This window comes from Paraburkholderia tagetis, from assembly GCF_022213065.1.
Taxonomy (GTDB): Bacteria; Pseudomonadota; Gammaproteobacteria; order Burkholderiales; family Burkholderiaceae; genus Paraburkholderia; species Paraburkholderia tagetis.
In genome coordinates, this window is the sequence record NZ_JAKLJA010000005.1 from 1 (window position 1) to 57,671 (window position 57,671).

The window sequence follows — 57,671 nt, forward strand, 5'->3', positions numbered from 1 at the left end:
ATCGACTGCGGGAAGCCGCCGCCAGACTTGCCGTCACTGAGGAATCCGACGCATAATCCGCTCGTCCTGCCTGGGGGAATTTAGCCGCCCACAAGTGGAGGAGTTTGAGCTGCCCATCGGGGGAGTTGGCGAAGGGCCGAACTCTCAGCTTTGAAGAAGATTGCTTGACGCGCAGTATGTACCGTCCCTATTCCAAGCAGTGGCTTTATTACAACCGGCGCTTCAATGAAAGGGTGTACCAGATGCCGCGCATCTTCCCGCACGCAGATGCGGAGAATCTGGTCATCGTCGTGTCAGGTACGGGTGGGCGCACAGCATTCACGGCCCTGATGGTCAACAGCGTGCCAAGTCTGCATATGGCGGACATCGACGGTTCCCAATGCTTCCCGTTGTACCTGTATAGCGAACCTGCTGCGGATGAAATCACCGAAGTGTCGCCAAACGCCGAACTGTTCGAAGCGCCGACCGCAGCCACGGCGCAGCGCGAACGTCGAGACGCACTGACGGATGAAGGGCTGACGCACTTTCAGGCTGCATATCCGGGCCAAGCGATCACCAAGGAAGACGTGTTCTATTACGTCTATGGCTTGCTGCATTCCCCGGACTATCGTGACCGGTACGCCGACACGCTTCGCAAGGAACTGCCGCGTATCCCATGCGTGAAGAAGTCAACTGACTTCTGGGCGTTCTCGAAGGCTGGTCGGAAGCTGGCTGACCTGCACGTCAACTACGAGACGGTCGAGACGTACCCCTTGCAGATTGAAGGCGGCGGACTTCTCTTGACCGATGCGGATTATCGCGTCGAGAAGATGAAGCCCGGTAAGAACGGAAAGGACAAGGACCTGACCACGTTGGTCTACAACGACAAGATCACGATCAAGGGCATCCCGCCGGAAGCCTACGAATATGTAGTCAACGGCAAACCGGCACTGGATTGGGTGGTCGAGCGACAGTGTGTGAAAGTTGATGACGGCAAGAACGGAAGTGGCATCGTCAACGATGCGAACGATTACGCCATCGAGACAATGAACAATCCGCGTTACCCCTTGGAACTGTTCCAGCGGGTCGTGACGGTCAGTCTGGAAACGATGAAGATCGTGAAGTCGTTGCCACGTCTCGATGTTCAGTCGCCGGGTCCGACTGTAGGCCAGTTGACGGAAGCGAAGGACACGCCGGACGCGCTAACGGCATGAGTGATTTACAGTGGTCGGCGACCGTGATTGCAGTCGCCGACCACTGTGCCGTCGCTGGCAGCAATGGCGCAATCATCGCCACTGTGATTGAAGCACTGTTGGTTCGAATAGCGGCAATGCATCAGTTGTCTACTGACTGATGCGCCCGCGACTGTAGCATCCACCGTACAGTTGCTACAGTCGCTTGCCGGATGTTATGGCGCGGCTGTTGATGTTCGATTCCGCCTAACCCATTTGTTTCCGTAGTCGCTTCCACAAGGGCTTTACTTGACGCTTGATCGCTTGTGCTTCGAGAATTCCCGCAGCACGTAACGCATACGAGACAAAGTTTCGCCGACCAAGGTAAGAGTACCGCTTATACAACTTCCGCTTGCGTAGGGTGATTGGCGTTTCGCCGCGCGTTACTCGCAGATCATTCCGTCTTCGCATTGTTGCCTTAGCGAGACGCACTCCGCGTTTCATTCTGTCAGAATATCTTGCAAGAGACGCCGAGCGCAATATGATGCGCTTTCCATCGAATAAAAAACCTAAATACTGAAGCGGTTTATCCGCGACGAGTCCATCGACCGTCATCGTGAATGTCCGCTCTTCCGTTTTATCCGGGTGTAACGGTAATTTGTGTAAATCTGAAAATTCCTGCGCGAGCTTCAGCAAATCTTTGCCTTTGCCTTGCGGTGCAATTATAAGCATGTCATCGCAGTAGCGGAAATACTTGCCACCCCAAGCCGTAACCGCGTTCCACATCATCTCATCGAAATTGACCATATATATGTTCGAGAGAAGCGCACTTATGGGGGAGCCTTGGGGGATACCTTTTGAATGTGGATTTCTGTTGATCAGTTTGCAGCCACGTACAATTTTACGGAAATCTTCCGGCTCGCAGACTCGCGGACCCGATGCGCGTGGATTATTCAATGAAATATGAAGCGCAGCATACAGGTTGCGTTTTTCAACCCACGAAAATCGTGTAAGCGACTTGAATACGTTGTAGTGGTCGTCGGGCAAGGCATCAACGCCCAATAGAGATTTCCACGCAGACTTTAATATCTGATGATCGAGATTTCCAAAAAAATCTCTGATGTCAGTGGTGATTACGTCGGCATTCCCAAGCTGTTTGATGGCGGAAAACGCATCCTTGGCGAAGTGTATGTTACTTTTTCCGAGTTTTCGAAAGGCCAGCACTGCGGGTTCAAAGGCGGCGGATTTAAGTCGGTTCTCGTATTTTTCGCTTAGAAGCGCCGCATAGTATGCATAGATATGGCTATCAACATGCGATGCATAGCTAACAGGACGTTCTTTGGGGATCAATGACAGCTTTTTAGAAACCGAATCCCATTTCACCTTTTGGGTTTTTATGGTGAAAGTGATGAAGGGATAAAATGCGTGACGAGTAACGACGGCGGGGTTGCCCGCGATTGCGCAAGCCGCCTTCTCGCTGATAGGCATGTCGAAGTGCAGATAGGTGCGACGCCGATACCATTCAGCAGGGTTTTCCATCGCGTTTACCTAGCAAACCGGGGGAGCGGCGGTTGGCGGCAATCCAAAATACGCACCCCCGGATATACACCAATGTTCTTTACATTATCTCACCCGGTTATTGCATCCGGGCTTTGGCCGCTTAATGTTAGAAATGCAATATCATGTCAGTATAAACGTGGAGTTCCATATGATGGAAATCGCGGTCTACGCGTTGTCTGCACTGCGTCTGTGCTCGGCGAGCAATTCGGCGTGGCTTGACAACCTGTCACTTTCCTACCCGGCAAATCCGGGAGCCTTCGTAATATAAGACAAATGGGGCCTACCCTGCAACTGCAAGGGCGATGAGCGCGAATTGGGTCATGCAGTCTGTTTTGACGCTTGCGTCGGCAGCCAGTTGACGGCTGTTTCGCCTGAACGATGTGCCGAGAAGATCATGGGCCAGACGACGCGGACAGTCAGTCATCGTCATCATCGTCGTCTTCGGGTTCCGGTTCCGACGCATCTTCGATGATGTCGTCGTAGTAATCGACCGGATCGTCGTAGTTGTCTTCAGCGTCTTCGTAAGGGCTGTGCTTCGTCATGACGTGGACCTTCGACGGTGGTGACGATGCGTTCATCGTACATCGGGGCGGCGCAGTTGTGACGGTGTGCCTTGCTTGATGTATCGCGTGACCAGCGTTACTAAACGACGCTGGTGCCGCTCGATGACATGAAGTGCATGCACCCGGCTGGTAAGACGGTCAGCGGCGTTGGTGCGGACCTACGGGGCATCTCGCGGGCGATTGTGCTGGCGGTGGTGAATCCGCAGGACACGGATAGGTTCCATGCATGCAATCGCATCGCGATGCATGCCACATTCAAGGCTGCACTGTCAAGAAAATTGTTGACGCAACGACTGTTTACTGGTATAATTGCGCTTTGCAATCTAGGATGAAGCACCGCGAACAGCGTGATCTCAAAATCCGCGCAAGACTAAATAGTAGTAGTCGGATGCCAATCCGCAACGGCGACCAATTCTGGTCCCGCCTTTATGAATTCCCCCGAAGTTGTTGAGACACGAGCGTTCAGCGCTTGTGCCGGTGGTTCGTCACCAGACGGAATCCATTCTTGATGAAGAGCGGAAGGTGCAAACAACGCCTTCTATGACCGGGAACAGACACCCGTATAAACAGAAACGATACGACAAACCTTCCTGTCGTTGGCGCTCGAAGAACACCGAAAGTGCGGTCGAGTCAAAATAAAAACATGGAGACAGTAACCAATCTGTCGGCTGGCAGACACCAGTTTCAACCCCATCGCTGTAGGTCAGGTATCGGCATGTCTGTAGAATTTAAAGGTTCGCAGGGCGGTCCCACTCGTCACGCACGGTTTCCTTAAAACCAAATTGGGGAAGACACGATTGTTAATCAATCAGTCACCGGTTAGAAACAAATGAGAAACGAACCGATCACTAGGGACGCACGCAGTGCGGACCTACGCCGAAGGCGTTACATCATGTACGCTTCGCGTCTCGCCTTCGGCTCGATACATCATGTGAGATGAAATCGACTTCGGCCATATGTCTTGTTGCCGACCAATTCGTGAAGTAGATGTCTGATTTGGGGCGTCGAATTCGAACTACATACATGAATTGATTTATTGCATGTAGCTGACTTGTGCGAACAACCCATCCACTTCACGTGTGATTTGCTGCACATATCCAGTCCACGAATTGGTGGGTCTTCATTTCTTCATTAATTAATCTGGTTCGATCTCGTCTGGCAACAAATTCGTGGTTTTCAACCACAAATCCCGTCTTCTTTCCTTCACAAGTTCCGTTGCTTCGCTGCGCTCCGCAACGCGCTTCGCGATCACAAGCGACTTGCGATCAGCGCCAGTTGTGACTTCAATTCGTCACTGGTTCGTTATTCATCACCGGCACGTCGCCCGTCACCGGTTGTTTACCTGCACCGGTACGTCACCTGCCACCGGTTGTTACCTGCCACCGGTTGTTACCTGCCACCGGCACATCGCCCGTCACTGGTTGTTACCTGCCACCGGCACATCGCCCGTCACTGGTTGTTACCTGCCACCGGCACATCGCCCGTCACCGGTTGTTACCTGCCACACCGGCACATCGCACGTCACCGGTTGTTACCTGCCACCGGCACATCGCCCGTCACCGGTTGTTACCCGCCACACCGGCACATCGCACGTCACTGGCTGTTACCTGCCACCGGTGCATCACTCGTCACCGGTTGTTACCTGCCACCGGCACATCGCCCGTCACCGGTTGTTACCCATGACGCATCACCTGTCGCCGGTCGTCACCCGTCACCCCACCACCGACATGTCGCCCGTCACTGGTTGTAACCCACCACCGGCACTTGTTCCCGCGAAGGGGACGGGCATAGAAGGCGCTGTCAACGCGAATTAAGCGATACTCGCCTTGGTCGCGGAGATAAGTGCGTCAACTGCGCCCGCGAGTCCTTCGATTTTCCTTTCAATTATGCTGAGACGCTTTAAGGTATGCAAATTTTCAGCGTCGAAGAACTCCTGCCCTGCCACGATTAGTTGTTCTGCATCCGAGAGCTTTCTCGGGATGTCATCAACCCACTGCGCGTGTTTTCGGAGCGCATGCTCGGAACGAATCGACGCCACATCGAGCGATTTCAAGGCCACCATGCCCTGTTGCAGGTCGTCAATCAGCAGTGCCCGTAGATCGCTTCGCCAGATTTCCAGTCCTGCGATGGTTCCAGCCTTCTGTTGCCGGAAGTAGGGACCGGGTTGTCCCTTGGGTATTGCACCCGTCTCACGCGCAACCGCGACTTCTTTGTCGGTCATGCGAACCGCATCATAAACGTCCGGTTCTCGCCGCTGCGCCATTCGGTGGATCAAATGGCTCGCTTCATGTGGCAATGTTGCATTGCAATTTGCGATGCGCTTCCCGATCCACTTTGCACCTTGCGGTCGTTCCAGCAAATCGGCAAGCCGCGCGTCGAATTCATCCGCTCTTCCAACAGCAGCCGATATGGTGTCCCTGTATCGCTGCATACGGTCCGCCAATTGCGCTCGATTGATAACTTCCTGAAAGGCCAACCCCATCTTCTTCGCGCCGCAATAGCCACCGATGAGCGTTTCTTCGCCGGATTCCATCGCGACCACGAATCCCTTCATGTGCGGTGTTCGACAGTTCGACAGGCCGCACTGTTCAGGTGCGTCTTTCGGAAACCGGTAGACGCCGACAGCTTCCTTCGGAAGTGCGGACGCTGCCGCGATCTCGTCCCGGAAGGCCGGACGTGTTCTGATTTCTTCGATGTTCTCGAATCTGATTAACCGCTTGTCGAGCGAGTGGTGCATGCTTACACCTGTATGGATAAACAGCCTGTGTAAGCATACACCTGTTTTTCCCAAAGGTATGCGTTTTGCAATCCGCATGGGGCCGCCGCTAAACCACCGTTTCCTAACAGTTGTCGGATGTACTGGCTTGAACTGTTGGAAATATAGGGTTGACTATTTCTAACACTCGGTGATATTCTGACACCCTTTTTCCACGCTTTCGGGGTGTCTATGGCGATCTTCGGGTACGGTCGGGTCAGCACGCGGGAACAGACAACCGAAAATCAGCGTCTCGAAATCGAGAACGCTGGTTTCAAGGTCGATTACTGGTTCACGGACGAAGGCATCAGCGGCAAGACCCATGCGTCGCAGCGCCCGCAGTTCGTAGCGATGTTGGACAAGATCAGGGACGGCGAGACGTTGGTTGTCTCTCGTCTCGACAGGCTTGGTCGTGATGCTGAAGATGTGCTGCGGACCGTGCGGACGTTGGCCGAACGCAAGATTGAAGTCATTGTGCTTCAACTTGGGAAACTCGATCTCGGGTCATCTGCCGGGAAGCTGATGCTCACGATGTTGTCGGCTGTTGCGGAGATGGAGCGGTCGCTGCTGGTGGAGCGCACGCAAGCGGGATTGGTACGTGCGAAGGCAGAAGGCAAAACCCTTGGTCGGCCATCCAAGACGACGCCAGCGCAGCGCGAAGAGATGATTACGAAGTACGCGGCGGGTGAAACGATCAGTGCTTTGGCACGAACCTACGGCATCTCGCGGGCGAGTGTGCTGGCGGTGGTGAATCCGTCACGTGAACCGACTGGCATGGGACCTGATGGCGTCCCCTGTGCGGTCGTTGATTGGTCGGATCGTCGCAAATCGCGCGGCGCATGAAGACCAGTCGCGAGACGATCATGCGGGTAGTTGAAGCGGCAACCGCGCAACTGGCGGCTGTCTCATAAGCCCGCTTCGGTCATCAGTGCCGTCATCGTCATGCCAAGTGCTTCGGCGATGTAATGCAACGCGAGAACGGACGCATTGTTGTCACCGCGTTCCACGCGCCCTAGATAGCTCACATCGATTCCAGCGGTCAGCGCCAGTTGTTCCTGCGACAAACCGCGATCCTTGCGAATGCGCCGGATCGCACGTCCAAGGGCAACGAGAGTGGGGTGTTGGCGGCTGCTGCTGAGATTTGGCATGCCCCGCATCTTTCCGATATGATGCGGCGATCTCTAGGGTACATGTACCGTATTTGTAGATGAAACAAAAAGGGGGACCGATGGATGATCTAGTCAGGCAGTACGAAGAAGACCGGCTTCGCCGTGAGAAGCTTGCATATTTTCAGGCGGCACGGAACCGTCGAGAAGGAGAAGAAGCGGCACATCGAGCCGATCAGACTATCGAAAACTTCAAGCTCATCGGCATAGTTCTACTCGGGGTTGGTGCGCTCTTCTGGTGGCTTGTCTCAACCAAGATAGGTCGCATTGTCAGCGTGATTCTGCTTCTCGCCGGTGGTGCGCTCTACGGGGTGGACTGGCTGCAAAATGATGCAGCTATGCGTGCGCAAGCACGACAGGTGGAACAGTCCCATAACATGGCAAAACCACAAGCGAGTGCGGACGTGCAATCGGCTGCGACCAAGGTATCGGCGCAGCAGAGTGTGGCTTCGGTGCCATCGGCCAGCGAAGACAGCATCCCCGCGTCGGACACGACTGCGGTCACAAGCGACACGGCCCAACAGGTGACGGCATCGGAATCTTCTTCACAAGTCGATGCAAAACCGGATGCGCAAGCTGAACAGCCCGTCGCCATCGTCGCGTCGTTCGATTGCTCGCGGGCGTCATCGAAGATCGAAAAGTTGATCTGTTCGACGCCAGAGACTGCTGATGCGGACCGGCGCTTAGCTGCTGCCTACAGTGCTGCCCGCGCGAAGTCGAACGACCCGAACACCCTGAAAGCGGATGAACGGAACTGGCTGGCGAACGAGCGCATTGCGTGTTCAGATGCCGCCTGTCTTCTTCGCGTGACGAACGACCGCATCGCCCGTCTCTCTTCGATGTAAGCGCCGCACTCGGCGGCATCTGAATCCCATACAGCACCAACTCGGGACACGAACTCTCGTTGTCCCGGCTTGGTGCTGTATTTCATCGGCAGTAGCACAACGAGAAGGTCCTATATGAACGAAAACAAACGAGCGGGACGCGGTATCCATTCGGGGATGGCAGCGGCGGCAGTCGCGGTATCGGCTGCCTTCGTGCTGGCAGCGTGCGGTGGTGGCAGTTCGGACAGCAGCACGACCAGCGGCACGACCAGCAATGCGACACCGACTGCAATGGCGGGAACTGTAGCCGTGGGTGGTAGCGTCATCGGTGCGAACATCACGGTGATCGATGCAACCGGCAAGAGTGTCGCGACGACCAGTGACGCATCGGGCAATTACTCGATCTCGCTGTCGGGGTTGACTGCACCGTTGCTGGTCGTTGCATCTGATCCCACTGGCGTGCATCCGACCTTGGCTTCGGTGGTCGCCAGCATCCCCACTGGTACGAGCGCACCAGTGGTCGGGAACGTCACGACCTTGACGACCGCAGTGGCGGCACTGCTGACGACCAGCGGTAATCCGCTGGAACTGACTGGCAGCGGTAGCCTGTCGTCGCTGGCGCAGACTTCTTCGGTGTCGGCTGCTGTCGCAAAGCTCAATACGGCCTTGTCCAACATCCTGCCCGCCAACGGCTTGACTGCTGCATCGTTCAACCCGGTGGGGACTGCGTTCACGGCGAACCAGACGGGTGCGGACGCGGTGATCGATGCGGTTCAGGTGGTGCCCGCGCCGACCGGTGGAACTCAGATCATCTCGTCCGCTGCACCATCGAACGGCATCTCCCTGAATCAATCGACTTCGGTATCGACGCCGCTTGCCGCACCGCCCGCATCAGCCGCGTACCTGTCGCAAGTGATGACGGCACTGACGCAGTGTCTTGGCGGAACGTCGTCGGCCTGTTCGAATGCTATTGACGCTAACTACAAGGAGAACGGTTTCACGACGTTCGCGACTGCACATCCGAAGATCGCCGCATCGGGCGTGACCATCGGCACGCCGCAGACCCTTGAATTCTTCACCGGCACTGGCGGTGTTCAAGAAGCACTCGTCTCGATCCCGTACACGACGAGCGGTGGCGTGGCGGGTACGGAAGTGACCGTGGTCCAGCAAACGTCTGGTGGGGCGTGGGACATCATCGGCAACCAACAGCAGTACAACGTCAACATCTGGTCGTATCTGAGCCGCTGGCAGTTCCTTGATACCAATGACGCGTCGTACAACCGATACGAAGCGGGCCTGAACATCAGCATCCCGGTCGGTGGTCCGAATCCGGCGAATCTCGCGTCCGCATCAGTGACGGGTCCCGGTATCAACGGCACGCTGTATCTGGTGCCGCGTGCGGCATCGGGTAACAGCACGTTGGCACTGACATCGACCGTGCAGACCGGCGTACCTACGGGTGGCGTCACGACGGGTTCGAACACGAACCTTTATCGATGGTCGTGGCAAGCCGTTCCCGGCGCAACCGGCACCTACACCCCGCCGACCGGCAGACGTGGGTTCTATGCGCCATCACCAGTCGATCTGTCCACCGTGCCGCAGTTCGCGACTTACACGGTCACGTTCTACGATTCGACCGGAACGCAGATCGGCCAGCCGATGAGTGTCGTCAACCCGACGCCGCCCATCAGTGCGGCATCGGGTGCGGGCGTCGCATGGCAAACGCTCGCGAGTAGTGTGCAGAACAACTTCCTGAACCCGAATGGTTCGCTCGCGGGTGCGCAGCCGTCCGTTGGATTGTCGTGGTCGAATCTTGTCAACAATCAGAACATCGCGCCGCTGGTATCGAGAACGCAGATTCAGGCCGTGCCGGGTACGGGTGTGACGACGGGTGAAGTCGATGGGTGGTGGCCCGGACCGGCAACGTTCGCTACTTCGGGCCAGTATTCGTCCACGGTGACGGCTGGCGTGGACCAGTTCGGTGTGCAGCAGTGCTCGGGGTGCCAGTTTCCCGCACTTCAATCCGGTGGCGGACGCCTTGCCGAACTGACATGGAACGTGGGACAGACAGTGTATTACAACATCTGGAAGTACATCGACTGACGTGACGTGGTCGATGGGCGGGCGATGCGCCCGCCTTCCTGTCTTCAGTTCATCATCCTTGCAGGAGCGCCTATTGACGAAAATCTTTGAAGAATCATCCGCAGTGACTATCGACGCCCTTGACGCCCATCTTCGCGATAGCGGCTTGGTCCCCTACAACGTGCAGCCCGACTGCATTCGGTTGCGCACGGAAAAGGGCATAGCGTATCGAATCACTCTCGATACCGACCGAAAGTTCATCCGCGTCGCGACATACATCCCCTTGCGTCGAAATTCGCCCATCGACCAGAAGCACGAACTGGCACGGCGGTTGAACGAAGAAGTGTTCCTGCCGGTCTTTACCATCGATCAGGACGGGGACCTTGCTGTCTCCTACGCGCTTACCTATCTGCACGGTCTGATCGGCGGCAACTTCGTTTCCATCGTTCACCGGTTCGCGTCACTTTTGGAATACATTGTCGATGCGTTCAACGCGGATGGTCTGATCGACTTCGGTGCGCCTACAACGGTGCCCGCCGTGGCTGACGCTGGATCAGGTCCAACCAGCGGCGAACTACTGCACTGACCGTCAAATCGCAGTGCTGGACCGGTCTTCGGACTGGCCCTTCGCCATCAACGCCGTCGTGGTTCCCACAAGCTGGTTGAAGATCGAAGTTTCTTCAACACCGGCCACGATTCGTGCAGTGGAAGGATCATCGAAATCGGGATAGACAACGCGGAACCCGCCGTTGACAGTCTCGATGCTGAAGAATCGACCGATGTCCTTCCTAGATGCGTAGCGGCCACGAATCCCGCGTCCCTGTCGTCGCGGTTCAGTGGGATACGATTCGGCTACGTATCGATCCACCTGATCCGCGACGAAACCAGCATCGATCAGTGACGCTCGCTGTTTTTCCACCTGTTCGTGCGTGAACAGTCTTCCAGCAGGGTGCAGCGTAATCGATGCGATGGTCCTTCTGAATTGAGCCGCGAGCGCCGCCCGGACGCGGAACAGTTCATCGTTCGTCATTGATTCCATCGTGTCAATCAGTGACCGCGCGGTCTTCGCTGTCGATGTCAGTTCTTCGTGCGCAGCGCGGTGCAGGTTCAGTTCGGTTGAAAGCTGCACCTTCGTGCGCGTGAGTTCCGTCACTTCTTCTTCAAGCGAGCGGATTCTATCCACCAACGAAGCTGGGGCATTTCCTTCTTCGATTGCGATCATCAGATTCTTGATACGAGCGTCCTTCGCCGATAACTCAGCATCGATGCTGCGTATTCTTTCGTCAAGCGTCAGGTCGCGATTCTCTTCGTGCCCGGACCGCACGTCCGTCAATATCCTTTCGAACTCGATCCCACGGCAGAAGGAAAGAAAACTCGTCTCAAAGTCCCTGTGGCCCCACTGAACAGCGTAGCACCCCAAACCGCGCCTTCCGCCATCGCAGACCAGAACCTTTTTCGGTGGTCGCTTCACTTCCTTACCATCTGCGCTTCGAATCCGCTTTGCCGCTGCACCGGCGATTACCATCGGGTTTCCGCAATATCCGCATCGAAGCAGTCCACTCAATAGGTTGGGGATTGTTTCACCCTTTCTGGCCTTGCCACCGCCGACCGCATTCTGCGACCGGTAGGCTTGCAAAGAGTAGAACTCTTCTCGCGTGATGAGCGCCGGGTAGTAGTCGGCCACCGGTTCGCCATGTGGAATCACGCGGCCACTCTCAAATATGCCCGGTTGGTACTCACCGTATAGGGCTGTCGATGTCAAAATCTTCTGAATGTAGCTCGGATGCCAGCCCTTCGGGTTGCCCGAGAAACTTGGCACGGAGCGGGAATTCAAGGTCTTGGCGATGATCGTTTGTCCCATCCCGTTCTTAGCCAGCGAGATGATCTCTCGGACGACTGACGCGCGTTCTGGAACGAATTCAAACCGGGTCCTATCGTCGTTCAGTTCCATCCAAAGCGGGCACCGTGCGGTCAGCTTTTTCTCTTGCAGTCGAGAGCGTTTGTTCATCCACGCAGCTTTAAGTCGTCGGCTCTTCGTTAGCGATTCGTCGTGCGCACGCGTCATGATCGTGATTGACACGATGAGATCGGTTGGATTGTCGATGCCGGGGCTGTACACCTTTCCATCGGACAGGGTAACAATGGTGATTCCCCTGTTTAGGATGGACAGGAAAAGGTTCAGTGCTTCTATCACGCGGTCCCGAGACAGCCGGTCGAGCGATTCGATAAGAAGGTAAGAGCCGGGGACGACACGCTCTTCATCGACCGCTTTCAGGAATCCGCCAAGTGCGCCGCGTGTGACGTTGGACCCATCGAACGCCGATACGCCAAGGTCCTGTAGGTGCAGCGACGTGTCCAGCGTCAGGCCATGTTCGCGGGCGTACTGTTCGGACAGTTCTGTCTGACGGCGCAGCGAGTCCCCCTTCTTCTGTTCGGGGGTAGAGAAACGGATGTAGGAGTATGCGGTCGGCAAGGGCAGTCCATCACGGTGTTCCACGGTCGCGGAATTCTACCAGTCGGGACATGTGTTCATCACCATGAAATGGCGATCTCGGGGCTGCATCTGAGCTTCGTCGCCGGATTGTCCGGCTGGGCCGTGGGCGCGCTCTGGCGGCGCGTGCGCTGGCGCGGGGTCGAGGCGCCTCTTGTCGTGCCGGCCCAGAAAATGGCCGTTGCCGGCGCGCTCTGCGTGGCGGCGGCCTACGCGGCGCTGGCCGGATTCAACGTGCCCGTGCAGCGCGCGCTCTGGATGCTTGCGGTTACGGCCGCGGCGCTATGGAGCTCGCGCGAACTGGCGCGCGGCCATGTGCTCGCGTGGGCGCTCGGTCTCGTGTTGTTACGCGATCCGTGGGCCGTCACGGCGGCCGGATTCTGGCTCTCGTTCGGCGCCGTCGCGGCCATTCTGTTCGCGGCGAGCGGCGTGCCGCGCGTGCGGCGAACCAACGATATCGACGATATCGAACTCTCGCCGGAAGAAGTCGATCCGATGCGCGAGAAGGAGGAACCGCGAGAAGCGAGTCGGCCGCCACGCTTTTACGCGCGTTTTTGCGCAGCCTTCGATTACGGGCGCTGGCGTCGAGCCGCGCGGAGCCTTTGGGTCAGGGTGGGAGACGGGGCGCGCGTCCAGTGGGCGGTCACGCTGGCACTCGCGCCGCTCACGGCGTACTGGTTCATGCAGATCCCGTTGATCGGTCCGCTGGCGAACGCTTTCGCGATTCCGTGGGTGAGTCTGTTCGTAACGCCGGCAGTGCTGGCGGGTGTCGTGCTGCCTGCGCCGCTCGATGCTTTCGCGCTGCGGGCGGCGCACGCGTTGATCGAGATGCTTGCCGCCGCGCTCGCAACGCTCGAAGGGTGGCCTTGGGCTGTGCTGCGCCTGCCGCAGCCCGGCTATTGGGCATTGGGTTGCGCGGCGGTCGGCGTCGTGTGGGGTCTCGCACCGCGCGGCTGGCCGCTGCGCTGGCTCGCACCGTTCACCTGGTTGCCGCTCCTTGTGCCCGCGCCGAGCGGGCCGCCGCCCGGCGCGTTCCGCCTGAGCGCGCTGGACATCGGGCAGGGGACGTCGGTGCTCGTCGAGACCGCGCGACACACGCTTCTTTTCGATGCGGGCCCGGGGCCCGAATCCACGCATGCGGGCGAGCGGATCGTCGTGCCTTATCTGCAGGCGCATGGCGTAATGCGGCTCGACGCACTCATGGTGAGCCACGACGACTCCGATCACTCGGGCGGCGCGCAGGCCGTACTCGACGCCGTGCCGGTACGCCAGTTCGTGGCGGGCATCCTGCCCGACCATCCGCTGTGGGCGAGTGCGCGCCGCGCGGGCGCCGAGACCGTGCAGTGCGCCGCCGGGCAGCGCTGGGAGTGGGATGGCGTCACGTTCGAGGTGCTCTGGCCAAACGCTGGCCCGCTCTCTGGCAAGCCCAATACGCATTGCTGTGTGCTGCGGGTCTCCACGGCACCCGGGCGCGGCGTGGCGGGTGGCGCAGTCTCCGCGCTGCTTGCCGCCGACATCGAGGCGTCCGCCGAGCGCGCGCTCGTCGCGCGCGATGCCGGCCGCTTGCAGGCCCAAGTGCTGGTCGTGCCGCACCACGGGAGCAAGACATCGTCGACTGAACCCTTCCTCGATTCTGTCTGGCCGCTCGTCGCGATATTTCAGGTAGGCTATTTGAGCCGATTTAACCATCCGCACCCAAGCGTGTTCGCGCGCTACGCGTCGCGCCATATCATATTGGCGCGCAGCGACGCCGATGGCGCGGCGCGAGTGGAAGCGGCGCCCGGCGCGCTGAGCGTCGAGCGCTTTCGCGATACGCAGCGGCGCTACTGGATGGACGCGGGGATGGACGCGGGCGAGTGAAGCGCATGCAAGGCCGGGTTACGGGGGTACCTTGGACAGCACGATCGGTCGTTCGCCCTGGCGACGGCGGCGTTGCGCACGGCTACGCGAATCCGACAAAGCAAGACCCGAACATCCAGCAACTGAAGCAGGCGGCAGGGCGCGTACATCGCATGCGCTCGATGGCCGTGAACAGGACCGAGGACCGGAGACCACAGGGCATTGAAGAACGTCATCCACTTTTCACACGCGAACGGTTTTCCGGCATCGACTTATCGCACGCTTTTTGCCGAGTTAGGCGACACCCACGAGCTGCGCTATATCGAGCGTATCGGCCATGATGCACGCTATCCCGTGACGCGCGACTGGCCGCATCTCGTCGATCAGCTGATTGAGGACATCGGGCGCCGTTACGAAGAGCCGGTCTGGCTGGTCGGTCATTCGCTCGGCGGCTATCTCTCGCTCATGGCGGCGCTCAGGAAGCCGCATTGGGTGAGGGGCGTGGTGATGCTCGACTCTCCGGTGATCGCGGGCTGGCGCAGCGGCATGCTGAAAGTCTCGCAATGGACGGGGCTGGACGAGCGCCTTTCGCCCGCCGCCGCCACGCGCCGGCGCCGCACCAGTTGGGCGAGCCGCGACGAGGCCTGGCACCACTTCTATTCGAAGCCCGCGTTCGCGCGCTGGGACGAGCGCGTACTGTCCGACTATATCGACTTTGGCATTCCTCAGACCTCGGCCGACGGCACGCGCACGCTCGCCTTCGACCGCCGCACCGAGTACCTGATTTATCGCACCTTGCCGCATACCTTCGGCACGCGGCTCGTGCATGGCTCGCCGGTGCCGGTAAGCTTCATTGGCGGGACGCACTCGAAGGAGGTGCGCCAGGTCGGGCTGGCGGCCACGCAGCGCATCGCCGGCGAGCGTTTCGAATGGATCGAGGGCAGCCATCTTTACCCAATGGAGCGGCCAATCGAGACGGCACGCGCGGTGCAGCGCATGCTCTACGCGATGGAAAACGGCGGCTGAGCGGACCGGCTTCGCGCTGGCCCGCTCAGGGGCATTGCAACGTGGGTGGCAAGGGGCGCAATCAGTCGCGCAAGGATGTTCGCGGCGGACCACACCGCCCGATAAACAGCTCACGCAAAATTCAGGGTTAGCCCTTGCTTTACGGTATAATCCGTTTTTCCCGCGAGCATCCAGCGATGACCAAATATGTTTTCGTCACCGGCGGCGTAGTTTCTTCCCTTGGCAAGGGTATTGCCGCCGCCTCCCTCGCCGCGATCCTCGAATCGCGCGGTCTGAAAGTCACCCTCCTCAAGCTCGATCCCTACATCAACGTCGACCCCGGCACGATGAGCCCGTTTCAGCACGGCGAAGTGTTCGTGACGGAAGACGGAGCGGAAACCGACCTCGACCTTGGCCACTATGAGCGCTTCATCAGCACGAAGATGCGCAAGGCCAACAACTTCACCACGGGCCAGATCTACGAATCGGTGATCCGCAAGGAACGCCGCGGCGATTATCTCGGCAAGACCGTGCAGGTCATTCCGCACATCACGAACGAAATCCAGGCGTTTATCGAGCGCGGCGCGGCTTCGGCCACGTGCGGCGAGCCGGACGTGGCGATCGTCGAAGTGGGCGGCACGGTGGGTGACATCGAATCGCTGCCGTTCCTCGAGGCCGCGCGTCAGATGAGCCTGCGCCTCGGCCGCAACAGCGCGTGCTTCGTGCACCTCACGCTCGTGCCGTTCATCGCCACCGCTGGCGAGCTCAAGACCAAGCCCACGCAGCACAGCGTGCAGAAGCTGCGCGAAATCGGCATTTATCCGAACGTGCTGCTGTGCCGCGCCGACCGTCGCATTCCCGACGACGAGCGCTCGAAGATCTCGATGTTCTCGAACGTGCCTGAAGACGCCGTGATCTCGGTGTGGGACGCGGACAGCATCTACAAGATCCCGCAGATGCTGCACGATCAGGGCCTCGACTCGATCGTCTGCGACGAGCTGAAGCTTTCGGCCCGTCCCGCCAACCTGGCAGTGTGGGCGGAGATGGTCGAGAAGCTCGAGCAGCCGCAGCACGAAGTCACGATCGGCATGGTCGGCAAGTATGTCGATCTGACCGAGTCGTACAAGTCGCTCATCGAAGCGCTGCGCCACGCGTCGATCAAGACCTCGGCGAAGGTGAACATCGAGTACATCGACTCCGAGCAGATCGACGAAGAGGGTGTTGAAAGCCTGAAGCACCTCGACGCGATTCTCGTGCCGGGCGGTTTCGGCCGTCGCGGCACCGAAGGCAAGATCAAGGCCATTCAATACGCCCGCGAAGCGAAGGTGCCGTATCTCGGCATCTGCCTCGGCATGCAACTCGCGGTGATCGAATTCGCGCGCGACGTGGTGGGCCTGAAGCACGCGAACAGCACCGAATTCGATCCGGACACGCCGGACCGCGTCGTCGCGCTCATCACCGAATGGGCCGACCGTGAGGGCAACGTCGAGAAGCGCAGCGAAAACTCGGATCTCGGCGGCACCATGCGCCTCGGCTCGCAGCGTTGCCCGATCAAGCCCGGCACGCTCGCATCGGAAATCTATGGCAAGGACGTGAACGAGCGTCACCGTCACCGTTATGAAGTCAATAACGGCTACGTACCCAAGCTCGAAGCCGGTGGCCTTATCATCAGCGCCCGTACGCCGACAGAAGATCTGCCGGAAATGATGGAGCTGCCGCGCGACATGCACCCGTGGTTCGTCGGCGTCCAGTTCCACCCGGAATTCACGTCCACGCCGCGTGACGGCCATCCGTTGTTCAAGGCCTATGTCGAAGCGGCGGTCGCCCATCAGCAGGCGCACGCTGAGGAGAAAGCATGAACCTGTGCGGTTTCGAGGTTGGTCTGTCCAAGCCGTTCTTCCTGATCGCAGGCACCTGTGTCGTCGAATCCGAGCAGATGACGATCGACACGGCGGGCCGCCTGAAGGAAATCACCGCGAAGCTCGGCATTCCGTTCATCTACAAGTCGTCCTACGACAAGGCCAATCGGTCGAGCGGCAAGTCGTTTCGCGGCCTCGGGATGGACGAGGGCCTGCGTATCCTCTCCGAAGTGAAGCGCCAGCTCGGCTTGCCCGTGCTGACCGACGTGCACACGGAAGAGGAGATCGAGCCCGTGGCATCGGTCGTGGACGTTCTGCAGACGCCCGCGTTCCTGTGCCGCCAGACCGACTTCATCCACGCGTGCGCGCGTTCGGGGAAGCCGGTCAACATCAAGAAGGGCCAGTTCCTCGCGCCGCACGACATGAAGAACGTGATCGACAAGGCGCGCGACGCGGCGCGTGAAGCAGGTCTTTCCGAAGACCGCTTCATGGCGTGCGAGCGCGGTGTCTCGTTCGGCTACAACAATCTCGTCTCGGACATGCGCTCGCTCGCGATCATGCGCGAGACCGGCGCGCCGGTCGTGTTCGATGCAACCCACTCGGTACAGTTGCCGGGCGGGCAGGGCACGAGCTCGGGTGGCCAGCGCGAATTCGTGCCGGTGCTCGCGCGCGCGGCCATGGCCACGGGCATCGCGGGGGTCTTCATGGAGACCCATCCGAAGCCCGCCGAGGCAAAGTCGGACGGTCCCAATGCCGTGCCGCTCAATCGCATGGCCGACCTGCTCGAAACGCTCGTCACGCTCGACCAGGCGGTCAAGCGTGCGCCGTTCCTCGAGAGCGATTTCAACTGATCGTCAGGTCGCCAGGTAGTGTGCGTCGCTTCGATTGCATGAGCGGCGCAATGGAGGAGCAGCGCGGCGCAAGGCCGGTCGTGCAGCGGGCGTCATACCAGGACGCCATGCTGTGCGGGCACCGGCCAGGCGCGCCGCGCGTGATGTGCAAGGCAGCGTGGCGGTGCAATGGCTAAGGCAGGTGTGTAGCCGGCGCGTCGCGGCAAGTTGAACCTGACGACCGCGCAGCCTGTCCCATGTGACGGTGTGCCCCGAACGAGCATAGAAGCTGTGCCTCGCGGGCCAATGCCCATGCATCAGGCGGCTTCGGTCGCGCAAGAATTAAGTCATTTCCTGAGGAAACCATGAGTGCAATCGTAGATATCATCGGTCGCGAGATCCTGGATTCGCGCGGTAACCCCACCGTCGAATGCGACGTGCTGCTCGAGTCGGGCACGATGGGCCGCGCGGCAGTGCCGTCGGGCGCATCGACGGGCTCGCGCGAAGCGATCGAGCTGCGCGACGGCGAAGCCGGCCGCTACAACGGCAAGGGCGTGCTGAAGGCGGTCGAGCACATCAACACCGAAATTTCCGAAGCGATCATGGGCCTCGACGCTTCGGAGCAGGCCTTCCTCGACAAGACCCTGCTCGAGCTCGACGGCACCGACAACAAGTCGCGCCTCGGCGCGAACGCGATGCTGGCCGTTTCGATGGCCGTCGCGAAGGCCGCCGCTGAAGAAGCCGGCCTGCCGCTGTACCGCTACTTCGGCGGCTCGGGCGCGATGCAACTGCCGGTGCCGATGATGAATATCGTCAACGGCGGCGCGCATGCGAACAACAGCCTCGACATTCAGGAATTCATGATCGTGCCGGTGAGCCAGCCGACCTTCCGCGAAGCACTGCGTTGCGGTGCGGAAGTGTTCCACGCGCTCAAGAAGATCCTCTCGGATCGTGGCATGAGCACGGCAGTGGGCGACGAAGGCGGCTTCGCACCGAACTTCGGCAGCAACGACGAATGCCTCTCGACCATCCTGCAAGCCATCGAAAAGGCTGGTTACCGCGCTGGTGAAGACGTGCTGCTCGCGCTCGACTGCGCAGCGAGCGAGTTCTACCACGACGGCAAGTACCAGCTCGCGGGCGAAGGCCTGCAGCTCTCGTCGGCTGAGTTCGCCGACTACCTCGCGACGCTCGCGGATAAATTCCCGATCGTCTCGATCGAAGACGGCATGCACGAGTCCGACTGGGCCGGCTGGAAGCTGCTCACCGACAAGCTCGGCAAGAAGGTCCAGCTCGTGGGCGACGACCTGTTCGTCACCAACACGCGCATCCTGAAGGAAGGCATCGAGAAGGGCATCGCCAACTCGATCCTCATCAAGATCAACCAGATCGGCACGCTGACGGAAACCTTCGCGGCCATCGAGATGGCCAAGCGCGCGGGCTATACGGCCGTGATCTCGCACCGCTCGGGCGAAACCGAAGACTCGACGATCGCGGACATCGCCGTCGGCCTGAACGCTGGTCAGATCAAGACCGGCTCGCTCTCGCGCAGCGACCGCATCTCGAAGTACAACCAGCTGCTGCGCATCGAGGAAGATCTCGGTGATATCGCCAGCTACCCGGGCAAGTCGGCGTTCTATAACCTCCTTAAGGTTGGTTAAGCGGACTCGAGCCCGGCAGCGGCCTTGCTGTCCTTTTTCGTAATCCCTTTCCGCCGCCCTGCGTCAAGCGCAGGGCGGCGTGTATTTTCCGGCACCTTACATGCGGCTTGTCACTGTCGTCCTGATTCTCCTGCTCGTGCTGATCCAGTATCCGCTCTGGTGGGGCCATGGCGGCTGGCTGCGTGTGCACGAGCTACGCGAGCAGCTTGCCCAACAGCAGAAGCAGAACGACGACGAGAAACTGCGCAACGAACGCATTGCGGGCGAAGTGCAGGATCTCCAGAGCGGCACTGCGGCTGTGGAGGAGCGTGCGCGCTATGAGATGGGCATGGTCAAGGACAGCGAGGCGTTTGTGCAGTTCGTTTCGCCGAACCAGCCGTTGCCCACGACCCCGACGGGCTCGTCGAATGTTTCAACGCGCGGCGAGATGTCGGCGGCGCCGGTCAAAGTGGTGCCCAATCCTGTGTCGCGTGTGCCGGAGAAGCGGCATGGACATGGTAAGGTAGCGAAGAAGAAGGCAGGTTGAGCCTAGGCGGGCTGGATTGGGGCAGGCCCGCCTTCAAAGGAAAAAAGAGCGACAAAAAAAGCGCGGCTTCCGACAAACGGACGCCGCGCTTTTTTATTTCGTGGCGGACAGAATACGGTGCTCGCCCGGCTTGCGTGCTTACCACCCCCAGCCCGGATAGCCGTAGCCGATACCCGTGCCCCAGCCGCTTCCCCAGCCACCGCTGTAGTAGCTGCCGTAGACGCTAACAGGCGGCGCATAGGCACGCGACCAGGCTTGCGCGGCGGCTTCCGCGCTTGCTGCGCGGTCCGATTCGGTGAGCGCCTGGCGGTCGATTGCGTCGTAGCGGGCGCGCTCGTCGGGCGTGAGCACCGGCGCATTCTGCAATGCATCCGCCTGATTGGCGGGCAGGCGGCTGTATATCGGCGATGGTCCGGGAGGATCCAGCATGCAGCCGCTCATGAGCACGACGCCCGCGCCGAGCGCGGCCATCGCACACATCGCTGTTGCGCGCCGCAAGCCCCGTGCGTGCAACTGCCATGCGAAGGACTTGTTCGTTTTCATTGCTCTTCCTCCATCTATCGGACGCCTAAGCAACGCTGGATGATGAGCGGGTCCGGGATTCTGCTCATGGTTGCTGCCGTGCGCCGCAGCCACACTGGAGGCGACGCGCCGGCAGACCATCAGCATCGGTCAGTGGCGCCGTTCCGCAGCAGGGGTGACACCTTCTGAGAGCCCCGGCGTGGCAAAAAGTTGCGCCACATCCACGGGATCGAATTCATAGCGCTGGTTGCAATAGTCGCAATGAATTTCGACATGGCCGCGCTCCTCGATCACGCCATCGACTTCTCCGCGGCCCAGCATTTTCAGCATCGAGCCCACCTTTTCGCGCGAGCAGCTACACAGGAAGCGCGTGGTCGCGGGCTCGAAGTGTTGTACGTTCTCCTGCCAGAAGAGGCGACGAAACAGCGTCTCCGGCTCCTGTTCGAGCAGTTCCTCACGCGTGAGCGTGCCGCCGAGCGTGCAGACGCGCTCCCAGGTATCGGCGTCGAGCTCGTGCGGATGCGGCACGATGCCGCCGTCGCCGGGCAGCTTCTGCAGCAGCATGCCGACCGCGCGGTCGTCGTTCGCGCCCAGCCACAGGCGCGTGTCGAGCTGCTCCGAATGATGCATGTAGTGCTCGAGCACTTCCGCGATGGACTTGAGCGGGCCGTCCTCGCCATTGAGCGGCACGATGCCCTGGTAGGGTTGCTGGCCCGGCTGCTTGTTGGCCGGGTCGAGCGTGATCACGCAACGGCCCTGGCCGCTCACATTGATGAGATCGGCAAGCGTGATGCCTTCGAGCGCGGCCACATCTTCGGCTTCGACGCCGTCTGCGAGCCGCGCGGTGGCGCGCATCGAGAGGTCCGAGCTGCACTGCACCACCAGCATTCGGAGCGGGCCGTCGCCGAGGATCTGCATGATCAGCGTGCCGTCGAACTTCAGGTTCGCCGAGAGCAGGGCGCAGGCCGCCATCATTTCGCCGAGCACGGTGCGCACGGGCATCGGGTACTGGCGGCGTGTCAGCACCTCTTGCCACGTGCTGCGCAACGAGACGATCTCGCCGCGCACGGGCGCCGCGCTGAACATGAATTTCTGCAACTGGTCATTCACAATCTTTTCCTTCGTTTTGATCCTTGTGGCGCGTCCCGTAAAGCACAGCGTCCAGGCAGGCAGCCTTAGCCGATGCGCACGAGTTGCGCCTTGAAATACGCCCGGCGCTCCACGTAGGAGTCCGCGTTGCGCTTGAGGCCGGCAATGTCGGCCTCGGTCAGCTCACGCACGACCTTGGCCGGCGCACCGAGAATGAGCGAGTTGTCGGGAAAAACTTTGCCTTCCGTGACAACGGCGCCCGCACCAACCAGACAGTTGCGGCCGATTACCGCACCATTCAAGACCACGGCCTGAATACCGATGAGCGCGCCTTCCTTGATCGTGCAGCCATGCAGCATGGCCTGGTGCCCGACCGTCACGTTCGCTTCGAGCGTGAGCGGGTAGCCGGGGTCGGTGTGCAGCGTCGCGCCTTCCTGAATATTGCTGCGCGGGCCGACCTTGATCGGCTCGTTGTCGCCGCGCAGCGTCGCGCCAAACCAGACGCTCGAATCTTCGGCCAGTTCGACCGTGCCGACGACCGTGGCGTTGTCCGCGACAAATACGCTCTCGTGAATGGTGGGCGCTGCTTCGCCAAGTTTGTAGATAGCCACGGTGTTACGTCTCCTTTTATCTTGCGGGGGCGGCTGCGGCATGTGCTCAAGGGCGCCGACGGCGCAGGCCGGGTGAATCGCGTATTGTAAACGGTTGCGTGCCTGCGCTCGTCCCGCCCCACAATCGCGTGGATGGGGCTGTTGGGTGCACTTGCAGCGGCCTGGTCGCCCATCCACTGGTTTTTTTGCCGATTTTTGTCTCTTTTGCGATGAGTTCTGTGTTTTCCGAAGCCATCGGCTCGGCGCCCCAGCGTCCAGCCGATTTCGCATATGCGGCCCCGGCCGGCGCTGGCTGGCGCGTCGCCGCACTCGCTGCCTTGCGCGAACGCGATCCGCTCACCAAGGCCGACGCCGTGCTCGCTCTCCATGGAAAAGTGCTGGATGCGGCGGCGCAGGGGACACCTCAGGGCGCCACGCAGTGGCAGGCCTCGTGCGCGCTGCTCGCGCCCGCCGATCTCCCCGGCCGCCCGGCGCGCCCCGAGCTTGTCGAGCCGCGCAGCCTGCAGCGCCGCAGTATGAGCACGCCGCAAGGGCGCGTGGTGCTGCTGCACGCGTTGGCGCATATCGAATTCAACGCGATCAACCTCGCGCTCGACGCCGTATGGCGCTTCGCGAACCTGCCCGATGCCTTCTACGCCGACTGGCTGAAGGTGGCGGCCGAGGAGGCGTATCACTTTTCGCTGCTGCGCCAGCGGCTCGCCGATTACGGACATGCCTACGGCGATTTCCCGGCGCACAACGGCCTCTGGGAGATATGCGAGCGCACGAGCGGCGACGTGCTCGCGCGTATGGCGCTGGTGCCGCGCGTGCTGGAGGCGCGTGGCCTCGACGCTTCGCCGCCCATCCGCGCGCGCCTGAAGCAGGCCGGCGACGACGAATCCGCCGCGATCCTCGACATCATCCTGCGCGACGAGGTCGGGCACGTGCGCATCGGCAATTACTGGTTCCGCCATTTGTGCGAGGCGCGCGGTCTCGATCCGCATGCGGCATGGCTGGCGCTCGCCGCGCAATACGACGCGCCACGCATGCGCGGACCGTTCAATTTCGAGGCGCGCCGTTCGGCGGGCTTCGATCAGGCCGAGCTCGACACACTGGCCGCGCAGGACGCCGCCGCAGCGAGCGAATCCGCCGCCCGCAGGGGCGCAGAAGAAAAGTGACAGGGCGCCAGCCCAACTGTCAGAACGTGCCGATATAATCGAACGACCATTCGTTTTTGTGCGAGCGCAATGAATCTTTCCCGATCCGAATTCGTCGCCGTGAACGGCATCCGCCTGCACGTGCGTCGCTGGGGCGCCGAGGACGCGCCCACGCTCTTCATGCTGCATGGCTGGATGGACGTGGCCGCTTCGTTCCAGTTCGTCGTCGATGCGCTCGGCGGCAATTGGCAGGTGATTGCGCCGGACATGCGCGGCTTCGGTTTGTCCGACTGGCCAGCGGCGCAGCAGGGCGGGGGCAGCTACTGGTTCCACGACTATGTCGCCGACCTGGACGCGCTGCTCGAGCATTACGCGCCCCAAGGTGAGGTGAATCTCGTCGGCCACAGCCTTGGCGCGAACGTCGTCTGCTTCTATGCTGGCGTGCGGCCCGAGCGCGTGCGGCGCGTGGTCGATCTGGAGGGATTCGGCATGCCCGCTACCGTGCCTGCGCAGGCGCCGGGCCGCGTGCGCCAATGGCTCGACGAAATGCGCGCGCCGCCGCCATTGCGCCCCTACGCCACGCTCGACGACGTGGCTGCGCGGCTCGTGAAGACGAATCCGCGCCTCGCGCCGACGCGTGCGCGCTTTCTCGCACAGCACTGGTCGAAGCCGGTGGAGGGGACGGGCAGCAAGAACGGCGAAAGCGGCTACATGCTGCTAGGCGACCCCGCGCACAAGATCGTCAACCCGATGCTGTACCGCCTCGAAGAGATCATGGCGGTGTGGGCGTGCGTGCGGGCGAAGGTGCTGCACGTGGAAGCCAGGCAGTCGGAGACGCTCGCGCGCATCGCGGGCAAGGTGCCCATCGACGCGTTCAAGAAGCGCTTCGAGGCATTTCCCGACTGGCGCGAGCGTTTCATCGACGACGCGGGTCACATGATTCATCACGATCAGCCCGAAGCCGTCGCACATCTCATCGAGGCCTTCTGCGCCGACTAGCCATGCCGCTGTCCGGCACCGGAGGACGCATCCCCGCTGGCTGGGCGCCTGCGACGTCTTCGTCGCATTGCAGTAAAATGGGCTGTTACTCTTTTTAAGCCTCCGATGAACGCCGATCTCCACTGTCATTCCACTGTCTCCGACGGCCAGATGGCCCCGGCTGCCGTTGCACAGCTGGCGAAGACGGGCGGCGTGACGCTGTGGGCGCTCACCGATCACGACGAACTGGGCGGTCAGCGCGAGGCGCGCGCAGCGGCCGAGGCGCTGGGCATGCGCTATCTCACCGGCGTCGAGATTTCGGTCACGTGGGCGTCACGCACGGTGCATATCGTCGGTCTGCATGTCGACACCGAGTGCACGGCGCTGGTCGATGGGCTTGCGCGCACGCGCAATGGCCGCGCGGCGCGCGCCGAGGCAATCGGCGAGCGTCTGGAATCCCTGGGCATCACGAACGCCTATGAAGGCGCGCTCGAGTACGTCTCGAATCCCGACTTGATTTCGCGCACGCACTTCGCGCGCTTTCTTGTGGAATCGGGCCGGGCACAGAATACCCAGGACGCGTTTTCGCGCTGGCTGGGCGAGGGCAAGCCCGGCTATGTTTCGCACCGCTGGGCCAGACTCGCGGACGCCGTTGCGTGGATCAAGGCCGCAGGCGGCGAGGCCGTGGTCGCGCATCCGGGCCGCTACCATTACACGCCGCTCGAATTCGACACGTTCTTTGGCGAGTTCATCGACCTGGGCGGCAAGGCCATCGAAGTCGTCACGGGTAGCCACACGCCCGACCAGTACGGCGAATATGCTGCCGTTGCGCGCCGTTTCGGCTTCGAGGCGTCGCGTGGCTCCGACTTCCACGCACCCAGCCCGGACGCGATCGTGCCGGGCTCGCTGCCGCCGCTGCCTTCCGATCTCAAGCCTGTCTGGGAGCGATGGCTATAGGCAGCACCCGCCGCACCCGCCGCACCCGCTGCCCTGGCCCACATCCGCCGCTTCTGCCGCCGTTTTTGCATCACCGCGTTGCGCCCCTGCGCGGCCCGTCGTGCTTCGTTTCCGTGCTGTCCCGTTCGTCCCGCTGCGCGCTTGCATCAGAATTTCGTGGCGCGCTTCACGTCCCGTCTTGCCTTCGTCAGCTGATTACTGCCATGTCACAGTTTTTTCGGCTTCACCCAGAGAACCCGCAGCCGCGCCTCGTCAAGCAGGCCGTGCAGATCATCCGCGATGGCGGCGTGATCGCGCTGCCCACCGATTCGAGCTACGCGCTCGCCGCACGCATCGACGACAAGCAGGCCGCCGAGCGTCTGCGCCGCATCCGCGGGCTCAACGACAAGGCGCTGCTCTCGCTGATGGTGCGCGATCTCTCCGAACTCGCGAATTTTGCGATGGTGGACAACCGTCAGTACCGGCTCATCAAGTCGGTGACGCCGGGCCCCTACGTATTCGTGCTGGAAGCGACGAAGGAAGTGCCGCGGCGGCTTTCGCACCCCTCGCGCAAAACCATCGGGCTGCGCGTGCCGGGTCACGCGATTCCGCTCGCGATTCTCGAGGAACTGGGCGAGCCGCTGCTCGCCTCGACGCTGATCCTGCCGCCCGACACCGAGCCGCTCAACGATCCCGAGGAGATTCGCGAGCGTCTCGAGAAGCAGCTCGATCTCGTGATCGACGGTGGGGCGTGCCCGCGCGAGTCGTCGAGCGTCATCGACCTGACCGGCGATGAGCCCGTGCTCGTACGCGCGGGGCTGGGTGACCTGGCGCCGTTCGGGCTGGAGGAACCGGCCTGATGCGCACGCCCCGCGTGTGCAACGGCCAATCGGTTCCGCGTATTGGCTCCGCATAGACAGCGCGTTGTTACAATACGCCGCCATGGACGCCAACATCATTCAGACGCTCGTCGTCTACGCCTTGCCCGTGATCTTCGCGATCACGCTGCATGAAGCCGCCCACGGGTACGTCGCGCGGCTGCTCGGCGACAACACCGCCTATGTGCTGGGACGCGTGTCGCTCAACCCGATGCGCCATATCGATCCGGTCGGCACGATCGCGATGCCGCTCATCCTCTATTTCCTGACGAGCGGCGCGTTCGTGTTCGGCTACGCCAAGCCGGTGCCGATTGCGTTCGGCAATCTGCGCAATCCGCGCTGGGGCACGCTGTGGGTCGCCGCGGCGGGACCGGCCTGCAATTTCGCGCAGGCGCTGCTGTGGGGCGTGGTCGGCGTGGCGCTCGCGGTGTTCGGCGTCGAGGAGCCATTCGTCACGCGCATGGCCGCCGCCGGCGTGGGCGTGAATCTGGTGCTCGGCGTGCTGAATCTCTTTCCGCTGCTGCCGCTCGACGGCGGCCGCGTGCTCGCGGCGCTCCTACCCACGCGCGCGAGCATTGCGCTCTCGCGCCTCGAGCCCTATGGTTTCATCATTGTGATGGTGCTCCTCGTGAGCGGCGTCTTTACGCGCTTCTGGCTGCGCCCGCTCGTGTCTCTCGGCTACGACGTGGTGACGGCTATCCTTACTCCCCTTGTATCGCTCTTCTCATAACATCATGTTCCCAGACCGTATCTTTTCCGGTATGCGGCCCACCGGGTCGCTGCACCTCGGCCACTATCACGGCGTGCTGAAAAACTGGGTGCGGCTTCAGTCCGAGTACCCGTGCTTTTTCTGCGTGGTCGACTGGCATGCGCTCACCACGCACTACGAGACGCCCGAGGTTATCGAGAAGAACGTTTGGGACGTCCTGATCGACTGGCTGGCTTCCGGCATCGATCCGAACCAGTCGACGCTGTTCATCCAGAGCCGCGTGCCCGAGCACGCAGAGCTCGCGCTGCTGCTCGGCATGAGCACGCCGCTGTCCTGGCTCGAGCGCGTGCCGACCTACAAGGAGCAGATCGAGAAGCTGCGTGACAAGGATCTCGGCACCTACGGTTTCCTCGGCTACCCCGTGCTCATGGCCGCTGACATCCTGCTGTACCGCGCCTCGCTCGTGCCGGTGGGCGAGGACCAGGTGCCGCACGTCGAAATGGCGCGCGAAATGGCGCGGCGCTTCAATTACATGTACGGCCGCGAGCCGGGCTTCGAAGACAAGGCCAACGAAGCCGCGAAGAAGCTCGGCGGCAAGCGCTCGAAGCTCTACCACGAACTGCGCAATGCGTATCAGCAGGAAGGCGACGAAGAGGCGCTGGAGCAAGCACGCGCGATGCTGTCCGAATCGCAGAGCCTCTCGATGAGCGACCGCGAGCGCCTCTTTGGCTACCTCGAAGGCGCACGCAAGATCATCCTGCCGGAGCCGCAGGTGCTGCTGACCGAAGCGTCGCGCATGCCGGGTCTCGACGGCCAGAAAATGTCGAAGTCATACGGCAACACGATTGGCCTGCGCGAAGACGCCGAGTCGATCACGAAGAAGGTCCGCACCATGCCGACCGACCCCGCACGCGTGCGCCGCACCGATCCGGGCGATCCGGACAAGTGCCCGGTGTGGCAACTGCACCAGGTCTACACCGACACAGAGACGCACGACTGGGTGCAGAAGGGCTGCCGCTCGGCGGGCATTGGCTGCCTCGAGTGCAAGCAGCCGGTGATCGAGGGCATCCTGCGCGAGCAACAGCCGATGCTCGAGCGCGCGCAGAAGTACATGGACGATCCGTCGCTCTTGCGCGCGATCGTGGCGGATGGTTGCGACAAGGCGCGCAAGTTTGCCAACGAAACCATGCGCGACGTGCGCGAGGCGATGGGCCTCTCGTACAACTAAGGCAGGCGCTCGCGATGACGCTCACGTCCGGTCGCGGCACGCCGTTAGCGCCCAAGGGGTTGGCTCATTCCGGGCCGGCCAGCCTTGGGGCGACCCAAGGCCCGACCCACGCGGGACTTTCGGAGCCCTCGGGCTGGGCGCGTCAGTGGGCGCACTTGATCGCACCGGGCGGCACGGTGCTCGACGTTGCCTCGGGCGCGGGGCGCCACGCACGCTGGTTTGCGGGGCGCGGCCATCCGGTCGCGGCGCTCGACCGCGATGCCACCGCGCTCGCGACGATGCGCGATATCGACGGCATCGCCACGCTGACGTGCGACCTCGAAGGCGCGCCCTGGCCGCTGCCGGACGACGCGCGTTTCGCGGCCATTGTTGTGACGAATTATCTGCATCGCCCGCTCATGCCGCGTCTCGTCGATGCACTCGCGCCGGGCGGCGTGCTAATTTACGAAACCTTTGCGCAAGGCAACGAGACGGTCGGCAAGCCCTCGAACCCGGCATTTCTGCTGGCGCCGGGCGAGTTGCTGGCGGCTTGTACGCCTACATTGCGCGTGATTGCTTACCAGGACGGATTTCTCCCACAACCCCGGGAGGCATTTGTCCAGCGCATCTGTGCGGTGCGCGAGATGCGCCAGCGCGAGACGCGCGAGGCGCACCCTTCGGCGGCGGAAAACGTTGCCCGTCAGAGCGGCTCGGATACGGTCGAAAGAACCGGTAACAGCGCTGCGACTCAGGTACTACCCCTGGTGCGTTACGATCTGACCGGCTAATCCGCTACAATCGCGGTTTAACGTACTCATTCTTTTGAAGTTTCATGGCTAACGGCACCCAGCACGGCATTACGTTGCGCGGCAGCATTCCCGCAATCGTCACCCCCATGCACGAAGATGGCAGCCTCGATCTGCCGGCATTTCGCAAACTGATCGACTGGCACGTGGAAGAGGGGACGGATGCTATCGTCGTCGTCGGCACGAGCGGCGAGTCCGCCACGCTGGACGTCGAAGAGCACATCCTGATGGTCAAGACGGCGGTCGAGCACGCTGCGGGCCGTCTGCCGATCATCGCCGGCGCCGGTGGCAATTCCACGGCCGAGGCGATCGAACTTACGAAGCTTGCGAAGAATGTCGGCGCGCAAGCTTCGCTCCAGGTCGTGCCCTATTACAACAAGCCGACCCAGGAAGGCATGTACCGCCATTTCGCGAAAATCGCGGAAGCGGTGGACCTGCCGGTGCTGTTGTACAACGTGCCGGGCCGCACGGTCGCGGACATGTCGAACGAGACGATCCTGCGCCTCGCGCAGGTGCCGGGCATCGTCGGCGTGAAGGAAGCCACGGGCAATATCGACCGCGCCGCGCATCTGATCAAGCACGCGCCGGAAGGCTTCAAGATTTTCAGCGGCGACGATCCTACCGCGATCGCGCTCATGCTGCTGGGCGGCCACGGCAATATTTCGGTGACCGCGAACGTCGCGCCGCGCCAGATGAGCGAGCTGTGCCGCGCCGCGCTCGAGGGCGATGCGAAGACCGCACGCGCGATTCACCTGAAGCTGCTGTCGCTGCACAAGAATCTCTTCATCGAATCGAACCCGATTCCGGCGAAGTGGGCCCTGCAGGAGCTCGGCCGTATCGAAGGCGGCATCCGTCTGCCGCTCACGCCGCTCGACGCGCGTTACCACGACGTGGTGCGCACGGCGCTGCGCGAGGCTGGTCTGATCGGCTGACCGACCGGCTTAAGTCCGGTCCAGCCGAAAACGCCGTATTTTCAACCGACGCCGCCACGAGCCAAGCGCCCAGATCGACGACACAATCGCCGGTAGCTATCCCTGATAGCCATCGGCGACAGATTTCCCGGCAGGTCAAGGCTTAGCGTTCCCGTATTACGAAGGTCCACATGAAACGTTCCGTTCTTTCTCTCCACGCCACCCGCATGGCGGTGCTGGCGCTCGCACTCGGCTCGCTCGCGGGCTGCGAGTCGCTGAACGATATGTTCGCGTCGGATCGCGTCAACTACAAGGACACGCCGAGCGCGCCGGCGCTGGCCGTGCCGCAGGATCTGTCGGCGGTGCCGAGCGACCAGAAGTACATCGCGCCGCCGCCCACCGTGACACTGGGCGGTGCGGCGCAACGCACCGTGACGAGCGCGGGCAACGCCACGCTTGGCGTGCCGAATGCGCAAGATCCGCTTGGCATGCACGTCGAGCGCGATGGCGACCGCCGCTGGCTCGTGATCGACGGCCGCACGCCCGACGACGTCTGGCCGCAACTGCAGGAATTCTGGAGCGACAACGGCTTCACGCTCACGACCAATTCCCCGGCCACGGGCATCATGTCCACGGACTGGGCCGAAAACCGCGCGAATATTCCGGACGACTGGTTCCGCCGCACGATCGGCCGCGTGGTCGACTTTGCGTATTCGTCGGGTACGCGCGACAAGTTCCGTACGCTGGTCACGCGCGGCACGAACGGCCAGACCGACATCTCGATCACGCACAGCGCGATGGAAGAAGTGCTGACCGGTCAGGACAAGACCTCGTCGAAGTGGGTTGAGCGTCCGCGCGATCCGGCCCTCGAAGCCGCTTTCCTCTCGAAGGTCATGCAGAAGTTCGGCCTGACCGACGCGCAGTCCAAGCAACTGCTGACCGATGCGCGTCCGTCGTCCGCCGCGGCCAAGGTTGCGGCGGGCACGGACGGCACCACGCTCGATCTGCCCGAGGCATTCGACACGGCCTGGCTGCGTGTGGGTCTCGCGCTCGACCGTACCAATTTCACGGTCGACAACCGCGACCGCGAGAAGGGCATCTATTATGTGCGCTACGCCGATTCCATGCAGGAACTCAAGGGCGATGGCCTGCTCGGCAAGCTGTTCTACAACCCGAAGAAAGCCACGAAGAATCAGGGGCCGGAATACATGATTTCGGTGCGCTCGACGGGCAATTCGACCCAGGTGGCGGTGCTCGGCCAGAACGGCCAGGTGGATACGTCGTCGGATGCGCAGCGCATCGTGACCGCACTCCATTCCCAGCTGAACTGATCCCGCCGTGCGCTTTGCGAGCCTCGGCAGCGGTAGCGAGGGCAACGCGCTAGTCGTGGAGGCAGGCGGCGGCGCGACGCCCACGCGCGTGCTGCTGGACTGCGGATTCTCGGCGAAGGAAGTCGAGCGGCGGCTCGCCCGTGCGGGCCTTGCCGCCGACACGCTGAGCGCGATTCTCATCACCCACGAACACAGCGACCATATCGGCAGTGCGCTCACGCTGGCGCGCCGCTGGTCGATTCCGCTCTACATGAGCTGGGGCACGGCACAGGCAGTTGGCGCCGACGACGCCGGCGTCGAGCTCAACGTCCTCTGGAGCGACGGAGTGGTTGAAATCGGCGAGCTCGGCGTGCTGCCGTACACTGTGCCGCACGATGCGCGCGAACCGCTGCAATTCGTTTTTAACGACGGTGCAAGCCGGCTCGGGGTGCTGACCGATGTCGGCGAATCGACGTCGCATATCAACGCCGTGCTGAGCGGCTGCGATGCACTCGTACTCGAATGCAATCACGATGTCGGAATGCTCGCGGCGAGCCGTTATCCGGCATCGCTCAAAGCGCGCATTGGCGGTTCGCACGGCCACCTGAACAACGAGGCCGCGGGCGGCATTCTCGCGTCGCTCGATCGCTCGAAGCTGCGCCATCTGGTCGCGGCGCATCTGAGCCAGCAAAACAACACGCCGGAGCTCGCGCGCGCGGCCATCGCGGCTGCGCTCGGCAACGCGATCACTGAAATCGGGGTCGCTACGCAAGGTGAGGGCTTCGATTGGCTCGTTCTCTGAGTCCGACTTCACGTTATTCGGCCCCAAGATGGATTCGCAGACGAAAAAAAGCCCATGACAGGAGTCATGGGCTTTTTGTTTGAGGCGGGACGAGGCCGGTCTTGGCCCCGCCAGGCATCAATTGCGATTGCCGCCGAAAATGCCGAGGATCGCGAGCAGGTTCGTGAACACGTTGTAGAGGTCCAGATAGATCGCGAGCGTGGCCGTAATGTAGTTGGTCTCGCCGCCGTTCACGACGCGCTGCACGTCGAACAGCATATAAGCCGAGAAGATTACGATGGCCAGCACGGACACTGTGAGCATCAGCGCCGGCAGGTGCAGGAACATGTTCGCGATGCCTGCGAGCAGGATCACGATCACGCCCATGAACAGCCACTTGCCGAGGCCCGAGAAGTCTCGCTTGCTGACGGTGGCGATGGTGGCCATGGAGGCGAAGATCACGCCGGTGCCGCCGAACGCAAGCATGATGAGCGACGCGCCGTTCGAGAAGCCGAGGATGAACGACAGCAGCCGCGAGAGCATCAGGCCCATGAAGAACGTGAAGCCCAGCAGCACGAGCACGCCGAGCGAGCTGTTCTTGGTGCGCTCGATGGCGAAGATGAAGCCGAAAGCGATCGCAAAGAACGCGAGCAGGCTCATCGTGGGGCTGGTAGCGGCGAACAGCGAGAAACCCGTGGCGACACCCAGCCACGCGCCGAGCACCGTCGGCACCATCGACAGCGCGAGCAGCCAGTAGGTGTTGCGCAGTACGCGGTTGCGAGTCTCGGCGGAGACGACGGTGCCGCCGCGGCCGAAGTTATAGGGGTACTCGTTCATGCTTTCTCCTTGCGTGAGACGCGTGGCAGGCGGCGCGCGGCATTTGCGCGATCCGCTCACTCCTAAGATATGCGTGGTGTCCCAGAGTTTCAACGGGGTGCCACACAGTTTCGCTACCGTAGTTTCGTTACATCCGGGAGCGTAGCCTCCCATGCTTAACTGGTGCTGAAAGTCCCGGCGGCGCGGCATGTGCGCCCGTTAAGCCAAGTCTGTCGGCCTAACGGGGTTCAATCGCAATCATACATGGGAACATGCTACAATTGCGGATTCATTTGAATCTGTAACCTCTTAATTTTCTGGAGTTTTTATGGCGCTCGAACGCACCCTGTCGATTATCAAGCCGGACGCAGTGGCAAAGAACGTGATCGGCCAGATCTACAGCCGCTTCGAAAACGCTGGCCTGAAGATCGTTGCCTCGCGCATGGTCCACCTCTCGCGCGCTGACGCCGAGAAGTTCTATGCTGTGCATGCAGAGCGTCCGTTCTTCAAGGACCTCGTCGAATTCATGATCTCGGGTCCGGTGCAGATCCAGGTCCTGGAAGGCGAGGACGCCATCCTGAAGAACCGCGACCTGATGGGCGCGACGGACCCGAAGAAGGCCGAGAAGGGCACGATCCGCGCCGACTTCGCGGACAGCATCGACGCCAACGCAGTTCACGGCTCGGACGCCGCTGAAACGGCACGCGTCGAAATCGCGTTCTTCTTCCCGGAAGTCAACGTTTACTCGCGCTAAGCAGTTCCGCGAAGTAAGCGGTAGTTCAAGCAGCATAGGTCGCGAACGGCGATCACGTTCACTGCCCGGTGCCGGGTGTCCTCGAATCCGGCGGTGAACGCGCTCTCGCACTGAAATGGCAGGATTCGACATGACGAGCAGTTCCACCGTCAACCTTCTCGATTTCGACGCTCAAGGGCTTGTCGCCTATTGCGAGAGCCTGGGCGAGAAGCCGTTTCGCGCCAAACAGCTTCAGCGCTGGATTCATCAATACAATGCCGCCGACTTCGACGGCATGACGGATCTGGCCAAATCGCTGCGCGAGAAGCTCAAAGGGCGCGCCTCGATCGGCATGCCCGGCATCATTTCCGACAACGTTTCCTCCGACGGCACGCGCAAGTGGCTCGTGGACGTCGGCAACGGCAACGCGGTCGAGACCGTGTTCATCCCCGAAGAAACGCGCGGCACGCTGTGCGTGTCGTCACAGGCGGGATGCGCGGTGAATTGCCGGTTCTGTTCCACCGGCAAGCAAGGTTTTTCACGCAATCTCAGCACCGCCGAAATCATCGGTCAGTTGCGCATGGCGGAGTTCGCCCTGCGCGCCTCGCTGCTTGGAGAAGCGGGCGGTCGTGCGACCGGCGGCGAGGGCAAGGGTGAGCGCGTCGTCACCAACGTCGTGATGATGGGCATGGGCGAGCCGCTCCTGAATTACGATGCAGTCGTGCCCGCGATGCGCCTGATGCTCGACGACAACGCCTACGGCCTGTCGCGCCGGCGCGTCACGCTTTCGACCTCGGGTGTCGTGCCCATGATGGACCGCCTCGGTGCCGATCTGCCGGTCGCGCTCGCGGTGTCGCTGCACGCGCCCAATGACGCGCTGCGCGACGAGCTCGTGCCGCTGAACCGCAAGTACCCGCTGCGCGAACTGATGGCCGCTTGCCAACGGTATCTGTTGGTCGCGCCGCGCGACTTCATCACGTTCGAGTACTGCATGCTCGATGGCGTTAACGACACCGAGGAGCATGCACGCCAGTTGCTCGCGGTAACGCGTGATGTGCCGTGCAAATTCAACCTGATTCCGTTCAATCCGTTTCCCGAGTCGGGCTTGTTGCGCTCGAAATCGGAGCAGATCAAGCGTTTCGCGCAGATTCTGATGGATGCGGGCGTCGTCACGACCGTGCGCAAGACGCGCGGCGACGATATCGACGCGGCTTGCGGTCAGCTTGCTGGTGAGGTGAAGGACCGTACGCGCCTTGCCGAGCGTACTGCCCGCAAGGTAATCGACGTCCATCCGGTTCAGCACTGAACGCAGTGGATTCGGGGCAAGACGGAAAAAAGGCATTGCCCAGGCAATAGGGCACGAAAAGCAGTGCCGGCGTAGCTGCACGGGGAATGACGCAGTAACGCCGGTGAGTTTGACAAGAAACGTTGCAGAAGCGATCGGATGCGGCACAGTGGCCGCGCATTTTGTTATAAACGGTCTGCGAATCGAAGCCGGGCGCGGCGCGCCCGCCGGTTCCGGGATAGAAAAGAATCGACGCAAGGACTTTGGGATGAGCGAGCCGCAGCACCCTTTCGGGACAGACGGAACAGAGACCAACGCAGGCCGTTCGGTATCCGACGGCTCGCCGTCGCCGGTGCAGGCCGTGCCTGACACGCTTGCCGCAGTGGGGGCGCGCCTCGTGCAGTTGCGCACGGCGAAAGGCTGGTCGGTCGAGGACGTCTCGGCGCGCCTGAAGGTGGCGGTGTCGAAGCTGCGCGATCTGGAGGCGGGCGACATCAGCCATCTTCCGGATGCGACGTTCGCGCTTGGCGTGGTGCGGGCCTATGCGAAGCTACTCGGCGCTGATCCCACGCCGCTTACCCAGGCGCTGCGCCGTGAGCGCGGCGTGCCGCAGCCGGACCTGTCGATGCCCGCATCGGCGGGTGCGGACTTGCCGCGCGGGCGCGTCTCGCTCTCGCTCGGCGGCGGGGTGCGGGCGCCGCGGCGCCGTGCATCGTGGTTGTGGGGCCTGGCGCTCGTCGTGATCGCCGTGATCGGGATCTCGATGTGGCATACGAATAGCGGTGAATCGTCGGCATGGTTTGCACGTCTGAAGTCGATGGCGGGTGGTTCGACCAGCAGCGCGAAAAGCGAATCGGGCGCCGCTTCGGCGACGGTGGCCGAAGGCGCGACGGGGGGCGGTGCGACAGCGGGCGCAGCGGCTGAGCAAGGTCAGGGCGGCGAGCAAGGCGCGGAGGCCGCGAATACCACGAATGCCGCGAACAGTCAGACGGACGCCCAGGTCAACGGCCAGATCACCGCTGCTCAAGGCCCGGCCAGCGCGCCGCAGGCGGCCGTGGCCGCACCTGCCGCGAACGCCACACCGGCCAGCGCCGCAGCGGTGGCAACGGTTGCACCGGCACAAGCCGCTTCGGTGCCGGCGGCGCCTGGCGCTTCGACGTTCGCGATTCGCGTGACGCAGGATTCCTGGGTCAGCGTGCGCCAGAAAGACGGCAAGGAACTCTTCTCCGGGTTGATCCACGGTAATGATGGACGCGAGATTTCCGGTGTCGAGCCGCTCAGGATTACGGTGGGCAACAAGGCCGGCATCGAGTCGATGACCATCGACGGTCAGCCGGTCGACGCATCGAAGTATGCGTCGGCGCGCGGCAATGTCGCGCGCTTCGTGCTGCCCTGATAGAGACATGACGTGTGTCGCGACCGCATGCAGGCCGCGATGCTTTTTCAATTCGCGCGGCGTGGCGCTTCTCAATAGTGCCAACGCGCGCGAGGTGTAAATGGGTTTTTCGATGCAAAGCGAAACGCAATCCCCGTCCAGCAACAGCCAGATATGTTCTAGCGAACCGGTCCTCGGCGGTCACGCGCCGCGCCGCAAGTCGCACGCCGTGCATGTGCGCTGGGGTGGCCAACTGGTGACGATCGGCGGCGACGCGCCGGTGCGCGTGCAGTCGATGACCAATACCGATACCGCGGATGCGATCGGTACCGCAATTCAGATCAAGGAACTGGCGCAGGCCGGCTCGGAGCTCGTGCGTATCACGGTGAACACGCCGGAAGCGGCAGCAGCCGTGCCGCATGTCCGCGAGCAACTCGATCGCATGGGCGTGACGGTGCCGCTCGTCGGCGATTTCCACTACAACGGCCACCTGTTGCTGCGTGACTATCCCGCGTGCGCCGAGGCGCTCTCGAAGTACCGCATCAATCCGGGCAACGTCGGCCAGGGCGCCAAGCGCGACACGCAGTACGCGCAGATGATCGAAGCCGCCATCAAGTACGACAAGCCGGTGCGCATCGGCGTGAACTGGGGCAGCCTCGACCAGGACCTGCTCGCGCGCATGATGGACGAGAACGCGGTACGCGCGGTGCCGTGGGAAGCGCAGAGCGTGATGTACGAAGCGCTCATTCAGTCGGCCATCGGCTCGGCGGAACGCGCCGTCGAACTCGGCCTCGGCCGTGACAAGATCATCCTGTCGTGCAAGGTGAGCGGTGTGCAGGATCTGATCGCCGTCTACCAGGAGCTTGCCAAGCGTTGCGACTTCGCGCTGCACCTTGGCTTGACCGAGGCGGGCATGGGCTCGAAGGGCATCGTCGCGTCGACGGCGGCGCTCTCGGTGCTGCTCCAGCAGGGCATCGGTGACACCATCCGCATTTCGCTCACGCCGGAGCCGGGTGCTTCGCGCACCGGCGAAGTCGTGGTCGGACAGGAAATTTTGCAAACCATGGGGCTGCGCTCGTTCACGCCAATGGTCATCGCGTGCCCGGGCTGCGGTCGCACGACCAGCACGCTGTTCCAGGAGCTCGCCTCGCAGATCCAGAATTATCTGCGCGCGCAAATGCCCATCTGGCGCGGCGAGTATCCGGGTGTCGAGACGATGAACGTCGCCGTGATGGGCTGCATCGTGAACGGCCCCGGTGAATCCAGGCACGCGAACATCGGCATCAGCCTGCCGGGTTCGGGTGAGAACCCCGCAGCGCCGGTCTTCGTCGACGGCGAGAAGGTCAAGACGCTGCGCGGCGAGCACATCGCCGAAGAATTCCAGCAGATCGTGAGCGACTATGTCGCGCGCAAGTACGGCAAGACCGAAGCGACGGCCTGAGCCGCGCTCCGGACGCTGATTTCAGGCACAACCGAACATCGCCATTCGCAAGTACATTCGCAACGCAATGACTGAACAGAAAAGAAAGCCGGAAAAGCTGACCGGCGTGAAGGGCATGAACGACATCCTGCCGCAGGACGCAGGGCTGTGGGACTTCTTCGAAACCACGGTGAAGTCCATGCTCCGTTCGTATGGATACCAGAATATCCGCACGCCGATCGTCGAGCATACGCAACTCTTCACGCGCGGCATCGGCGAAGTGACCGACATCGTCGAAAAAGAGATGTACAGCTTTACCGACGCGCTCAACGGCGAGAACCTCACGCTGCGCCCGGAGAATACGGCTGCGGTCGTGCGCGCGTCGATCGAGCACAACATGCTCTACGACGGTCCGAAGCGCTTGTGGTATGTCGGCCCGATGTTCCGTCACGAGCGTCCGCAGCGCGGCCGCTATCGCCAGTTCCATCAAGTTGGCGTGGAAGCGCTCGGCTTCGCGGGTCCGGATGCCGACGCGGAAATCATCCTGATGTGCCAGCGCCTCTGGGACGACCTCGGTCTGACCGGCATCAAGCTTGAAATCAATTCGCTGGGCTTGGCCGAAGAGCGCGCCGCGCATCGCGTCGAGCTCATCAAGTATCTCGAGCAGCACGTCGATCTGCTCGATGAAGACGGCAAGCGTCGCCTGTATACGAACCCGTTGCGCGTGCTCGACACGAAGAACCCCGCGCTGCAGGAAGTCGCGAACAACGCGCCGAAGCTGATCGACTTCCTCGGCGAGCACTCGCTTGCGCACTTCGAAGGGCTGCAACGCCTGCTCAAGGCGAATAACATTCCGTTCAAGATCAACCCGCGTCTCGTGCGCGGTCTCGATTACTACAATCTGACCGTGTTCGAGTGGGTGACCGACAAGCTCGGCGCGCAGGGCACGGTGGCGGCCGGCGGCCGCTACGATCCGCTGATCGAGCAGCTTGGCGGTAAGCCCACGGCGGCTTGCGGCTGGGCGATGGGCGTCGAGCGCATTCTGGAGTTGCTCAAGGAAGAGGATCTCGTGCCGGAGGCGGAAGGTTGCGACGTCTACGTCGTGCACCAGGGCGAGGCGGCGCGCGAGCAGGCGTTCATCGTGGCAGAGCGTCTGCGCGACACCGGTCTTGACGTCATCCTCCATTGCAGCGCAGACGGCCAGGCGGCGAGCTTCAAGTCGCAGATGAAGCGTGCGGACACAAGCGGCGCGGCGTTCGCCGTGGTGCTTGGCGAAGACGAACTGGCCAAGGGCGTGGCGGGTGTGAAGGCGCTGCGCGGCGGTGCCGACGAGGCTCGCAGCGAGCAACAGACGGTAGCACTCGAAGACTTGACCGAATATCTAATCAATGCGATGGTTGCATCCGCCGAAGACGGCGACGACTAATTGCGATGCGTTATCAACGGGCTTCAGAATAATCAAGGAATCGCTACGCGATGAGTTACCACGACGAACAGGAATCGATCGAGAGTTTCAAGGCATGGTGGGCGCAGTGGGGTAACGCCACTACGTGGATCGTGCTGATCGTTCTGCTCGCGCTCGCCGCGTGGAACGGCTGGAACTTCTGGCAACGCCGTCAGGCGGCCGAGGCTGCGGTGCTGTACGACCAGGTGCAGCAGGCGAGCGCCAGCAGCGACAAGGCAATGCTCACGCGCATCGCGACCGATATGGAAAACCGCTTCGGCGGCACCGCGTATGCGCAGATGACCGCGCTGGGCGTGGCCAAGTCGCTCTATATGGCGGGTGACACCGTGGGTGCGAAGGCTCAATTGCAATGGGCGGCCGATCACGCGAAGGACGAGGAGTTCCGTCAGGTTGCGAAGATCCGCCTGGCTTCCGTCTTGCTCGACGAAAAGGCCTACGATCAGGGCCTCGCGCTGATTCCGCAACCGGATTCGGGGCCGTTCAAGGGCATCGTCGCGGATAGTCGCGGCGACCTGCTCGCGGCGGCGGGCAAGTCCGACGACGCGCGCGCGGCCTACAAGCTCGCGCTCGACAGCCTGCCCAAGAGCGATGCCTCCGAGCGCCAGTTGATCCAGTTCAAACTCGACGCGCTGGGCGGCTAAGCAAGCTGCGCCTACCGCCCGTGAAGATAAACAGCTAAACCAATTCCATTCATGCTTCGTTCACCGATGAATTTGCTGAAACGAACCGTTGTACCTGTCGCCTGTGCGATGACCGTCCTCGCGCTGGCGGCTTGCTCGTCGACGAAAGACGAGCGTCGCGTACCGGTGCCGCTGACCGAGTTCAAGCCGGTGCTGGACGTCCAGCAGGTGTGGAAGGCGAGCGTCGGCAAGGCGGGCCGCTATATGTTCTCGCCGGTCGCCGTGGGCGACGCTGTCTACGCCGCAGGCGAAAACGGCTCGGTCGCGAAGTTCGACGCGCAGACGGGTAAGGAAGTCTGGCGCACCAAGCTCAAGGACGATATCTCGGCGGGCGTCGGCAGCGACGGCAATCTCACGGCCGTCGGCGGTCTGAAGGGCAATGTCTATGTGCTTGACTCCAACGGCAAGCTCTCGTGGCAAGCCAAGGCGCCAGGCGAGATCATTTCGCCGCCGCTGGTTGGCAACGGTCTCGTGATCGTGCGTACCATCGACGGCCAGATCGTCGCGTTCAATGCGCAGACCGGCGAGCAGAAGTGGGTCTATCGCAACCGCGCGGTGCCGCTCAATTTGCGCGTGTCGTCTGGCATGACGTTCGCGGGCGATCAGGCCGTGCTCGCGGGCTTCCCGGGTGGCGCGTTCGCGGCGATCAACCTGCAAAGCGGCGATGCGTTCTGGGAAACGCCGGTGTCGTATCCGAAGGGTGTGACCGAAGTCGAGCGTATCAATGACGTGAGCGGTCCGCCCACGCTCATCGGTGCCACCACGTGCGCGGTCACGTTCCAGGGCCAGTTGGGCTGCTTCGACGCCAATTCGGGCCGTCCGATGTGGGAGAAGCCGTTTTCGAGCACGAGCGGCATCGCCCAGGGCGACACCACGGTGGTGGGTGGCGACGACTGGTCGGTCGTGAAGGCGTACAACGTCTCGAATGGCGACCAGACCTGGAGCACGGACAAGTTGAAGAACCGCGACGTCAGCGTGCCGGCCGTGCTCGGCCATGCAGTCGTGGTTGGCGACTACCAGGGCTACGTGCATTTCCTCTCGCTCGACGACGGCAGCTTCGTATCGCGCGTGAAGACCGACGGCAGCCCGATCACCGCCGCACCGGTGCTGGCTGGCAACACGCTCATCGTGCAAACGAAGGACGGCGACCTGTACGGTCTGCGTCCGCGTTAACTGGATGAGGGCGCCCGACGCGTGCTGTCGGGCTTCGCATCGAGGGGGCCGCGCCCGCGGGCAGCGGCCTCTTGTATTTTGTGCTTGCTGCAAGCACAAAATACTTTTGGTGTCCTGGCGCCATTTGACCGGGATGGTGGATGGCTCCGTTATCCGACTGGGGTTGGCCGTTTCGCAGGCCGGCGCGTACCGGCCGCGCGCATGATGAGCCGGTGGATTGCAAAGATGCCCCGACCAGGCAGCCGCGCCGGGGAAAGCGTCAATCCACATCGCTTCGGCTGGCGGGCATGATCCGAGCTCGCCACGCGCCTGCCGATGCCTTAGGGCTGACGTAGCGGGCGCGCGACCCAATTCGTGATAATTTGCAACTATTGCAGCTCTGCAAGCATGAATGCAGACGCTTGCCGCGCAACTCGCCGGACGTTCCGGCGTCGCGCCTTACCGTAGAAAAGATCAGATGAAACCCGTAATCGCCCTAGTAGGGCGCCCCAATGTGGGGAAATCCACGCTCTTCAACCGGCTCACGCGCTCGCGCGATGCGCTGGTAGCCGATCTGCCCGGTCTCACGCGCGATCGCCACTATGGCGAAGGGCGCGTGGGCGATCGCGCTTATCTCGTGGTCGACACCGGCGGCTTCGAACCGGTCGCGAAAGACGGCATCTTGCACGAAATGGCGCGCCAGACGCGCCAGGCGGTGGAGGAAGCCGACATCGTCGTATTCATTTGCGACGGCCGCAACGGCCTCGCACCGCAGGACAAGCACATCGCCGATTACCTGCGCAAGACTGGCCGGCCGATCTACCTTGTGGTCAACAAGGCCGAAGGCATGAAGTACAGCGCCGTCGCCGCAGACTTCTATGAGTTGGGCCTCGGCGACCCGCGCGCGATTTCCGCAGCGCACGGCGACGGTGTGACCGAAATGATCAACGAGGCGCTCGATCAGGCCTACGCGGATCATCCGGAAGAGAGCGAAGAAGACGCCAACAAGCACGGCGTCAAGATTGCAATCGTAGGCCGCCCGAACGTGGGCAAGTCGACGCTCGTCAACACGCTGATTGGTGAAGACCGTGTGATTGCGTTCGACATGCCGGGCACCACGCGCGACTCCATCTACGTGGATTTCGAGCGCGGCGGCAAGAAGTACACCTTGATCGATACGGCGGGCCTGCGTCGTCGCGGCAAAGTGTTCGAGGCCATCGAGAAGTTTTCGGTCGTGAAGACGCTGCAGTCGATCGCCGACGCCAACGTGGTCATTCTGCTGCTCGACGCGCGCCAGGAAATCTCGGATCAGGACGCGCATATCGCGGGCTTCGTGGTGGAGCAGGGCCGTGCGCTCGTGGTGGGCGTGAACAAGTGGGACGGCATGGACGACCACGCGCGCGAGCGGACCAAGCATCACCTGCAGCGCAAGCTGAAGTTCCTCGACTTCGCGGAAATGCGCTTCATCTCGGCGACGGAAAAATTCGGCATTGGACCGCTGATGCGCTCGGTGGACGATGCGTATGCCGCGGCGATGGCCAAGCTCCCGACCCCGCGCCTGACGCGCGCGCTCATCGAAGCCGTGGAGTTCCAGCAGCCGCGCCGCCGTGGTCCGGTGCGTCCGAAGCTGCGCTATGCGCACCAGGGGGGACAGAACCCACCCATCATCGTGATCCACGGCAATGCGCTCGACGCGGTGACTGATACCTACAAGCGCTACCTGGAGAACCGCTTCCGGGAAACTTTCTCACTGACCGGGACTCCATTGCGCATAGAGTTTCGTTCTTCGACGAATCCCTACACTGAAAAAAGCTGAACTGCGTTCGCTACCCCGCGTAAGCGCGCGATTGACCCTCCTGGCCGGACGGTGGGGAGGGGCGCGGTGGAACGAGAATCAGCTATAGTGTAGCGATTGGCGCCGGATTTCTTTTTCTTCGGCGCCAGTTTAGTTAAACCTGCAAAAAAATACGGAGTTTGCTATGAGCAACAAAGGGCAACTGTTACAAGACCCGTTTCTGAACGCGCTGCGCAAGGAGCACGTGCCTGTTTCGATCTATCTGGTCAACGGCATCAAGCTTCAAGGGAACATTGAATCGTTCGACCAGTACGTCGTGTTGCTCCGTAATACGGTTACGCAAATGGTTTACAAGCACGCCATTTCCACGGTGGTCCCGGCCCGTCCGGTGAACTTCCACCCGGATGCGGAAGCGTCCTGATTTTTGACGCGGCCGGCCCGGAGCGCCACGCTGGCGCTTGCGGCCCGGCCGCTTCTATTTTGACAACAGCTAATTTGATCAACGCCGCACTCGTCGGCATCGACTTCGGCAAGACCGACTTCGAAGCCAGCCTCGAAGAGCTCAGCCTGCTCGCGAAGAGCGCGGGCGCCTCTCCTGCCGTCACGCTCACGGGGCGACGTTCCAGCCCCGACGCCGCCATGTTCATCGGCAGCGGCAAGGCCGAGGAACTGCGTCTCGCCTGCGAGGCGAACGACATCGAAATCGTCATTTTCAATCACGCGCTTTCGCCTGCCCAGCAACGCAATCTGGAGCGTGCGCTGGATCGCCGCGTGGTGGACCGCACGAGCCTCATTCTCGATATTTTCGCGCAACGCGCGCGCAGCCACGAAGGCAAGCTCCAGGTAGAGCTCGCGCAGCTTCAGTATCTCGCCACGCGCCTCGTGCGGGCCTGGACTCACCTCGAGCGCCAGAAGGGCGGTATCGGCCTGCGCGGCCCCGGCGAGACGCAGCTCGAAACCGACCGCCGGCTCATCGGCGAGCGCATCAAGATGCTGCAGGGCAAGCTCGCCAAGCTGCGTCGCCAGCATGGCACGCAGCGGCGTCAGCGCGAGCGCACGCGCACGATGTCGGTATCGCTGGTTGGCTATACGAACGCGGGTAAATCCACGCTCTTTAACGCGCTCACCAAGGCGCAGGCCTATGCCGCCGACCAGTTGTTCGCCACGCTTGATACGACTTCGCGGCGCGTTTGGCTCGGCGACGAAGTGGGCCAGATCGTCTTGTCTGACACTGTGGGTTTCATCCGCGAACTGCCTCACCAACTCGTTGCGGCATTTCGCGCGACGCTGCAGGAAACCGTTCAGGCCGACTTGTTGCTACACGTGGTGGACGCGTCGAGTTCGGTGCGGCTCGACCAGATCGACCAGGTGAACGAGGTGCTGCACGAGATCGGCGCGGACACCATCCGCCAGGTGCTGGTGTTCAACAAGATCGACGCCGTGCCTGAACTGGCGGCTCGGGGCGGGACGGTCGAGCGGGACGAGTATGGTAATATTTCGCGCGTCTTTTTGAGCGCGCGCACGGGCGTCGGACTGGATGCGCTGCGCGCCGCCATCGCCGAAATCGCAACTGCCGAGCGGCTCGCACAGCCGTCGCAGCTCCTGGCCGCTGACTGGACCGCGGCACCACACGAACCCAGCAGGGAACCCGAACTCGGCCGCTGAACGCTCCCGGAAGGGCGCCTCGCGGTGCGGCCCGAGGCGCGCCGACGAGGAACCTCCACGCACATGACCCGCTGTCTACTCTGGTGAACGAACACAGGTGAACGATTACAACAAGCGGACTGGCTGGCAGCGCGCGCGCGCCATTTTCTCGTTGAACGACCCGAGGTGGGGCCGTGGCGAGGGCAATGGCCAGCGCACCGACGACGCACGGCGCCCGTCGGGCAACAACGGCAACAATGGCGGCGGCAAGGGTGACGGCCCTCCCGATCTCGACGAAATGTGGCGCGATTTCAATCGACGCCTGTCGGCGTTCTTCGGCAAGAAGGGCAAGGGTGGTCCGGGCGGGCTCGGCCCGCGGCCGGACAATGGCCGCAGTGCGCGCATCGGTGTGGGCATCGTGCTTGGCGTGCTCATCGCCATCTATGTCGGCAGCGGCGTGTTCGTCGTTCAGGACGGACAGGCCGGCGTAGTGCTGCAGTTCGGCCAGTATCGTCACACGGTCAGCCAGGGCGTGCACTGGCGTTTCCCGTTCCCGTTCCAGACGCAGGAAATCGTGAATGTTGGCCAGATCCGCAGCGTCGAGATCGGCCGCAATAATCTCGTGCGTCCGTCGAATGTGAAGGATGCCTCGGTGCTCACGCACGACGGCGACATTCTCGACGCGCGCTTCACGGTGCAGTACCAGGTCAAGCAGCCCACCGATTATCTGTTCCACAGCGTCGATCCCGATCTCACCGTGAGCCAGGCCGCGCAGTCGGCCGTGCGCACCGTGGTGGGCGCGCATAGCACTCACGATCTGCTCTATGCGGACCGTGAGCCGATTCGCGCGCAACTCGCCGACTCCATCCAGCACGCGCTGGATATCTACAAGACTGGACTTGGCGTGGTCGGCGTGACGATTCAGGGCGTGACGGCGCCCGATCGCGTGCAATCCGCCTTCGACGACGAAGCGAAGGCGCACCAGGAGAGCGAGCGCGCGAAACGCGACGCGCAGGCTTACGCCGATCAATTGCTGCCACGCGCGCAAACCGAAGCGGCGCGTCTCATCGACGACGCCAAGGCCTACAGCGACCGCGTGGTCGCGCAGGCGCAGGGCGACGCACAGCGCTTTAACAGCGTCTACGACCAATACGCGAAGGCGCCGGCCGTCATTCGGGAGCGCATGTACCTGGACACCATGCAGCACATTTACTCGAATACGACGAAGGTGTTCGTCGACAGCAAGTCGGGCAACAACGTGATCTATCTGCCGCTCGACAAGATCGTCGACGCGACGCGTCAGCGCGCCGCTGCGGCAACAGGCGCCTCGGGTGTTGTTGCGGCTCCGGCTAGCGGCGCATCGGATGCAAATGCCACAGCAACCGCGCCTTCGGCTAGCAGCGACATGCAACAAGGCGGGTCGCAGGCTGGGCAGCAAAGCGGGCAACCGGGCGCGCAGCAAGGCACGCAGTCGCCACGGTCGCAGCAGGGCGCCCAGCAGCGGAGCGCGGCGCCGGCGCCGTCCGCGAGTGACGCGGCCCAGGCGGCGAGCGACGCTTTCCGTTCGCGCGACGCGCTGCGCTCGCGCGGCCGCGAAGACGATGTGCAATAACGGAGCGCCGACATGAACAAGATCATTGCGTTCGTCGTCGCCTTCGTGGTGGTGGTGCTCGTGGCCTCGTCGGCGGTGTTCGTCGTCGATCCGCGCCATGTCGCGGTGGTATCCTCCTCGGGCGGCGCCAAGGCGACGCTCGCCGAACCTGGCCTGCACGTGAAGCTGCCGCCGCCGTTCCAGACCGCCACGTTCATCGATACTCGCATCCAGGCGTTCGATGCGTCCGATGCCGACCGCTACACGACCGCCGACAAGACCGAGTTGCTCGTGAACCCGGTCGTGCGCTATCGCATTGCCGATCCACTCAAGCTTTTCGCGGCCACCAAGGGCGACCAGCAGGTGCTCGCGGACCGGCTCGCGCCGCTCTCGCGCGACGCGCTGTCGAAGGCGTTCTCGAAGGTCGATCTGAGCGATGCCCTTGCACAGCAAGAAGCGATCGCCAACGGCGCGCGCGATGCGCTCAAGACGGCCGCTGCGCCGCTGGGCATCGACGTGGTCGACGTCGAGCTCACGCGCATCGACTATCCGGCGGAACTCGCCGAGGTGGTCTACAAGCGCATGAGCGCCGCGCGCGAGCAGGCCGCCGCCGACCAGCGCGAAAAGGGCGCCGCCGAGGCGCAGAAGATCAAGGACGAGGCGGAGCGCAAGCAGCAGGGCGTGCTCGCCGATGCGTACAGCCAGGCGCAGGCCATCAAGGGCGAGGGCGACGGCAAGGCCGCGGCGATTTCCGCGCAGGCGTATGGCCGCGATCCGGACTTCTATCGCTTCTATCAGAGCATGCAGGCGTACCGCGAGAGCTTCAAGCCGGGCGACGTGGTTGTGGTCGACTCTTCGAGCGACTTCTTCCGCTTCATGCGCAGTCCGAACGGAGAGGCGCCGTCGGCTCCTGTTCCGGCCGCACCGCGCAAACACTAGACAAATTGAGACACGGGCGCCGCGCATCTGCGCGGCGTGCCTCTTCGCATGAACATAGCTGGCTCCCTGTTGCTCGCGATCGCATTGATGCTGATTATCGAGGGCATGTTCCCGTTCGTCTTTCCGGCGGCGTGGCGCGACACGTTTCGTAGAATTGCGGAACGGCCGCCGCATCACATCCGGATCGGTGGGCTGGTTGTGATGGGGCTCGGTCTCGTGTTGCTGCTGCTCGCCACCTGAATTCAAGGCGCATGCCTCACGGCGTGCGCCGTTTCTATCGTCCGGCCCGCGCAGGCGCGCGTGCGCGCCCAGGCTTTGCGGCTAGTGCGTTCCGCGTCCGCGCGGCCTTTATCGTTGTAGGACTTGACCCGATGTCGACCTGGTTACTTCCCGAGAATATCGCCGACGTGCTGCCTTCCGAGGCACGCAAGATCGAAGAGCTGCGCCGCCGCCTGCTGGACCGCTTTCGTACGTATGGCTATGAAATGGTCATGCCGCCGCTGCTCGAGTATCTCGAGTCGCTGCTGGTGGGCAGCGGGCGCGATCTGAACCTGCGCACCTTCAAGCTCGTCGATCAACTGTCGGGCCGCACGCTCGGTCTGCGCGCGGACATCACGCCACAGGTAGCGCGCATCGATGCGCATCTGCTGAATCGCCAGGGCGTAACGCGCCTGTGCTACGCGGGCAACGTGCTGCACACGCGTCCGCGCGGCCTGCACGCCACGCGCGAGCAGATCCAGATCGGCGCGGAAATCTACGGCCATGCGGGCCTCGAAGCCGACCTCGAAATCCAGCAGTTGATGCTCGACGCGCTGCGCCTCGCGGGCCTCGCGAAGGTGCGCCTCGACCTCTCGCACGCAGGCGTGCTAGCGGCGATCTTCGAAGCCGACCCCGCAGCCGCCGCGCTCGGCGACGCTCTGTATGAAGCGCTGGCTGGCAAGGACGTGCCGCGTCTGGCGGAGCTCACCGCCAATCTGCAATCCGTGTCGCGCGACGCACTGCGCGCGCTGCCGTCGTTGTACGGCGACGCCGGCGTCATCGAAGAGGCGCGCAAGCGCCTGCCGGCGCTGCCCGGCATCGCGCGTGCGCTGGGCGACCTGGCGTTCCTCATGAGCGAGATCCAAGGCGCGGAGCTGATGCTCGATCTCGCCGATCTGGGCGGCTACGCGTACCACAGCGGCGTGATGTTCTCGGCCTACGTGGACGGCGTGCCCAACGCGGTCGCGCGCGGCGGCCGTTACGACAAGGTGGGCGAGGCCTATGGTCGCGCTCGCGCGGCGACCGGCTTTTCGCTGGATCTGCGCGAAGTGGCGCGTATTTCGCCGGTGGAGGCGCGTAGCAGCGCCGTCCTCGCGCCGTGGCGCCACGACGAGTCGCTGCGCGCCGCTGTCGCGGCCCTGCGCGATGCTGGCGAAGTCGTGATTCAGGCGCTGCCGGGTCACGAGCACGACATGGACGAATTCGCCTGCGACCGCGTGCTGGTCGAGCGCGACGGCGCGTGGGTGCTCGAAGCGCGCGCCTGAGCCGCCGCGGAAGGGGCCCTGGCGAGGGCTCCGGCAGCACGCATGCCGTTGAGGACAAAAGGAAATCCCGGGAATTTTGGGAAAAAATGGCGGCCCTGCCTCCGAACCCAGGTAGAATACGTTTTTAACCAGCTAACGAAACACCATGTCTGCCAGCGCAGTGAATGTAACCCCGGGACGCAATGTCGTCGTCGTGGGCACCCAATGGGGCGATGAAGGCAAGGGCAAGATCGTCGACTGGCTGACGGACCACGCGCAAGGCGTGGTGCGTTTCCAGGGCGGTCACAACGCCGGTCACACACTCATCATCGGCGGCAAGAAGACCATTCTCCGGCTGATCCCCTCGGGCATCATGCGCGCCGGCGTCGCCTGCTATATCGGCAACGGCGTGGTGCTCTCGCCCGAAGCCCTGTTCAAGGAAATCAGCGAGCTCGAAGAAGCGGGCATCGACGTCCAGAAGCGCCTCTTCATTTCCGAAGCCACCACGCTCATCCTGCCGTATCACGTCGCCATCGACCAGGCGCGCGAAGCCAAGCGCGGCGCGGCCAAGATCGGCACGACGGGCCGCGGCATCGGACCGGCCTACGAAGACAAGGTCGCGCGCCGCGGTATGCGCGTGCAGGACCTGTTCGAGCCGGAAGTCTTCGCCGAGCGCCTGCGCGAGAACCTCGACTATCACAACTTCGTGCTCACGCAGTACCTGGGCGCGCCGGCAGTCGACTTCCAGCAGACCCTCGACACGATGCTCTCGTACGCCGAGCGTCTGAAGCCGATGGTAACGGACGTTTCGCGTCGCCTTTATGACGTGAACAACGAAGGCGGCAACCTGCTGTTCGAAGGCGCGCAAGGCACGCTGCTCGACATCGACCACGGCACCTATCCGTACGTCACGTCGAGCAACTGCGTCGCAGGTGCGGCGTCGGCGGGCGCAGGCGTGGGTCCGCAAAAGCTCGACTACATCCTCGGCATCACGAAGGCCTATTGCACGCGTGTCGGCGCGGGCCCGTTCCCGAGCGAACTGTACGACGCCGATAACGCCGATCGCCAGGAAGAAGTCGGCCTCACGCTTGCGAAGGTGGGCAAGGAATTCGGTTCGGTCACGGGCCGTCCGCGCCGCACCGGCTGGCTCGACGCCGCTGCGCTGCGCCGCTCGATCCAGATCAACGGCGTGACGGGCCTGTGCATCACCAAGCTCGACGTGCTCGACGGTCTCGACGAAGTGAAGCTGTGCGTCGGCTACAAGATCGACGGCAAGGACGTGGACATCCTGCCGCGCGGCGCCTCGCAAGTGGCCGCATGCGAGCCGGTCTACGAAACGTTCGAAGGCTGGAAGGAAAGCACCATCGGCATCACGCAGTGGGACGCTTTGCCCAAGAGCGCACAGGCGTATCTGGCGCGTGTGCAGGAAGTGGCAGGTGTGCCGGTCGACATGGTCTCCACCGGTCCGGATCGCGACGAAACGATCCTGCTGCGTCACCCGTTCAAGGTGTAAAGAAGTAGAAACAAGGTAGATGCAAAAATGATTCAAATGATGGACCCGCGCAACGATGAAAAGAACCTGTGGGTCGGCTGGGATGAGTATCACCGGCTGATTGAACTGCTCGCGCTCTCGGTACACGAGTCGCGCTGGAAGTTCGACCAGATCCTGTGTCTCGCTCGCGGTGGTTTGCGCGTGGGCGACCAGCTCTCGCGCATTTACGACCTGCCGCTCGCGATCCTGGCGACGAGCTCGTACCGCGAAGCGGCGGGCACGGAGCAGGGCGATCTCGACATCGCGCAGTACATCACGATGACGCGCGGCGAACTCTCGGGCAACGTGCTGCTGGTCGACGATCTCGTGGACTCGGGTGTCACGCTCGCGCGCGTGCAGGAGCATCTCAAGGAGCGCTATCCGGCCGTGACCGGCGTGCGCTCGGCGGTGCTCTGGTACAAGGGCTGCTCGAAGGTGAAGCCCGACTACTTCGTCCAGCATCTGCCAACCAATCCCTGGATTCACCAGCCGTTCGAGGAGTGGGATACGGTGCGCCCCCACAACCTCGGCGCGTGGATCAAGCGCGGCCTTCAGCAGGCCCAGCAGGATTCGCAGAAGTAAAGCCGGTCTGCGGGCCGTCGTGCCGCTGGCGATCGGGTCGTGCCGGCCGCCCAAAACAGGAACGGAGCCTTTCGGGCTCCGTTTTTTTATGCGTCGTGTGCTTCTATTGCCCCCGTGAGCCCTCTTGCCGCGGCGTCGCCGCAGTCACGGGTCAGGCCTTGACGCACGGCCGATTGGCGCCACGGAGGGCCATGCTAAACTCCCGCGGGACAAGGGGGGCGTCGCGGGGTCACAACGACCATTCGGGTTTCGCCCGCAGCCAGTTTAGAATAGCGCTCGTTTTTTCCGCCTCGAACGGATTTCCGCGTATATGACAACTAGCACGCACGTGGCAAAGCAGCCGCTACCGACACTCGCAGTAGCGGCCATCGGCGTGGTGTTCGGCGACATCGGCACGAGTCCGCTGTATTCGCTCAAAGAAGCGTTTAGCCCGGCACACGGGATTCCGCTCAACGATACCTCCATCCTCGGCGTCATTTCGCTGCTGTTCTGGGCGATCATCATCGTCGTCAGCATCAAATACGTGCTCTTCGTGATGCGCGCCGACAACAACGGCGAAGGTGGCGTGCTCGCGCTCATGGCGCTCGCCATGCGCTCGTTCGATCGCAAGAGCAAGTCCGTCGTGGTGCTGACGGCGCTAGGCATCTTCGGCGCCTGCATGTTCTACGGCGACGCGGTGATCACGCCCGCCATCTCGGTGATGTCGGCGGTCGAGGGCTTGCAGCTCGCCGCGCCCAAGCTCGCGCATCTCGTGCTGCCGCTCACGATGGTGATCCTCATCGCCCTGTTCTGGATCCAGCGGCACGGCACCTCGCTCGTGGGGCGCCTGTTCGGACCGATCATGGTGCTCTGGTTCGTGACCATCGGCGTGCTCGGCGTTTCGCGCATCGTTCAGGCGCCGGGCGTCATTGCCGCGCTCAATCCGTACTACGCGGTCTCGTTCATGGGCGCGCACCTGCTGCAGGCTTATGTGGTGCTGGGCTCGGTCGTGCTGGTGCTGACCGGTGCGGAAGCCCTCTACGCCGATATGGGCCACTTCGGCGCAAAGCCGATTCGCTATGCGTGGTACGGGCTCGTGATGCCTTCGCTCGTGCTCAACTATTTCGGCCAGGGCGCGCTCTTGATGCAGGACCATCGCGCGATCGAGAATCCGTTCTTCCTGCTCGCGCCGGATTGGGCGCTACTGCCGCTGGTGGTGCTTTCGACGGTTGCGACCGTAATCGCTTCACAGGCCGTGATCTCGGGCGCGTACTCGCTCACGAGTCAGGCGATTCTGCTGGGCTACGTGCCGCGCATGAAGGTGCTGCATACGTCCGATCTCGCCATCGGCCAGATCTACGTGCCGGTCGTGAACTGGATGCTGCTCTTCATCATTCTGTGCATCGTCGTCGGCTTCAAGAGCTCCGATAATCTCGCCGCCGCGTACGGCATTGCCGTGACCGCGACGATGGTCATCACCACCATGCTCGCGAGCGTCGTGATGGTGAAGGTGTGGAAGTGGAACCAGTGGCTCGTCGCGCTCATCATCGCGTGTCTCATGACGGTCGACCTCGGCTTCTTCGGCGCGAACCTGCTGAAGGTCGAGGAGGGCGGCTGGCTGCCGCTCAGCATCGGCGCGCTGCTGTTCTTCCTGTTGATGACGTGGTTCAAGGGCCGCATGATCGTCAAGGAGCGCACCGCCGCCGACGGTATTCCGCTCATGCCTTTCCTGCAGGGGCTGCTCGCGCACCCGCCGCACCGCGTGTCGGGCACGGCCATCTATCTCACGGGCAGCGACACGCTGGTGCCGGTGAGCCTGCTGCACAACCTCAAGCACAACAAGGTGCTGCACGAGCGCACGATTTTCCTCACGTTCAGGATTCGCGACATTCCGTATGTTGCCGACTCGGAGCGTGTGCAAGTCAGGGATGTCGGTGGCGGCTTGTATCTCGTGAAGGCCGACTATGGCTTTAACGAGACGCCTGATGTGAAGGCGGTGCTCGAAGACATCGGCCGCAAAGAGGATATGTTGTTCGAAATGATGGACACGTCGTTCTTCCTCGCACGCGAGACGGTGGTGCCGACGCAGTTGCCGGGCATGTCGATCTTCCGTGAGCGGGTGTTCGCGTGGATGCATCAGAACGCCGCGAAGCCGACCGACTTCTTCAGCATTCCCGCAAACCGCGTGGTCGAACTGGGGACGAAGATCGAAATCTGATGCTTCGATCGTTGCGTGGACAACAAAAAAGGCGCCTCGGCGCCTTTTTTGTTGTCTGTAGCGCGGGCAAGCGCGGGGTTTTTGCAGAACCCCCGCGCCGCCTTGCGTTGGCGCGTCAGCGCTTGAGCTTCGCGAACGCCGCCGCCATCGCGCCTGCCGGCTCCGCGTCGCGCGAGCGCTGGCCGCCGCGATTCGCATTGCCGCCGCCGCGTTGATCGCGGTTACCGCTGCTGTTGCCACTCCCGCCACTACGCTGCGCGGCGCTCGCCGGATCGTCGTCCATGCGCATCGTGAGCGCGATGCGCTGGCGCTTCACGTCGACGTCGAGCACCTTCACCTTCACGACCTGACCGGCCTTCACGACTTCGTGCGGGTCCTTGATGAACTTCGTGGACATCGCCGAGACGTGCACGAGGCCGTCCTGATGCACACCCACGTCGATGAACGCGCCGAACGCCGCCACGTTGGTCACGACGCCTTCGAGCACCATGCCCGGCACGAGGTCGGAGACCTTTTCGACGCCTTCGCGGAAGGTCGCCGTCTTGAACTCGGGGCGCGGATCGCGGCCCGGCTTTTCGAGCTCCGCGAGGATGTCGCGCACGGTCGGCAGACCGAAACGTTCGTCGACGAACTCGGTGGGCGAGAGGCCCGAAAGCGCCTCGCGATTACCGAGCACGTCGCCGATGGTGCGCTTGATCTTCGCGAGCATGCGCTCGACGACCGGATAGGCTTCCGGGTGCACCGACGAGCGGTCGAGCGGATTCTCGCCGCTGTTGATGCGCAAAAAGCCCGCGGCCTGTTCGAAGGTCTTGTCGCCCAGACGCGGCACTTTCTTCAGATGGTCGCGCGAGGGGAAGGGGCCATTGGCGTCGCGGTAATCGACGATATTGCGCGCGAGCGTCGAGTTCAGGCCCGACACGCGTGCGAGCAGCGCCACCGAAGCCGTGTTCGCATCCACGCCCACCGCGTTCACGCAGTCTTCGACCACGGCGTCGAGCGAGCGCGCCAGCTCGCGCTGGTTCACGTCGTGCTGGTACTGGCCCACGCCGATCGCCTTGGGCTCGATCTTCACGAGTTCGGCGAGCGGATCTTGCAGGCGTCGCGCGATCGACACCGCGCCGCGCAGCGAGACGTCGAGTTCAGGGAACTCCTTCGCCGCCAGTTCGGATGCCGAATAAACCGAGGCTCCGGCTTCGGAGACCACGATCTTCTGCAGCTTGAGTTCGGGATGCTTCGACATCAGCTCGCTCGCGAGCTTGTCGGTTTCGCGCGAAGCCGTGCCGTTGCCGATGCTGATGAGCTCTGCCTGCGTCTGCGCGGCAATGCGCGCGAGTTTTGCGATGGAGCCGTCCCAGTCGCGGCGCGGCTCGTGCGGGTAGATCGTGTCGGTCGCGAGCAGCTTGCCCGTGCGATCGACCACGGCGACCTTTACGCCGGTGCGCAGGCCCGGATCGAGACCGATCACGGCCTTCGGGCCGGCCGGCGCCGCGAGCAGCAGATCCTTGAGGTTGCGCGCGAACACGCGGATCGCCTCATGCTCGGCCTCTTCGCGCAGGTTCGTGAGCAATTCGTTTTCGATGTGCGGCTGCACCTTCACGCGCCAGCACCAGCGGCAAACGTCCGAGAGCCACTTGTCGGCCGGCCGATTCTGGTTGGCGATGCCGAAGTGGCGCGCAATCATCGCTTCGCCCGGATGCGGCACCTGTGCATCGAGCTCGCCGCCGAGGCCGAGCTTGACCATCAGCACGCCGGCATTGCGGCCGCGGAACAGCGCGAGCGCGCGGTGCGACGGCACGGTCTTGATCGTTTCCGAGTACTCGTAGTAGTCGCGGAACTTCTCGCCTTCCTCGTTTTCCTTGCCCTCGACCACGCTCGAGATCACCATGCCCTGGTTGTGCAGCCAGTCGCGCAGCTTGCCAAGCAGTTCGGCCGTTTCGCCGAATTGCTCCGAAAGGATGTCGCGCGCGCCGTCGAGCGCGGCCTTAACATCGGCGACACCCTTTTCGGCGTCCACGTACTGCGCGGCTTCCGTTTGTGGATCGAGCAGCGGATTCGCGAGCAGCGCGTCGGCGAGCGGCTGCAGGCCGGCTTCGCGCGCGATCTGCGCACGCGTGCGGCGCTTGGGCTTGTACGGCAGGTAGAGATCTTCGAGCACCTGTTTGCTGTCGGCGGCTTCGATGGCGGTGCGCAGCTCGTCGGTGAGCTTGCCTTGCTCCTCGATGCTCGCCAGGATCGTGGCGCGACGGTCTTCGAGCTCGCGCAGATAGAGCAGTCGCTCTTCGAGCGTGCGCAGTTGCGTATCATCGAGATTGCCCGTGACTTCCTTGCGGTAACGGGCGATGAACGGAACGGTCGCTCCTTCGTCGAGAAGCTGGACGGCGGCCGCCACCTGACGCGGTTGAACGGTCAGTTCGCTGGCGATGCGCTGGACGATCTTGAGTGCTACGGTTTCCGTCATAGAGTCTGGATATTCCTGCGAGGATCGGTTGCGGTCCGGGTATGCGGCCCCGGGTTGCGGTCACGGATTTGCAGTCCCGGATTTACGATCCCGGATTTGCGCTCCGATAGCCGGGCGGGAGACATCAGGCAAGCGAACGCCCGCCGGCGGGTGGAGCGGGGCATTTTGCCATAAATGGCCGGGCGCTCAACTCGGGGGGTGTTAGAATTTCAGGCATGTTCCGTTGCCCTCAGAAGACGTTGATCCCATCCCGTTTGACACAAATCCAGCCCGGCGCGCGCGAAGGTGCGGCATGGTGGACCACTGCCCGTGCGGCGGTCTGTGCCGCCGCATTGCTGGCGACGGCGAGCGTTCCGGCCCTCGCACAAGAAGTGACGGCCACCGGGGCGGCGGCCTCCGGGGTGGTAGCCGGCAGTGATGTGGCGGCCAATGGCGCGCAAAACGTGCGCCCGGCCGAGGTCGGCGGACCGGTTGCGGCTTCGGCTGCCGCGGTCGTGGCGGGGGGCGCAACGGCACAGGATACCGGCGCGAGCACCGACTTTGCCGCACGGCAAAAGGTCCTTGACCGGCGTACTGCGGAAAACAACTACCGGTACGCCGTCGCGCAGCACAATTGCTACGATACGTTCTTCGTGAACCACTGTCTGGGCAAGGCGCGCGACGCCATGCGCGTCGTGCAGGCGGATATCCGCCACGAGCAGTTGGCGCTCGACGAGGAGCAGCGCGCGGACAATGCGCGCCGCCGCGATCAGGAGGCCGCGCTGAAGCGGGCGAGGGACGAGGCCGACGCGCCGCAACGTGCCGCGAACGAGGCGCAGAGCGCGCAGGCCTACGAAGACAAGCAGCGTCAGCACGCGCTCGCTCAGGCGCAGCGGCAGACCGAGGCGCCGCAACGCGCGGCGAACGCGCAGGCGTTCGAAGAGAAGCAGCGCCAGCACGCGGTGCAGCAGGCGCAGCGCGAAGGCGGGCAGGCGCAGTCGCAACGTGCAGCCAACCAGGCTGCCTACGACAAGAAGCAATCGGATTATCAGAAGCAACTGGACGAAGCTCGTCGCGAAGGCCAGCAGAAGGCGCAAGAGCGCGCCGCGAAGGCTGAGCGCTTCCAGCAGAAGCAGGAAGAGGCGGCGAAGCATAAGGCTGATGTGGAAGCACGTCAGAAGCAGGCGGCCGAGAAGGCGCAGCAACAACAGCAACAAAAACCGCAGGGCCAGTAGCACCAAATAGCACCAGGAAGCACCCGCTTTTTCAGCCGGATAGCAACCTCAGGCGCCCGACCTTTCGCACGGCGTGCGCCGATCATGACGAGGAGGCGAGCATGCGCGAGCATCGTGAAGTCAAGGGCGAGGTCATTCGTGACCGTATTCTGCAACTGGAATCGGAGCACGAGGGCCTCGACCGTCTGATCGAGAGGATGTGCGAGACGCCGGACTACGACGATCTCGAATTGCAGAAGCTGAAGAGGCGCAAGCTCAAGCTGAAAGACAACATCATCCTGCTGCAACTGCAGCTGGAACCCGATTCAACGAAGACCTCGAACGGGCACGCCTGATTCCGGGTCCTGGCAGGCGCCGGGGCGCGGAAGAAGTCGGGCCGCGCCCCGAGGACCGAGCAGGAACCGCTTGCCTTGAATTCAACGACCGTTTCCCGATCCCGTCCCGCACGCGAAGGCGGCGCGCCGGAGGGTGACGCGCGCGCCACGCAAACGGCGCCCGCGCCCGCATTGAGCCCGCGCCGCGGCGCCGAACTCGAAGAACTCTTCGCCGCCAACGGGCTGCTGGCGCGGGAGATCGACGGCTATCGTCCGCGTGCCGCGCAGATCGAGATGGCGCGCGCCGTAGCCGCGGCGATGGAAGCTGCCGCCCAGGCATTGCCAGAACCCGCGACGTTCGAGCTGCAATCGCGTCCGGCGCGGCGCCTCGAACGCGGCGCGCCGGCTCCCGCGCAAGGCCGTGCCGAAGAGGCCGCGCAGGCCGCCGCCGAATCCGGCGACAACACCCTGATCGTCGAGGCGGGGACGGGCACCGGCAAGACCTACGCGTACCTCGTGCCGGCCATGCTGTGGGGCGGTAAGGTGATCGTTTCGACGGGCACGAAGCACTTGCAGGACCAGCTCTTCGCGCGGGACATTCCCACCGTGCGCGACGCGCTTGCGGTACCCGTGAGCGTGGCCATGCTCAAAGGCCGCTCGAATTATCTGTGTCACTACTATCTGCAGCGCACGGCCGACAATGGCCGCTTGCCTTCGCGCCAGGAAACGGCGTATCTGCAGGAAATCATTCGCTTCGCGAAGATCACGCGCTCGGGCGACAAGGCCGAGCTCGCG

At 62.7% G+C, this 57,671-nt stretch carries 51 protein-coding genes and 1 pseudogene (1 of these 52 running past the window's edge); 42 read left to right on the forward strand and 10 right to left on the reverse strand.

Annotated elements, in window-relative coordinates:
- The first annotated feature begins 125 nt into the window (after nucleotides 1–125).
- Together L5014_RS08750 and L5014_RS08755 are read left to right on the forward strand one after the other, a co-directional pair.
- Nucleotides 126–1,193 (forward strand): type ISP restriction/modification enzyme, encoded by a 1,068-nt coding sequence (locus L5014_RS08750; RefSeq protein ID WP_274389309.1) that lies wholly within the window; start codon nucleotides 126–128, stop codon nucleotides 1,191–1,193.
- Nucleotides 1,190–1,333, forward strand: a complete 144-nt coding sequence (locus L5014_RS08755; RefSeq protein ID WP_238463221.1) for a hypothetical protein — start codon at nucleotides 1,190–1,192, stop codon at nucleotides 1,331–1,333. Before L5014_RS08750 ends, L5014_RS08755 begins: the two co-directional genes overlap by 4 nt.
- 85 nt (nucleotides 1,334–1,418) lie before the next feature.
- Here the strand turns inward: L5014_RS08755 and drt2 are convergent, their stop codons facing one another.
- The 3 genes from drt2 to L5014_RS08765 form a co-directional block, all read right to left on the reverse strand.
- Entirely contained in the window at nucleotides 1,419–2,690 is a 1,272-nt protein-coding gene (gene drt2, locus L5014_RS08760) for an antiviral reverse transcriptase Drt2 (protein WP_238463223.1), read from the reverse strand.
- Nucleotides 2,691–3,127: 437 nt separating this feature from the next.
- Nucleotides 3,128–3,253 carry a hypothetical protein gene (locus L5014_RS38590; protein ID WP_267256068.1) on the reverse strand — a complete coding sequence of 42 codons (126 nt, stop codon included), beginning with the start codon at nucleotides 3,251–3,253 and terminating at the stop codon, nucleotides 3,128–3,130.
- Nucleotides 3,254–5,084: 1,831 nt separating this feature from the next.
- A complete protein-coding gene (locus tag L5014_RS08765; RefSeq protein WP_238463225.1) occupies nucleotides 5,085–6,011 on the reverse strand; it encodes a hypothetical protein in 927 nt (308 codons plus the stop codon).
- A gap of 210 nt (nucleotides 6,012–6,221) precedes the next feature.
- Here L5014_RS08765 and L5014_RS08770 point away from each other — a divergent pair, with 210 nt between their 5' ends.
- Nucleotides 6,222–6,872, forward strand: coding sequence for a recombinase family protein (locus L5014_RS08770; RefSeq protein ID WP_212164886.1), 651 nt, complete (start codon nucleotides 6,222–6,224; stop codon nucleotides 6,870–6,872).
- A 62-nt stretch (nucleotides 6,873–6,934) separates the two neighbouring features.
- On the opposite strand, the gene L5014_RS08775 is transcribed toward L5014_RS08770, so the two are convergent.
- Nucleotides 6,935–7,177 carry a helix-turn-helix domain-containing protein gene (locus L5014_RS08775; RefSeq protein ID WP_011402588.1) on the reverse strand — a complete coding sequence of 81 codons (243 nt, stop codon included), beginning with the start codon at nucleotides 7,175–7,177 and terminating at the stop codon, nucleotides 6,935–6,937.
- Between the two features lie 80 nt (nucleotides 7,178–7,257).
- Between L5014_RS08775 and L5014_RS08780 the strand changes: the two genes are divergently transcribed.
- The 3 genes from L5014_RS08780 to L5014_RS08790 all read left to right on the forward strand — a co-directional run bounded on the left by L5014_RS08780 (nucleotide 7,258) and on the right by L5014_RS08790 (nucleotide 10,687).
- Entirely contained in the window at nucleotides 7,258–8,040 is a 783-nt protein-coding gene (locus L5014_RS08780; protein WP_238463226.1) for a lysozyme inhibitor LprI family protein, read from the forward strand.
- Between the two features lie 114 nt (nucleotides 8,041–8,154).
- Nucleotides 8,155–10,122, forward strand: coding sequence for a hypothetical protein (locus tag L5014_RS08785; protein WP_238463227.1), 1,968 nt, complete (start codon nucleotides 8,155–8,157; stop codon nucleotides 10,120–10,122).
- A 73-nt stretch (nucleotides 10,123–10,195) separates the two neighbouring features.
- Entirely contained in the window at nucleotides 10,196–10,687 is a 492-nt protein-coding gene (locus L5014_RS08790; RefSeq protein ID WP_238463228.1) for a YbjN domain-containing protein, read from the forward strand.
- Nucleotides 10,688–10,690: 3 nt separating this feature from the next.
- Here L5014_RS08790 and L5014_RS08795 read toward each other — a convergent pair whose 3' ends face one another.
- On the reverse strand, nucleotides 10,691–12,598 hold the full coding sequence (locus L5014_RS08795; RefSeq protein ID WP_238463229.1) for a recombinase family protein: 1,908 nt from the start codon (nucleotides 12,596–12,598) through the stop codon (nucleotides 10,691–10,693).
- Nucleotides 12,599–12,643: 45 nt separating this feature from the next.
- On the opposite strand from L5014_RS08795, the gene L5014_RS08800 reads away from it, so the two are divergent.
- The 6 genes from L5014_RS08800 to ftsB all read left to right on the forward strand — a co-directional run bounded on the left by L5014_RS08800 (nucleotide 12,644) and on the right by ftsB (nucleotide 20,309).
- Nucleotides 12,644–14,452 carry a DNA internalization-related competence protein ComEC/Rec2 gene (locus L5014_RS08800; protein ID WP_420800041.1) on the forward strand — a complete coding sequence of 603 codons (1,809 nt, stop codon included), beginning with the start codon at nucleotides 12,644–12,646 and terminating at the stop codon, nucleotides 14,450–14,452.
- Between the two features lie 201 nt (nucleotides 14,453–14,653).
- Entirely contained in the window at nucleotides 14,654–15,457 is an 804-nt protein-coding gene (locus L5014_RS08805; protein ID WP_238463230.1) for an alpha/beta fold hydrolase, read from the forward strand.
- Between the two features lie 176 nt (nucleotides 15,458–15,633).
- Entirely contained in the window at nucleotides 15,634–17,295 is a 1,662-nt protein-coding gene (locus L5014_RS08810; protein WP_238463231.1) for a CTP synthase, read from the forward strand.
- Entirely contained in the window at nucleotides 17,292–18,146 is an 855-nt protein-coding gene (gene kdsA, locus L5014_RS08815; protein ID WP_238463232.1) for a 3-deoxy-8-phosphooctulonate synthase, read from the forward strand. Before L5014_RS08810 ends, kdsA begins: the two co-directional genes overlap by 4 nt.
- A 344-nt stretch (nucleotides 18,147–18,490) precedes the next feature.
- On the forward strand, nucleotides 18,491–19,783 hold the full coding sequence (gene eno / locus L5014_RS08820; RefSeq protein ID WP_238463233.1) for a phosphopyruvate hydratase: 1,293 nt from the start codon (nucleotides 18,491–18,493) through the stop codon (nucleotides 19,781–19,783).
- Nucleotides 19,784–19,883: 100 nt separating this feature from the next.
- Complete coding sequence (ftsB, locus tag L5014_RS08825; RefSeq protein WP_238463234.1) at nucleotides 19,884–20,309, forward strand: cell division protein FtsB; 426 nt, start codon at nucleotides 19,884–19,886, stop codon at nucleotides 20,307–20,309.
- A gap of 138 nt (nucleotides 20,310–20,447) precedes the next feature.
- Here the strand turns inward: ftsB and L5014_RS08830 are convergent, their stop codons facing one another.
- The 3 genes from L5014_RS08830 to L5014_RS08840 form a co-directional block, all read right to left on the reverse strand.
- Nucleotides 20,448–20,852, reverse strand: coding sequence for a hypothetical protein (locus tag L5014_RS08830; RefSeq protein WP_420800042.1), 405 nt, complete (start codon nucleotides 20,850–20,852; stop codon nucleotides 20,448–20,450).
- A 129-nt stretch (nucleotides 20,853–20,981) separates the two neighbouring features.
- On the reverse strand, nucleotides 20,982–21,941 hold the full coding sequence (hslO, locus tag L5014_RS08835; protein ID WP_238463235.1) for an Hsp33 family molecular chaperone HslO: 960 nt from the start codon (nucleotides 21,939–21,941) through the stop codon (nucleotides 20,982–20,984).
- A gap of 65 nt (nucleotides 21,942–22,006) precedes the next feature.
- Complete coding sequence (locus L5014_RS08840) at nucleotides 22,007–22,531, reverse strand: gamma carbonic anhydrase family protein (protein ID WP_238463237.1); 525 nt, start codon at nucleotides 22,529–22,531, stop codon at nucleotides 22,007–22,009.
- Between the two features lie 209 nt (nucleotides 22,532–22,740).
- On the opposite strand from L5014_RS08840, the gene L5014_RS08845 reads away from it, so the two are divergent.
- The 10 genes and pseudogenes from L5014_RS08845 (at nucleotide 22,741) to L5014_RS08890 (ending at nucleotide 32,204) form a co-directional block, all read left to right on the forward strand.
- Nucleotides 22,741–23,688, forward strand: a complete 948-nt coding sequence (locus tag L5014_RS08845; RefSeq protein ID WP_420800043.1) for a ferritin-like domain-containing protein — start codon at nucleotides 22,741–22,743, stop codon at nucleotides 23,686–23,688.
- Nucleotides 23,689–23,757: 69 nt separating this feature from the next.
- Nucleotides 23,758–24,666 carry an alpha/beta fold hydrolase gene (locus L5014_RS08850; protein WP_238463239.1) on the forward strand — a complete coding sequence of 303 codons (909 nt, stop codon included), beginning with the start codon at nucleotides 23,758–23,760 and terminating at the stop codon, nucleotides 24,664–24,666.
- 105 nt (nucleotides 24,667–24,771) lie between these two features.
- A complete protein-coding gene (locus tag L5014_RS08855) occupies nucleotides 24,772–25,602 on the forward strand; it encodes a 3',5'-nucleoside bisphosphate phosphatase (protein ID WP_238463241.1) in 831 nt (276 codons plus the stop codon).
- Between the two features lie 203 nt (nucleotides 25,603–25,805).
- Nucleotides 25,806–26,441 carry an L-threonylcarbamoyladenylate synthase gene (locus L5014_RS08860; protein WP_238463243.1) on the forward strand — a complete coding sequence of 212 codons (636 nt, stop codon included), beginning with the start codon at nucleotides 25,806–25,808 and terminating at the stop codon, nucleotides 26,439–26,441.
- 82 nt (nucleotides 26,442–26,523) lie between these two features.
- On the forward strand, nucleotides 26,524–27,189 hold the full coding sequence (locus L5014_RS08865) for a site-2 protease family protein (protein WP_238463244.1): 666 nt from the start codon (nucleotides 26,524–26,526) through the stop codon (nucleotides 27,187–27,189).
- 4 nt (nucleotides 27,190–27,193) lie between these two features.
- Nucleotides 27,194–28,396: a tryptophan--tRNA ligase gene (locus L5014_RS08870; RefSeq protein WP_238463246.1), complete on the forward strand. Its 1,203-nt coding sequence runs from the start codon at nucleotides 27,194–27,196 to the stop codon at nucleotides 28,394–28,396.
- 14 nt (nucleotides 28,397–28,410) lie between these two features.
- A pseudogene (locus tag L5014_RS08875) lies at nucleotides 28,411–29,019 on the forward strand (class I SAM-dependent methyltransferase); the annotation flags it as partial.
- Nucleotides 29,020–29,207: 188 nt separating this feature from the next.
- Nucleotides 29,208–30,113, forward strand: a complete 906-nt coding sequence (gene dapA, locus L5014_RS08880) for a 4-hydroxy-tetrahydrodipicolinate synthase (RefSeq protein WP_238463247.1) — start codon at nucleotides 29,208–29,210, stop codon at nucleotides 30,111–30,113.
- Between the two features lie 170 nt (nucleotides 30,114–30,283).
- Complete coding sequence (gene bamC / locus L5014_RS08885; RefSeq protein WP_238463249.1) at nucleotides 30,284–31,423, forward strand: outer membrane protein assembly factor BamC; 1,140 nt, start codon at nucleotides 30,284–30,286, stop codon at nucleotides 31,421–31,423.
- Nucleotides 31,424–31,430: 7 nt separating this feature from the next.
- Entirely contained in the window at nucleotides 31,431–32,204 is a 774-nt protein-coding gene (locus L5014_RS08890) for an MBL fold metallo-hydrolase (protein WP_238463250.1), read from the forward strand.
- 117 nt (nucleotides 32,205–32,321) lie between these two features.
- Here the strand turns inward: L5014_RS08890 and L5014_RS08895 are convergent, their stop codons facing one another.
- The gene (locus L5014_RS08895; RefSeq protein WP_238463252.1) at nucleotides 32,322–33,020 is read right to left on the reverse strand and encodes a Bax inhibitor-1/YccA family protein; all 699 of its coding nucleotides are present in this window, start codon (nucleotides 33,018–33,020) and stop codon (nucleotides 32,322–32,324) included.
- A gap of 307 nt (nucleotides 33,021–33,327) precedes the next feature.
- Between L5014_RS08895 and ndk the strand changes: the two genes are divergently transcribed.
- The 17 genes from ndk to L5014_RS08980 all read left to right on the forward strand — a co-directional run bounded on the left by ndk (nucleotide 33,328) and on the right by L5014_RS08980 (nucleotide 52,890).
- Entirely contained in the window at nucleotides 33,328–33,753 is a 426-nt protein-coding gene (gene ndk, locus L5014_RS08900) for a nucleoside-diphosphate kinase (protein WP_238463254.1), read from the forward strand.
- 130 nt (nucleotides 33,754–33,883) lie between these two features.
- Nucleotides 33,884–35,038, forward strand: coding sequence for a dual-specificity RNA methyltransferase RlmN (gene rlmN / locus L5014_RS08905; RefSeq protein ID WP_238463256.1), 1,155 nt, complete (start codon nucleotides 33,884–33,886; stop codon nucleotides 35,036–35,038).
- 247 nt (nucleotides 35,039–35,285) lie between these two features.
- Nucleotides 35,286–36,413, forward strand: coding sequence for a helix-turn-helix domain-containing protein (locus tag L5014_RS08910; RefSeq protein ID WP_238463257.1), 1,128 nt, complete (start codon nucleotides 35,286–35,288; stop codon nucleotides 36,411–36,413).
- A 112-nt stretch (nucleotides 36,414–36,525) separates the two neighbouring features.
- Nucleotides 36,526–37,833, forward strand: coding sequence for a flavodoxin-dependent (E)-4-hydroxy-3-methylbut-2-enyl-diphosphate synthase (gene ispG / locus L5014_RS08915; RefSeq protein WP_238463488.1), 1,308 nt, complete (start codon nucleotides 36,526–36,528; stop codon nucleotides 37,831–37,833).
- A gap of 67 nt (nucleotides 37,834–37,900) precedes the next feature.
- Nucleotides 37,901–39,238: a histidine--tRNA ligase gene (hisS, locus tag L5014_RS08920; protein WP_238463259.1), complete on the forward strand. Its 1,338-nt coding sequence runs from the start codon at nucleotides 37,901–37,903 to the stop codon at nucleotides 39,236–39,238.
- A gap of 50 nt (nucleotides 39,239–39,288) precedes the next feature.
- Nucleotides 39,289–39,918: a tetratricopeptide repeat protein gene (locus L5014_RS08925; RefSeq protein WP_238463260.1), complete on the forward strand. Its 630-nt coding sequence runs from the start codon at nucleotides 39,289–39,291 to the stop codon at nucleotides 39,916–39,918.
- Between the two features lie 66 nt (nucleotides 39,919–39,984).
- A complete protein-coding gene (bamB, locus tag L5014_RS08930; protein WP_238463261.1) occupies nucleotides 39,985–41,130 on the forward strand; it encodes an outer membrane protein assembly factor BamB in 1,146 nt (381 codons plus the stop codon).
- 457 nt (nucleotides 41,131–41,587) lie between these two features.
- Nucleotides 41,588–42,925: a ribosome biogenesis GTPase Der gene (gene der, locus L5014_RS08935; protein WP_238463263.1), complete on the forward strand. Its 1,338-nt coding sequence runs from the start codon at nucleotides 41,588–41,590 to the stop codon at nucleotides 42,923–42,925.
- 163 nt (nucleotides 42,926–43,088) lie between these two features.
- A complete protein-coding gene (hfq, locus tag L5014_RS08940; protein ID WP_028210028.1) occupies nucleotides 43,089–43,325 on the forward strand; it encodes an RNA chaperone Hfq in 237 nt (78 codons plus the stop codon).
- Between the two features lie 74 nt (nucleotides 43,326–43,399).
- A complete protein-coding gene (gene hflX, locus L5014_RS08945; RefSeq protein WP_238463265.1) occupies nucleotides 43,400–44,569 on the forward strand; it encodes a GTPase HflX in 1,170 nt (389 codons plus the stop codon).
- 97 nt (nucleotides 44,570–44,666) lie between these two features.
- The gene (gene hflK / locus L5014_RS08950) at nucleotides 44,667–46,160 is read left to right on the forward strand and encodes an FtsH protease activity modulator HflK (protein ID WP_238463266.1); all 1,494 of its coding nucleotides are present in this window, start codon (nucleotides 44,667–44,669) and stop codon (nucleotides 46,158–46,160) included.
- A 12-nt stretch (nucleotides 46,161–46,172) separates the two neighbouring features.
- Nucleotides 46,173–47,078, forward strand: coding sequence for a protease modulator HflC (gene hflC, locus L5014_RS08955; protein WP_238463268.1), 906 nt, complete (start codon nucleotides 46,173–46,175; stop codon nucleotides 47,076–47,078).
- Between the two features lie 48 nt (nucleotides 47,079–47,126).
- On the forward strand, nucleotides 47,127–47,318 hold the full coding sequence (locus L5014_RS08960; RefSeq protein WP_238463270.1) for a DUF2065 domain-containing protein: 192 nt from the start codon (nucleotides 47,127–47,129) through the stop codon (nucleotides 47,316–47,318).
- A gap of 131 nt (nucleotides 47,319–47,449) precedes the next feature.
- Nucleotides 47,450–48,601, forward strand: a complete 1,152-nt coding sequence (locus tag L5014_RS08965; RefSeq protein WP_238463272.1) for an ATP phosphoribosyltransferase regulatory subunit — start codon at nucleotides 47,450–47,452, stop codon at nucleotides 48,599–48,601.
- A 145-nt stretch (nucleotides 48,602–48,746) separates the two neighbouring features.
- Nucleotides 48,747–50,093: an adenylosuccinate synthase gene (locus tag L5014_RS08970; RefSeq protein ID WP_238463273.1), complete on the forward strand. Its 1,347-nt coding sequence runs from the start codon at nucleotides 48,747–48,749 to the stop codon at nucleotides 50,091–50,093.
- Nucleotides 50,094–50,120: 27 nt separating this feature from the next.
- The gene (locus tag L5014_RS08975; protein WP_238463275.1) at nucleotides 50,121–50,693 is read left to right on the forward strand and encodes a phosphoribosyltransferase; all 573 of its coding nucleotides are present in this window, start codon (nucleotides 50,121–50,123) and stop codon (nucleotides 50,691–50,693) included.
- Between the two features lie 310 nt (nucleotides 50,694–51,003).
- Nucleotides 51,004–52,890, forward strand: a complete 1,887-nt coding sequence (locus L5014_RS08980; protein ID WP_238463276.1) for a potassium transporter Kup — start codon at nucleotides 51,004–51,006, stop codon at nucleotides 52,888–52,890.
- 115 nt (nucleotides 52,891–53,005) lie between these two features.
- On the opposite strand, the gene L5014_RS08985 is transcribed toward L5014_RS08980, so the two are convergent.
- Nucleotides 53,006–55,348, reverse strand: coding sequence for a Tex family protein (locus tag L5014_RS08985; RefSeq protein WP_238463277.1), 2,343 nt, complete (start codon nucleotides 55,346–55,348; stop codon nucleotides 53,006–53,008).
- A gap of 332 nt (nucleotides 55,349–55,680) precedes the next feature.
- Here L5014_RS08985 and L5014_RS08990 point away from each other — a divergent pair, with 332 nt between their 5' ends.
- The 3 genes from L5014_RS08990 to L5014_RS09000 form a co-directional block, all read left to right on the forward strand.
- On the forward strand, nucleotides 55,681–56,562 hold the full coding sequence (locus L5014_RS08990) for a colicin transporter (protein ID WP_238463279.1): 882 nt from the start codon (nucleotides 55,681–55,683) through the stop codon (nucleotides 56,560–56,562).
- Between the two features lie 101 nt (nucleotides 56,563–56,663).
- Entirely contained in the window at nucleotides 56,664–56,897 is a 234-nt protein-coding gene (locus L5014_RS08995; RefSeq protein ID WP_238463280.1) for a DUF465 domain-containing protein, read from the forward strand.
- A gap of 171 nt (nucleotides 56,898–57,068) precedes the next feature.
- Nucleotides 57,069–57,671: the 5' portion of a DNA repair helicase YoaA gene (locus tag L5014_RS09000; protein WP_420800046.1), read on the forward strand. The gene runs 1,581 nt beyond the window's last position; only the first 603 of its 2,184 coding nucleotides appear in the window; it begins with the start codon at nucleotides 57,069–57,071; its stop codon lies off the right edge, out of view.

Coding starts and splice junctions, on each gene's coding strand:
- L5014_RS08755 (WP_238463221.1), top strand. CDS start 1,190: ATGAGTGATTTACAGTGGTCGGCGACCGTGATTGCAGTCGCCGACCAC.
- drt2 (WP_238463223.1), bottom strand. CDS start 2,690: ATGGAAAACCCTGCTGAATGGTATCGGCGTCGCACCTATCTGCACTTC.
- L5014_RS38590 (WP_267256068.1), bottom strand. CDS start 3,253: ATGACGAAGCACAGCCCTTACGAAGACGCTGAAGACAACTACGACGAT.
- L5014_RS08765 (WP_238463225.1), bottom strand. CDS start 6,011: ATGCACCACTCGCTCGACAAGCGGTTAATCAGATTCGAGAACATCGAA.
- L5014_RS08770 (WP_212164886.1), top strand. CDS start 6,222: ATGGCGATCTTCGGGTACGGTCGGGTCAGCACGCGGGAACAGACAACC.
- L5014_RS08775 (WP_011402588.1), bottom strand. CDS start 7,177: ATGCCAAATCTCAGCAGCAGCCGCCAACACCCCACTCTCGTTGCCCTT.
- L5014_RS08780 (WP_238463226.1), top strand. CDS start 7,258: ATGGATGATCTAGTCAGGCAGTACGAAGAAGACCGGCTTCGCCGTGAG.
- L5014_RS08785 (WP_238463227.1), top strand. CDS start 8,155: ATGAACGAAAACAAACGAGCGGGACGCGGTATCCATTCGGGGATGGCA.
- L5014_RS08800 (WP_420800041.1), top strand. CDS start 12,644: ATGGCGATCTCGGGGCTGCATCTGAGCTTCGTCGCCGGATTGTCCGGC.
- L5014_RS08810 (WP_238463231.1), top strand. CDS start 15,634: ATGACCAAATATGTTTTCGTCACCGGCGGCGTAGTTTCTTCCCTTGGC.
- kdsA (WP_238463232.1), top strand. CDS start 17,292: ATGAACCTGTGCGGTTTCGAGGTTGGTCTGTCCAAGCCGTTCTTCCTG.
- eno (WP_238463233.1), top strand. CDS start 18,491: ATGAGTGCAATCGTAGATATCATCGGTCGCGAGATCCTGGATTCGCGC.
- ftsB (WP_238463234.1), top strand. CDS start 19,884: ATGCGGCTTGTCACTGTCGTCCTGATTCTCCTGCTCGTGCTGATCCAG.
- L5014_RS08830 (WP_420800042.1), bottom strand. CDS start 20,852: ATGAAAACGAACAAGTCCTTCGCATGGCAGTTGCACGCACGGGGCTTG.
- L5014_RS08845 (WP_420800043.1), top strand. CDS start 22,741: ATGAGTTCTGTGTTTTCCGAAGCCATCGGCTCGGCGCCCCAGCGTCCA.
- L5014_RS08850 (WP_238463239.1), top strand. CDS start 23,758: ATGAATCTTTCCCGATCCGAATTCGTCGCCGTGAACGGCATCCGCCTG.
- L5014_RS08855 (WP_238463241.1), top strand. CDS start 24,772: ATGAACGCCGATCTCCACTGTCATTCCACTGTCTCCGACGGCCAGATG.
- L5014_RS08860 (WP_238463243.1), top strand. CDS start 25,806: ATGTCACAGTTTTTTCGGCTTCACCCAGAGAACCCGCAGCCGCGCCTC.
- L5014_RS08865 (WP_238463244.1), top strand. CDS start 26,524: ATGGACGCCAACATCATTCAGACGCTCGTCGTCTACGCCTTGCCCGTG.
- L5014_RS08870 (WP_238463246.1), top strand. CDS start 27,194: ATGTTCCCAGACCGTATCTTTTCCGGTATGCGGCCCACCGGGTCGCTG.
- dapA (WP_238463247.1), top strand. CDS start 29,208: ATGGCTAACGGCACCCAGCACGGCATTACGTTGCGCGGCAGCATTCCC.
- bamC (WP_238463249.1), top strand. CDS start 30,284: ATGAAACGTTCCGTTCTTTCTCTCCACGCCACCCGCATGGCGGTGCTG.
- L5014_RS08895 (WP_238463252.1), bottom strand. CDS start 33,020: ATGAACGAGTACCCCTATAACTTCGGCCGCGGCGGCACCGTCGTCTCC.
- ndk (WP_238463254.1), top strand. CDS start 33,328: ATGGCGCTCGAACGCACCCTGTCGATTATCAAGCCGGACGCAGTGGCA.
- rlmN (WP_238463256.1), top strand. CDS start 33,884: ATGACGAGCAGTTCCACCGTCAACCTTCTCGATTTCGACGCTCAAGGG.
- L5014_RS08910 (WP_238463257.1), top strand. CDS start 35,286: ATGAGCGAGCCGCAGCACCCTTTCGGGACAGACGGAACAGAGACCAAC.
- ispG (WP_238463488.1), top strand. CDS start 36,526: ATGCAAAGCGAAACGCAATCCCCGTCCAGCAACAGCCAGATATGTTCT.
- hisS (WP_238463259.1), top strand. CDS start 37,901: ATGACTGAACAGAAAAGAAAGCCGGAAAAGCTGACCGGCGTGAAGGGC.
- L5014_RS08925 (WP_238463260.1), top strand. CDS start 39,289: ATGAGTTACCACGACGAACAGGAATCGATCGAGAGTTTCAAGGCATGG.
- bamB (WP_238463261.1), top strand. CDS start 39,985: ATGAATTTGCTGAAACGAACCGTTGTACCTGTCGCCTGTGCGATGACC.
- der (WP_238463263.1), top strand. CDS start 41,588: ATGAAACCCGTAATCGCCCTAGTAGGGCGCCCCAATGTGGGGAAATCC.
- hfq (WP_028210028.1), top strand. CDS start 43,089: ATGAGCAACAAAGGGCAACTGTTACAAGACCCGTTTCTGAACGCGCTG.
- hflC (WP_238463268.1), top strand. CDS start 46,173: ATGAACAAGATCATTGCGTTCGTCGTCGCCTTCGTGGTGGTGGTGCTC.
- L5014_RS08960 (WP_238463270.1), top strand. CDS start 47,127: ATGAACATAGCTGGCTCCCTGTTGCTCGCGATCGCATTGATGCTGATT.
- L5014_RS08965 (WP_238463272.1), top strand. CDS start 47,450: ATGTCGACCTGGTTACTTCCCGAGAATATCGCCGACGTGCTGCCTTCC.
- L5014_RS08970 (WP_238463273.1), top strand. CDS start 48,747: ATGTCTGCCAGCGCAGTGAATGTAACCCCGGGACGCAATGTCGTCGTC.
- L5014_RS08975 (WP_238463275.1), top strand. CDS start 50,121: ATGATTCAAATGATGGACCCGCGCAACGATGAAAAGAACCTGTGGGTC.
- L5014_RS08980 (WP_238463276.1), top strand. CDS start 51,004: ATGACAACTAGCACGCACGTGGCAAAGCAGCCGCTACCGACACTCGCA.
- L5014_RS08985 (WP_238463277.1), bottom strand. CDS start 55,348: ATGACGGAAACCGTAGCACTCAAGATCGTCCAGCGCATCGCCAGCGAA.
- L5014_RS08995 (WP_238463280.1), top strand. CDS start 56,664: ATGCGCGAGCATCGTGAAGTCAAGGGCGAGGTCATTCGTGACCGTATT.